The 55,265-nt window shown below is 68.3% G+C and carries 62 protein-coding genes (2 of these 62 running past the window's edge); 41 read left to right on the forward strand and 21 right to left on the reverse strand.

Features of this window, described 5'->3' with window-relative positions; all coding sequences use genetic code 11:
- The 3 genes from F5X71_RS00300 to F5X71_RS00310 all read left to right on the forward strand — a co-directional run.
- Nucleotides 1-44, forward strand: partial view of a DUF3422 domain-containing protein gene (locus tag F5X71_RS00300; RefSeq protein ID WP_167460132.1) — the 3' portion only. It extends 154 nt beyond the left edge of the window; 44 of the gene's 198 nt are visible here — the last part of the coding sequence; its start codon lies off the left edge, out of view; its stop codon occupies nt 42-44.
- A 77-nt stretch (nt 45-121) separates the two neighbouring features.
- Complete coding sequence (locus F5X71_RS00305) at nt 122-970, forward strand: hypothetical protein (protein ID WP_167460133.1); 849 nt, start codon at nt 122-124, stop codon at nt 968-970.
- Nucleotides 927-1,277, forward strand: coding sequence for a hypothetical protein (locus F5X71_RS00310; protein ID WP_167460134.1), 351 nt, complete (start codon nt 927-929; stop codon nt 1,275-1,277). Before F5X71_RS00305 ends, F5X71_RS00310 begins: the two co-directional genes overlap by 44 nt.
- Here the strand turns inward: F5X71_RS00310 and F5X71_RS00315 are convergent.
- Nucleotides 1,274-1,588: a hypothetical protein gene (locus tag F5X71_RS00315; RefSeq protein WP_203218250.1), complete on the reverse strand. Its 315-nt coding sequence runs from the start codon at nt 1,586-1,588 to the stop codon at nt 1,274-1,276. The genes F5X71_RS00310 and F5X71_RS00315 overlap by 4 nt on opposite strands.
- 219 nt (nt 1,589-1,807) lie before the next feature.
- Nucleotides 1,808-2,212 (reverse strand): hypothetical protein, encoded by a 405-nt coding sequence (locus F5X71_RS00320; protein WP_167460136.1) that lies wholly within the window; start codon nt 2,210-2,212, stop codon nt 1,808-1,810.
- 164 nt (nt 2,213-2,376) lie between these two features.
- Between F5X71_RS00320 and F5X71_RS00325 the strand changes: the two genes are divergently transcribed.
- The 16 genes from F5X71_RS00325 (at nt 2,377) to F5X71_RS00400 (ending at nt 13,441) form a co-directional block, all read left to right on the forward strand.
- Entirely contained in the window at nt 2,377-2,745 is a 369-nt protein-coding gene (locus F5X71_RS00325) for a DUF6221 family protein (RefSeq protein ID WP_238815646.1), read from the forward strand.
- Nucleotides 2,746-3,187: 442 nt separating this feature from the next.
- Nucleotides 3,188-3,490 (forward strand): hypothetical protein, encoded by a 303-nt coding sequence (locus F5X71_RS00330; RefSeq protein ID WP_167460138.1) that lies wholly within the window; start codon nt 3,188-3,190, stop codon nt 3,488-3,490.
- Nucleotides 3,491-3,943: 453 nt separating this feature from the next.
- A complete protein-coding gene (locus F5X71_RS00335) occupies nt 3,944-5,485 on the forward strand; it encodes a hypothetical protein (protein WP_167460139.1) in 1,542 nt (513 codons plus the stop codon).
- A 13-nt stretch (nt 5,486-5,498) separates the two neighbouring features.
- Entirely contained in the window at nt 5,499-6,839 is a 1,341-nt protein-coding gene (locus tag F5X71_RS00340) for a phage portal protein family protein (RefSeq protein ID WP_174816992.1), read from the forward strand.
- The gene (locus tag F5X71_RS00345; RefSeq protein WP_167460140.1) at nt 6,833-8,230 is read left to right on the forward strand and encodes a head maturation protease, ClpP-related; all 1,398 of its coding nucleotides are present in this window, start codon (nt 6,833-6,835) and stop codon (nt 8,228-8,230) included. The genes F5X71_RS00340 and F5X71_RS00345 overlap by 7 nt, the downstream gene beginning before the upstream one ends.
- A gap of 2 nt (nt 8,231-8,232) precedes the next feature.
- A complete protein-coding gene (locus F5X71_RS00350) occupies nt 8,233-8,610 on the forward strand; it encodes a capsid cement protein (protein WP_167460141.1) in 378 nt (125 codons plus the stop codon).
- 14 nt (nt 8,611-8,624) lie between these two features.
- Entirely contained in the window at nt 8,625-9,533 is a 909-nt protein-coding gene (locus F5X71_RS00355) for a major capsid protein (protein ID WP_167460142.1), read from the forward strand.
- The gene (locus F5X71_RS00360) at nt 9,523-9,942 is read left to right on the forward strand and encodes a hypothetical protein (protein WP_167460143.1); all 420 of its coding nucleotides are present in this window, start codon (nt 9,523-9,525) and stop codon (nt 9,940-9,942) included. The genes F5X71_RS00355 and F5X71_RS00360 overlap by 11 nt, the downstream gene beginning before the upstream one ends.
- Nucleotides 9,943-9,945: 3 nt before the next feature.
- Nucleotides 9,946-10,347, forward strand: a complete 402-nt coding sequence (locus F5X71_RS00365) for a hypothetical protein (protein ID WP_167460144.1) — start codon at nt 9,946-9,948, stop codon at nt 10,345-10,347.
- Entirely contained in the window at nt 10,344-10,649 is a 306-nt protein-coding gene (locus F5X71_RS00370; protein ID WP_167460145.1) for a hypothetical protein, read from the forward strand. The genes F5X71_RS00365 and F5X71_RS00370 overlap by 4 nt, the downstream gene beginning before the upstream one ends.
- Nucleotides 10,650-10,651: 2 nt before the next feature.
- Complete coding sequence (locus tag F5X71_RS00375; RefSeq protein WP_238815647.1) at nt 10,652-10,912, forward strand: hypothetical protein; 261 nt, start codon at nt 10,652-10,654, stop codon at nt 10,910-10,912.
- Complete coding sequence (locus F5X71_RS00380; RefSeq protein WP_167460146.1) at nt 10,909-11,316, forward strand: hypothetical protein; 408 nt, start codon at nt 10,909-10,911, stop codon at nt 11,314-11,316. The genes F5X71_RS00375 and F5X71_RS00380 overlap by 4 nt, the downstream gene beginning before the upstream one ends.
- A gap of 73 nt (nt 11,317-11,389) precedes the next feature.
- Complete coding sequence (locus F5X71_RS00385; RefSeq protein ID WP_167460147.1) at nt 11,390-12,205, forward strand: hypothetical protein; 816 nt, start codon at nt 11,390-11,392, stop codon at nt 12,203-12,205.
- Between the two features lie 86 nt (nt 12,206-12,291).
- Nucleotides 12,292-12,660 (forward strand): hypothetical protein, encoded by a 369-nt coding sequence (locus F5X71_RS00390; RefSeq protein ID WP_167460148.1) that lies wholly within the window; start codon nt 12,292-12,294, stop codon nt 12,658-12,660.
- Nucleotides 12,657-13,013 (forward strand): hypothetical protein, encoded by a 357-nt coding sequence (locus F5X71_RS00395; RefSeq protein WP_167460149.1) that lies wholly within the window; start codon nt 12,657-12,659, stop codon nt 13,011-13,013. Before F5X71_RS00390 ends, F5X71_RS00395 begins: the two co-directional genes overlap by 4 nt.
- 134 nt (nt 13,014-13,147) lie before the next feature.
- Nucleotides 13,148-13,441: a hypothetical protein gene (locus tag F5X71_RS00400; RefSeq protein ID WP_167460150.1), complete on the forward strand. Its 294-nt coding sequence runs from the start codon at nt 13,148-13,150 to the stop codon at nt 13,439-13,441.
- Nucleotides 13,442-13,470: 29 nt separating this feature from the next.
- On the opposite strand, the gene F5X71_RS00405 is transcribed toward F5X71_RS00400, so the two are convergent.
- On the reverse strand, nt 13,471-13,992 hold the full coding sequence (locus tag F5X71_RS00405; protein ID WP_167460151.1) for a hypothetical protein: 522 nt from the start codon (nt 13,990-13,992) through the stop codon (nt 13,471-13,473).
- Here F5X71_RS00405 and F5X71_RS00410 point away from each other — a divergent pair.
- From F5X71_RS00410 to F5X71_RS00470, 13 genes are all read left to right on the forward strand, one after another.
- Nucleotides 13,949-16,705, forward strand: coding sequence for a phage tail tape measure protein (locus F5X71_RS00410; protein WP_167460152.1), 2,757 nt, complete (start codon nt 13,949-13,951; stop codon nt 16,703-16,705). The two genes, F5X71_RS00405 and F5X71_RS00410, sit on opposite strands and share 44 nt — an antisense overlap.
- Nucleotides 16,706-16,707: 2 nt before the next feature.
- Nucleotides 16,708-17,691: a hypothetical protein gene (locus tag F5X71_RS00415; protein WP_238815648.1), complete on the forward strand. Its 984-nt coding sequence runs from the start codon at nt 16,708-16,710 to the stop codon at nt 17,689-17,691.
- Nucleotide 17,692: 1 nt separating this feature from the next.
- Nucleotides 17,693-19,381: a hypothetical protein gene (locus tag F5X71_RS00420; protein ID WP_167460154.1), complete on the forward strand. Its 1,689-nt coding sequence runs from the start codon at nt 17,693-17,695 to the stop codon at nt 19,379-19,381.
- 35 nt (nt 19,382-19,416) lie between these two features.
- Nucleotides 19,417-19,668 carry a hypothetical protein gene (locus tag F5X71_RS00425; protein WP_167460155.1) on the forward strand — a complete coding sequence of 84 codons (252 nt, stop codon included), beginning with the start codon at nt 19,417-19,419 and terminating at the stop codon, nt 19,666-19,668.
- A 71-nt stretch (nt 19,669-19,739) separates the two neighbouring features.
- Nucleotides 19,740-20,366: a phage gene 29 protein family protein gene (locus F5X71_RS00430; protein ID WP_275106816.1), complete on the forward strand. Its 627-nt coding sequence runs from the start codon at nt 19,740-19,742 to the stop codon at nt 20,364-20,366.
- Nucleotides 20,363-20,950 (forward strand): C39 family peptidase, encoded by a 588-nt coding sequence (locus tag F5X71_RS00435; protein ID WP_167460157.1) that lies wholly within the window; start codon nt 20,363-20,365, stop codon nt 20,948-20,950. The genes F5X71_RS00430 and F5X71_RS00435 overlap by 4 nt, the downstream gene beginning before the upstream one ends.
- Nucleotides 20,947-21,819: a glycoside hydrolase family 25 protein gene (locus tag F5X71_RS00440; RefSeq protein WP_167460158.1), complete on the forward strand. Its 873-nt coding sequence runs from the start codon at nt 20,947-20,949 to the stop codon at nt 21,817-21,819. Before F5X71_RS00435 ends, F5X71_RS00440 begins: the two co-directional genes overlap by 4 nt.
- A gap of 68 nt (nt 21,820-21,887) precedes the next feature.
- Entirely contained in the window at nt 21,888-22,082 is a 195-nt protein-coding gene (locus F5X71_RS00445) for a hypothetical protein (protein WP_167460159.1), read from the forward strand.
- 6 nt (nt 22,083-22,088) lie between these two features.
- Nucleotides 22,089-22,460, forward strand: coding sequence for a hypothetical protein (locus F5X71_RS00450; protein WP_167460160.1), 372 nt, complete (start codon nt 22,089-22,091; stop codon nt 22,458-22,460).
- Between the two features lies 1 nt (nt 22,461).
- Nucleotides 22,462-23,289, forward strand: a complete 828-nt coding sequence (locus tag F5X71_RS00455) for a hypothetical protein (protein ID WP_167460161.1) — start codon at nt 22,462-22,464, stop codon at nt 23,287-23,289.
- Nucleotides 23,290-23,300: 11 nt separating this feature from the next.
- Nucleotides 23,301-23,609, forward strand: coding sequence for a DUF7264 domain-containing protein (locus F5X71_RS00460; RefSeq protein WP_167460162.1), 309 nt, complete (start codon nt 23,301-23,303; stop codon nt 23,607-23,609).
- A gap of 27 nt (nt 23,610-23,636) precedes the next feature.
- A complete protein-coding gene (locus F5X71_RS00465) occupies nt 23,637-23,978 on the forward strand; it encodes a phage tail fiber protein (protein WP_167460163.1) in 342 nt (113 codons plus the stop codon).
- Nucleotides 23,979-25,193, forward strand: coding sequence for a hypothetical protein (locus tag F5X71_RS00470; protein ID WP_167460164.1), 1,215 nt, complete (start codon nt 23,979-23,981; stop codon nt 25,191-25,193).
- A 60-nt stretch (nt 25,194-25,253) separates the two neighbouring features.
- Here the strand turns inward: F5X71_RS00470 and F5X71_RS00475 are convergent, their stop codons facing one another.
- The 5 genes from F5X71_RS00475 to F5X71_RS00495 form a co-directional block, all read right to left on the reverse strand.
- Nucleotides 25,254-25,487, reverse strand: coding sequence for a hypothetical protein (locus tag F5X71_RS00475; RefSeq protein ID WP_174816993.1), 234 nt, complete (start codon nt 25,485-25,487; stop codon nt 25,254-25,256).
- Nucleotides 25,488-25,862: 375 nt separating this feature from the next.
- Entirely contained in the window at nt 25,863-26,165 is a 303-nt protein-coding gene (locus F5X71_RS00480; protein ID WP_167460165.1) for a Clp protease N-terminal domain-containing protein, read from the reverse strand.
- Nucleotides 26,166-26,815: 650 nt separating this feature from the next.
- Nucleotides 26,816-27,610 carry an SAM-dependent methyltransferase gene (locus F5X71_RS00485; RefSeq protein WP_238815649.1) on the reverse strand — a complete coding sequence of 265 codons (795 nt, stop codon included), beginning with the start codon at nt 27,608-27,610 and terminating at the stop codon, nt 26,816-26,818.
- Nucleotides 27,607-28,083, reverse strand: coding sequence for a DNA-directed RNA polymerase subunit beta (locus F5X71_RS00490; RefSeq protein ID WP_167460166.1), 477 nt, complete (start codon nt 28,081-28,083; stop codon nt 27,607-27,609). The genes F5X71_RS00485 and F5X71_RS00490 overlap by 4 nt, the downstream gene beginning before the upstream one ends.
- The gene (locus F5X71_RS00495; RefSeq protein WP_167460167.1) at nt 28,080-28,451 is read right to left on the reverse strand and encodes a hypothetical protein; all 372 of its coding nucleotides are present in this window, start codon (nt 28,449-28,451) and stop codon (nt 28,080-28,082) included. The genes F5X71_RS00490 and F5X71_RS00495 overlap by 4 nt, the downstream gene beginning before the upstream one ends.
- A 233-nt stretch (nt 28,452-28,684) precedes the next feature.
- Between F5X71_RS00495 and F5X71_RS00500 the strand changes: the two genes are divergently transcribed.
- Both F5X71_RS00500 and F5X71_RS00505 read left to right on the forward strand, forming a co-directional pair.
- Entirely contained in the window at nt 28,685-29,965 is a 1,281-nt protein-coding gene (locus F5X71_RS00500; protein WP_167460168.1) for a helix-turn-helix domain-containing protein, read from the forward strand.
- Complete coding sequence (locus F5X71_RS00505; protein ID WP_238815650.1) at nt 29,962-30,558, forward strand: GNAT family N-acetyltransferase; 597 nt, start codon at nt 29,962-29,964, stop codon at nt 30,556-30,558. The genes F5X71_RS00500 and F5X71_RS00505 overlap by 4 nt, the downstream gene beginning before the upstream one ends.
- A gap of 1,342 nt (nt 30,559-31,900) precedes the next feature.
- Here the strand turns inward: F5X71_RS00505 and F5X71_RS00510 are convergent.
- Nucleotides 31,901-32,700 (reverse strand): IS5 family transposase gene (locus F5X71_RS00510; protein WP_167460169.1). Its coding sequence is split into 2 segments (ribosomal slippage): nt 31,901-32,370 and nt 32,370-32,700, totalling 801 coding nucleotides; the frame shifts between segments, so codons are not numbered across the junction.
- Nucleotides 32,701-33,120: 420 nt separating this feature from the next.
- On the opposite strand from F5X71_RS00510, the gene F5X71_RS00515 reads away from it, so the two are divergent.
- Nucleotides 33,121-34,551, forward strand: a complete 1,431-nt coding sequence (locus F5X71_RS00515; protein ID WP_167460170.1) for a lipase family protein — start codon at nt 33,121-33,123, stop codon at nt 34,549-34,551.
- 60 nt (nt 34,552-34,611) lie between these two features.
- Here the strand turns inward: F5X71_RS00515 and F5X71_RS00520 are convergent, their stop codons facing one another.
- Nucleotides 34,612-35,781: an NADH:flavin oxidoreductase gene (locus F5X71_RS00520; RefSeq protein ID WP_167460171.1), complete on the reverse strand. Its 1,170-nt coding sequence runs from the start codon at nt 35,779-35,781 to the stop codon at nt 34,612-34,614.
- 94 nt (nt 35,782-35,875) lie between these two features.
- Here F5X71_RS00520 and F5X71_RS00525 point away from each other — a divergent pair, with 94 nt between their 5' ends.
- Entirely contained in the window at nt 35,876-36,643 is a 768-nt protein-coding gene (locus F5X71_RS00525) for an SDR family NAD(P)-dependent oxidoreductase (protein ID WP_167460172.1), read from the forward strand.
- A 7-nt stretch (nt 36,644-36,650) separates the two neighbouring features.
- Here the strand turns inward: F5X71_RS00525 and F5X71_RS00530 are convergent, their stop codons facing one another.
- Nucleotides 36,651-37,286, reverse strand: a complete 636-nt coding sequence (locus tag F5X71_RS00530; RefSeq protein WP_167460173.1) for a class I SAM-dependent methyltransferase — start codon at nt 37,284-37,286, stop codon at nt 36,651-36,653.
- Nucleotides 37,287-37,400: 114 nt separating this feature from the next.
- On the opposite strand from F5X71_RS00530, the gene F5X71_RS00535 reads away from it, so the two are divergent.
- A complete protein-coding gene (locus F5X71_RS00535; protein WP_167460174.1) occupies nt 37,401-38,810 on the forward strand; it encodes a hypothetical protein in 1,410 nt (469 codons plus the stop codon).
- 1,324 nt (nt 38,811-40,134) lie between these two features.
- Here the strand turns inward: F5X71_RS00535 and F5X71_RS00540 are convergent.
- Nucleotides 40,135-41,151, reverse strand: coding sequence for a stage II sporulation protein M (locus F5X71_RS00540; RefSeq protein ID WP_167460175.1), 1,017 nt, complete (start codon nt 41,149-41,151; stop codon nt 40,135-40,137).
- Nucleotides 41,152-41,193: 42 nt separating this feature from the next.
- On the opposite strand from F5X71_RS00540, the gene F5X71_RS00545 reads away from it, so the two are divergent.
- A complete protein-coding gene (locus tag F5X71_RS00545) occupies nt 41,194-42,009 on the forward strand; it encodes an RDD family protein (protein WP_167460176.1) in 816 nt (271 codons plus the stop codon).
- Nucleotides 42,010-42,069: 60 nt separating this feature from the next.
- Here the strand turns inward: F5X71_RS00545 and add are convergent, their stop codons facing one another.
- The 6 genes from add to F5X71_RS00575 all read right to left on the reverse strand — a co-directional run bounded on the left by add (nt 42,070) and on the right by F5X71_RS00575 (nt 47,990).
- Nucleotides 42,070-43,086: an adenosine deaminase gene (gene add, locus F5X71_RS00550; protein WP_167460177.1), complete on the reverse strand. Its 1,017-nt coding sequence runs from the start codon at nt 43,084-43,086 to the stop codon at nt 42,070-42,072.
- A gap of 19 nt (nt 43,087-43,105) precedes the next feature.
- The gene (locus F5X71_RS00555; RefSeq protein WP_167460178.1) at nt 43,106-44,437 is read right to left on the reverse strand and encodes a DUF58 domain-containing protein; all 1,332 of its coding nucleotides are present in this window, start codon (nt 44,435-44,437) and stop codon (nt 43,106-43,108) included.
- Nucleotides 44,438-44,439: 2 nt separating this feature from the next.
- On the reverse strand, nt 44,440-45,426 hold the full coding sequence (locus tag F5X71_RS00560) for an AAA family ATPase (protein WP_167460179.1): 987 nt from the start codon (nt 45,424-45,426) through the stop codon (nt 44,440-44,442).
- A gap of 55 nt (nt 45,427-45,481) precedes the next feature.
- Nucleotides 45,482-46,537, reverse strand: coding sequence for a DUF4129 domain-containing protein (locus F5X71_RS00565; protein ID WP_167460180.1), 1,056 nt, complete (start codon nt 46,535-46,537; stop codon nt 45,482-45,484).
- On the reverse strand, nt 46,534-47,331 hold the full coding sequence (locus F5X71_RS00570; RefSeq protein ID WP_238815651.1) for a hypothetical protein: 798 nt from the start codon (nt 47,329-47,331) through the stop codon (nt 46,534-46,536). Before F5X71_RS00570 ends, F5X71_RS00565 begins: the two co-directional genes overlap by 4 nt.
- Nucleotides 47,332-47,444: 113 nt before the next feature.
- On the reverse strand, nt 47,445-47,990 hold the full coding sequence (locus tag F5X71_RS00575; RefSeq protein ID WP_167460181.1) for a TetR/AcrR family transcriptional regulator: 546 nt from the start codon (nt 47,988-47,990) through the stop codon (nt 47,445-47,447).
- Nucleotides 47,991-48,079: 89 nt separating this feature from the next.
- Between F5X71_RS00575 and F5X71_RS00580 the strand changes: the two genes are divergently transcribed.
- Entirely contained in the window at nt 48,080-49,618 is a 1,539-nt protein-coding gene (locus F5X71_RS00580) for an MFS transporter (RefSeq protein ID WP_167460182.1), read from the forward strand.
- A gap of 43 nt (nt 49,619-49,661) precedes the next feature.
- Here the strand turns inward: F5X71_RS00580 and F5X71_RS00585 are convergent, their stop codons facing one another.
- Both F5X71_RS00585 and F5X71_RS00590 read right to left on the reverse strand, forming a co-directional pair.
- A complete protein-coding gene (locus F5X71_RS00585) occupies nt 49,662-51,212 on the reverse strand; it encodes an adenylate/guanylate cyclase domain-containing protein (RefSeq protein ID WP_167460183.1) in 1,551 nt (516 codons plus the stop codon).
- Between the two features lie 296 nt (nt 51,213-51,508).
- Nucleotides 51,509-53,227 (reverse strand): DUF4407 domain-containing protein, encoded by a 1,719-nt coding sequence (locus F5X71_RS00590; RefSeq protein WP_167460184.1) that lies wholly within the window; start codon nt 53,225-53,227, stop codon nt 51,509-51,511.
- 194 nt (nt 53,228-53,421) lie between these two features.
- Between F5X71_RS00590 and F5X71_RS00595 the strand changes: the two genes are divergently transcribed.
- A complete protein-coding gene (locus tag F5X71_RS00595) occupies nt 53,422-54,087 on the forward strand; it encodes a chorismate mutase (RefSeq protein ID WP_167460185.1) in 666 nt (221 codons plus the stop codon).
- Nucleotides 54,088-54,469: 382 nt separating this feature from the next.
- Here F5X71_RS00595 and F5X71_RS00600 read toward each other — a convergent pair whose 3' ends face one another.
- On the reverse strand, nt 54,470-54,637 hold the full coding sequence (locus F5X71_RS00600) for a hypothetical protein (RefSeq protein ID WP_167460186.1): 168 nt from the start codon (nt 54,635-54,637) through the stop codon (nt 54,470-54,472).
- 417 nt (nt 54,638-55,054) lie between these two features.
- Here F5X71_RS00600 and gltB point away from each other — a divergent pair, with 417 nt between their 5' ends.
- Nucleotides 55,055-55,265, forward strand: the beginning of a protein-coding gene (gene gltB / locus F5X71_RS00605) for a glutamate synthase large subunit (protein WP_167460187.1). It continues 4,439 nt past the right edge of the window; the window shows 211 of its 4,650 coding nt (coding positions 1-211); the start codon lies at nt 55,055-55,057; its stop codon lies beyond the right edge, outside the window.

Consider the following 55,265-nt stretch of genomic DNA (forward strand, 5'->3'; position numbering starts at 1 on the left):
TGCTCGCTGCTGTCCGATCTGTTGTCGGGGTGGTGTGCCGGTGACCGGCACCCCGTGCGCTGAGTGCGAGCGCCCAGTCGGCGACGGACTCCCGCTGTGTCAGACGTGCGCCGATGGCGTCGTGACTGAGCTGCGTGAGGTGCCGAGCCTGCTCGCCGAGCTGGCGATTACCCGCGCTGGTCTCGGACGGCTCGGCCCACAAGTGGCGGCGGGGCGCTCGGCTGAGACACCGCTACCTATCCGAGCGACCAACCGCGGTGTGACCATGCAGGGTGACCGCGCAGTGTCACGGCTCGAGGTCGCCATACTCGGCTGGACTCGTGTCCTCGCCGAGGATTTGCGCGTCACCCCGTACGTTGGCGGTCCAGCGCTGATCGAGCTCGCGCGCCAGCGCCGCGGAGATCACTCCGGGCGTGATCCTGGCGCCTTGCCGACGACTTCACCGAGCCAACTCGAGCAGGCCGCGATGTGGCTTTCCGGGCACCGCCACGAAATCCGTGCGCACGAGGCAGCGCACGAATTGCTCGTCGAGGTGTCTGGTGCGCTCGCGTCGATTCGCTACCTCGTCGACCGGCCCGTCGAGCGCCGGTACCTGGGGCCGTGTCCGGCACTGCTCGGCGATGGGAGTGAGTGCCGGTGGGAGCTACGCGCCCAGCTCGGCGCGAGCTGGGTCCGGTGCGACCGATGCCGCGCACAACACGATATCGCTGAAATCCTCGACACGGTCCGCGCGGCGGCCGAGGACCTGCTCTACAGCCTCGCTGATCTGGTCCGCGTGACCGAGAGCATCGGGGCGGCGGTGCCGAAAACGACACTGTACCGATGGGTGCGCGACCGTCGCCTACGGTCGCGTGCATGGCAGAGCGGTGACCGGATCACCGATCACCCGATCGACGCGAGCTCAGTGCAGGTCTACCGGCTCGGTGATGTACTGGCACTGGCGCGGCGCGGCGGTAAGACGGCAGCATGACCAAACAGTCGATTACCAGCGCGAAAGGGTACCGATGACTGATTATCTGGATTTCAACCGGCCAGCTCGAACCTACGCCGTCCGTGCCGATGGCCGCGCCGAGCTGCGTGTCATCGCAACAGTCGGCGACCAGGCGCACGCGGTCACGCCCTGGCACACCGCCGCCGATCCGATGATTCTCTCGGCCGCCGAAATCGGCCGAGACTGCGACATGCCTGCGGGTGAGGTGATCGGCCGCGACCTGACCGCGCTCGGCGACGCCGAGGCGCTGCGGAATTTCCAGCTCGTCGACGATCCGCGGCTTTAGGAGCGGTTGTAGCGTCGTCGTCCGGCGTAGGCGGCGGCGACCTTCGCGCGCCGCCACCGCTTCACCCCGCCGGTAGTGTCGTCGGGCGCGCCGAGATCGATTCGACCGCGTGAGAGGTCCGAACGCACGGTCGACGGCGACACCCTGGCGTACTCGGCGATCTGCGCCACCGTCAGCAGGTCCTCGGAGTCCTCATCCGCAGGCTGCTCGCGTACGAAGTGGCCACGCACCGCCTCATCGACCGCGGCGGCGTCGTACTCGTTCCATCGCCCGCGCTTGCCGACTGCCGGTGGCCATTTGGCGTGTGTCATCCACCCTTTCTGAATCGTGTTCAGCGCGCGGCCGTAGCGTTCGGCGATTTCGGGGGCTATCAACCGTTGTGGATCCCTGGCTATCATGGATTCCGGCCCCTCTCGAGGTTTGGTCGATTGCTGGACGGCGGGGTTCCGACTTGGAGGCTCTGCCTCGCTCCGCCGCCCGCCAGCTTCAAACGGGGCGAGCCCCGGTCAGTGACCGGGGCTCGCTTTCTGCTATTCCATATCATCCTCCGTGAGCTTGATGTCTCCGTCGAGAAGGCCTTGTGCGAGGTCGAGAAGATCCTCGGTGTGCTTGGTAGAGAGCACAGCCCCCTCGGCGGCCCACAGCTCTTCGTGCTCGCTTGCCAGCGCCGCGAGACCGATTCCGGACATCCAGCTCAGCAGCGCTATGCGGAGCGTGGATCGCACGAACTCATCCATGGGCAGATCAGAGAGCACCGTGCGAGCCACATTCACGCTCTCGACCAACTCGGCGGGCGTCATGCCCGGCTCATACGGCAGCAGCTGAATCGGCAGTTCCAGCCGCAACAGCGCCTTGGTCGCCCGCATGTAGGCGTTGATCGAGCGCACCTGGAACTTCATGAGCGTCGCGGCGAGCTCGAATTCATTGGCTTCCATGATGTTTCCCTTTCTTGGGTTTGGTTGTGATTGCTGCCGGTCGGGTCCGACCCCGACCAACGAGTATTAGATTACATCACTAGAGTATTGAATTGCAACACCTTCTTGGTCGTGAATATCTGTAGACACGTCTACGATCCGCAAATGGAACGGCAAGCGATAGCATGACCATCGTGGAATTCATCGAGGCTCGGCTCGCCGAGCTCGAGGGCGACGCCGAGCGCGCCCGCAGCAAGGCGGCCGGGCCGGGCGGCGACGGCGTGCTGTGGGTCGTCACCGGCATGGACAACGCCGTGGGCGTGTTCTACGACCCAGCCCGCGAGCTGCGTACTGTGGCAGCGATTCGTACGCTCATCACCGGGCATGAGCCGACCAGATTCGGTGACGAACAGGTGGACTCGTGTGCCGTGTGCTCGCACGACATCGCCGATGGATTCCACTTCGAGCCATGGCCGTGCGGACCAGTGCGCACCGTAGCGTCGATCTGGTCCGACCACCCTGACTACCGCGAAGTACGGGCCGCCACGCCCTGAGCGAGCCCCGCAAGATCGAAAACTTCTTGACCTGCTGCTATTGTGGGTGGCACTCGAAACCGGTACTGACGACCCGACCCGAAATGTCGGCGACAGTGCCGGTTTTCGCATGTCATGGGCCATTTCCGGCCGCCTCGCAACCTCCGCTCACCCCGAGGAGTTCGCCATGTCGACACTGTCCGCCGCCGCCTCGCTCGTCCCGTGGGAACTGCTCGGCCGAATCGCGCTTGCCGTGTTCCGCGAGATCGTCCGATGAACTTGCTCGACGTGCTCGGGCTGCTGCTCGGGTGTCTGCGCACCTCGGCGCCGCGCACCCTCGAGCAGCCGCTCTACGCCGCGCTGTACGGTTCCTGGCCGGTCTAATGCCCGCCTGGCTCGACGCCGTGCTGCTGTTCGCCGCCCGGTGGCTTGCCGACCGCGCCGGACTCGGACGGCGTCGACCATGAGCCGCAAGCGCACCACCACGCAGAAGGGGCTCGGGTGGGCACACCAGCAACGCCGCCGGGCTCTGCTCGAGACGCTGCGCGACGGCGAGATGTGTGGGTGGTGTGGTCTACCCATGTACCGCGTGCAGGCGCTCGCGGCCGATCACAGTCACGCCCGAGCCCACGGGGGCAAGGTTGCTGACCGCCTGCTGCATGACGTGTGCAACAAGGAACGCGGCGACGGCTCGCGCGATCACCTGCGACCGGCCGTCACTCGCGCACACGGCGGCCACGCCGCGAACGCCCTCGACTGGGGCTGACGTGGGCACCCCCTCCTAATCATCGGACCCCCGGGGCCTGACTCGTCCGCGGCAGTCAGGCCGTTTCTCTCTCCCCCGGGTGAGCGCGGGGGCCGGACGGGCAGGGGGTAGGTAGCACCGTGGACGCTCCCGCGCCCGATCTGCGGCCCGATTCCCTCGGCGAGCGAGGTTTGGCGCTCTGGTCAGCCCTGATGGCGGGCCGGGGGCAAGATGCGGCTCGCGCCGTGCTCGCCGGGGAGGCCGCCCGCCTGGCCGACCGCCTCGACGGGCTAGATCGGTTACTTTCTGGCAAACATGATGGGTTGGCTCAGTTGTCGACCCGCAAATCGGATGGGGCCGTGGTTTTGGTCGTCGACTCGGCCGTGAGCGAGGCGAGGCAGGCCACGACCGCTCTCCGGCAGTTGATCTACCAGCTAACCGCCGAATCCGGCGCTAAACCGGCAGGAGGCACGCTTGCTGACGAGCTGGCCGCGCGCCGGGCTGGTCGGGACACAGGAACCTAGGGTCGCGCACCGCCCTACGACCGCAGTCGACTACAGCGCGGCCGAGGAGGCGTTCGACCTCGTCGACATCGCCGGGCGGCGCCTACCGCCGTGGCAATCGGGCGCGGTCCGCGACGGCACCGCCCGGCGCGCCGATGGGAAGTGGTCGGCATTCGAGGTCTGCCTGCTCGCGAGCAGGCAGAACGGCAAGAACGGCGTACTCGAGGCCGTGGTGCTGTGGTGGATGATCCACGAGCCCGGCGTGCAGATTCTCTACACCGCACACGAGTTCAAGACCGCGCTCAAGACCATGGTCAAGCTCATGGCGTTGTTCAACGCCTCGCCGCTGCTACAGCGCGAGCTCATGCCCAAGCAGCCGCGGCAGGGCAACGGCCGCGAGAGCATCACGCTCCAGAACGGCTCGTGCATCTACTTCGCGACCAGGACGGCGCAGGGCGGGCGCGGCGGATCGTACGACCGGCTCATCATCGACGAAGCAATGATCTGCTCGCCCGAGGCTCGGGCCGCGCTCATGCCGCTACTGACCACTGCGGCCAATCCGCAGGTCTGGTACCTCGGGTCGGCGGCCGACGCGGACAGTCAAGCCACCTGCGGCGCGTGGGCGTCGCTGCGACGGCGCGCGCTCGACAAGGTCGGCAAGCGGTTGCTTTGGCTCGAGTGGTCGGCGCCCGAGCTGCCCGACGGCGCGACGGCCGAGGAGCGCGCAGCGTGGCGGATGGACCGGCGCAACTGGGCCGCGGCTAACCCGTCGTGCGGCTACCTGTTCGACGAGGAGTTCATCGAGGACGAGGTCGCCAGCTTTGCCGACCAGCTCGATAAGTGGGAAATCGAGCGCCTGTCGTCGGGCAAGTGGCCCCGCCCTGCCGAGGCGCGTGAGCGCGTCATCCCGGCTGGGACGTGGGAGGACATGACCGAACTCGACGTGCGAGTGCAGGGACCGATCGCGCTCGCGCTGGACATGACGGGCGATCTCTCGACGGTCGCGCTCGGCGCGGCCACCCGCACCGTCGAGGGCAAGCTGCGCCTCGAGCTGGGGCACCACGGCCCGGCTCAGGGCATCGTCGAGCGCGTCGCGCAGCTCGTCGCCCGGTGGGACCCGTGCGCGGTCGTGATCAACAGCAGCAGCCCGGCACGGCATCTCGCGCCGAAGCTGCTCGCGGTCGGGATCGAGGTCGAGACGAGCAACGGGTCGCAGGCGGCCGACGCCGCGGTCGGCCTGGTTGCCGATTCGCTCGACGGGCTGCTGTCACATGCCGGCGACCCTCGCCTCGCCGATGCGGTGCGCGACGCGAAGACCAAGCCGCTCGCGGGCGGCAAGTTCGGGTGGGACTACCTCGAGGGTGATGTGACCCGCATACAGGCGATCTCGCTCGCTCGGTGGGGACTGCTCGAGTTCGGACTCACGCCGAGCACCCCACCCCAGATGCCCACGCAGGACGACAGCGACCCGCACACCGAGCAGCAAGACGAGCTCATGGCTATGGGGTTCTAGGAGGTGGGACAGCGTGGCTAAGGCCAAGCAGATGCCGACACAGGCCGAAATCGGCTATGCCACAGAGTCTTTCGATGACACGGGCGGAATGTTCTGGCAGACGGCCGAGGATACGCCCGAGCTCATCTGGCCCGAGTCCGCGCGCGTGTATCGGAGGATGGAACGGCAAGACGCCCAGATCACCTCGGTTATGCGCGCGGTGCGCCTGCCGATCCGGCGGACGAGCTGGCGCGTCGATCCGGACGGCGCCCGGCCCGAGGTGACTGAGCACATTGCCGCCGACCTCGGCCTGCCGATCGTCGGACAGGCGCCGGTGCCGAGGCGACGGCGCGGCCGGTTCTCGTGGGGCGAGCATCTCGCCTCGGCGCTGTTGTGCCTGCGCTACGGTCACCAGTTCTTCGAGCCGCTCTGGTCGGTCGACGAGGTGACCGGCCTGTACCACCTGCGCAAGCTGGGACAGCGCTTGTCCGAGTCCATTTCGGGTATCGAGGTCGACCGCGACGGCGGGCTCGTCGCGATCGAGCAGTACGGCATGAGCACCCGTGGTGGCCCCGTGCGTATCCCGGTCGAGCGGCTCGTCGCCTACGTCGTCGACCGTGAGGGCGGCGACTGGACCGGGCAAAGTCTGTTGCGTCCGGCGTACAAGCACTGGCTCGTGCGCGACCGGCTGCTGCGCGTGCAGGCGCAGACGATCGAGCGAAACGGTATGGGCGTGCCCGTCTACGAGGGCGGCCCGGCCGATGATCAGCAGCAGCTCGAGGCGGGCAAGAAGATCGCCCAGAGCTACAAGTCGGGCATCGCGTCGGGCGCGGCGACGCCGTATCAGGCCCGCCTACGGCTCGCCGGTGTCGAGGGCAACCTGCCCGATGCGCAACCGGCCATCGACTACCACGATGCGCAGATCGGCCGCTCGGTGCTGGCGCACTTCCTCAACCTCGGAAACTCAACGGGCAGTTGGGCACTCGGCACGACGTTCGCCGATTTCTTCGTGATGAGTTTGCAGACCGTCGCCGAGATGGTCCGCGACACCGCGCAGGCGCACATCGTCGAGGACTTGGTCGATGCCAATTGGGGGCCGGATGAACCGGCGCCGCGGTTGGTGTTCGACGAGATCGGCAGTCGGAAGGACAGCACGGCGGCGGCCCTCGAGATTCTCGTGCGCGCCGGGATTCTCACGCCAGACGAGGCGATCGAGCAGGCCGCTCGGCAGGACTACGGCCTACCGATCCGCGAGGCCGTCGAGGACGCCGAGCCCGCCGAACCCACCGCCGCCCCCGCCCTCGCGCCCGCCGCGCATCGCGCGATCCGCCCGGCGGCCCGCATCGAGCCGAATGGAGCACTGACGCTGTGGTGAACAAGAGGGGCGCAAAGCCCGACCCGTGGTACCGAATCAAGGCGCTCGACACCAGTTCGGCCGAGGTGCTGATCTACGACGAGATTGATCCGTATTGGGGCGTCTCGGCCGCGACGTTCGCGAAGGACCTCGCGCAGATCGATGCCGACGCGATCACCGTTCGGATCAACAGCCCCGGCGGCGACGTGTACGAGGGGCTCGCGATCCTCAATACGCTCCGCGGCCACCGCGCCCGCGTGACGACCGTCATCGACGGGATTGCCGCCAGCGCAGCGAGTTTCATCGCCATGGCCGGTGCCGAGGTAGTGATCTGCCGCAACGCCGAGATCATGATCCACGACGCCCGGATGTGGGCGGGCGGCAACGCCGACGAGATGCGAAAGCACGTCGAGACCCTCGACCGCACCTCGGACAACATCGCCTCGATCTACGCCGAAAAGGCCGGCGGGACGGCCGAGGAATGGCGCGAGCTCATGCGCGCCGAGACGTGGTTCTCAGCGGCCGAGGCCGTCGCCGCCGGGCTCGCCGACCGCGTCGAGGTCGCGCAGGTCGAGCCCGAGCTCGTCGCCCGATTCGACCTGTCGACGTTCAACTACGCCGGGCGTGATCGCGCGCCCGCACCCCGTACCCCCTCTGCCACCGAGGCCGAGGCCAACCCGGAAGGAACGCGAATGACTGCTCTCGCCGCCATCGCGAAGCGCCTCGGCCTGGCCGAGAACGCAGACGACGCCGCCGTTACCGCGGCACTCGACAAGGCGCTCGGCCGACCGGCCGACGCGATCACCCCCGTACAGCTCCCGTTCAACGACAACGACATTCAGTTCTTGCGGGCGCTCGTCGCGTCCGGGCCTGAGCTGCTCGCCACCGCCACCACGGCCGTGAGCGACGGCGTCTCGCCCGATGTCGCCGCCATCGCGCAGCCGATCGTCGACAGCTTTCAGGAGGCGATCGACACCGCGAACGAGGCGCTTGAGGTGTGGGGGCAGAACTCGACGCCCGAGCCCGAACCGGCGCCCGCGACCGACCAGGCACCGGGCGCCCCGGCAAACAGCCTCGGCGAGCTGCCCGCCGGTGTCGTCGCGGTTGAGGCCGCGGTGCTCGCCGAGCTGCGCACCAAGGCGGCCCGCGGCGACGCGGCTCGCGCCGAGCAGGAGCGCGCCGCCCGGCTGACCGCGGTCGACGAGGCAGTGCGTACCGGCCGCATCGCCCCGGCGCAGCGCGCGAGCTGGGTCGACCGGCTCAACCGTGACCCGCGCGAGCTGGCCGTGCTGAACGGCCTGGCACCGGTCTACCCGGTCGGCGCCGAGCTCGGCCACGCCGTGCCCGTACAGGACTCCGCGGACCTCGGTTGGTTCGACGGCGTCAACACCGCGACCAACAAGGGAGTCTGACTATGGCCGACAAGATGGGCATCTACGAGCCCGGCGCCGACCTCACCGGCAAGGCATCAGCCGCCGTCACCGGCGGCCGGTTCCTCGCGATCACCGGCAACCGGGACGCGACCAGCGGCACGATCACCGTCGCGCACGCGACCGCGGCGGGCCGTATCTGCGGTGTGTCCAAGCGCGACGCCGCGCTCGGCGAACTCGTCCCGATCGCGCGCGGTAACAGCCGCGTCGTGCAGGTGACCGCCGCGGCGAACATCGCCGCTTTCGCCGAGGTCGAGGTCGGGACCGCCGGGCAGGCGATCACCAAGACATCCGGCATTGCCGTCGGCTACGCCGTCACCGCTGCTACCTCCGGCGGCGACGCCGAGATCAGCCTCTACTGAGAGAAGGACTCGATATGTCGACTGCTCCCGTTTCGTTCCCGCTCGGTGCGCCGACTCTCGCCGGTAGCACCCTCACCGTCGATCTGGCACTCAAGCAGCCCGCGCGGATCACTAAGCGCCTTGCCGATCTGACCTTGCAGAAGTTCATCGTCGACCGGATTTTCTCGAGCTCGGGCGCCTCGGTGGCGGCCGGTGCCGTGATCTACGACCAGATCACGGCGAACGAGCTCTACACCACGCGCGATATCGAGCAGCGCGCGCCGTCCGCCGAGTACCCGATCGTCGGTAGCGACCGGACCGACCCGAAGGTCGCGACGAGCGAAGATTGGGGCGGGAAGTTCTGGATCTCGGATTCGGCGCGCACTCGAAACGACGTGGCGCACTTCAACAACCAGGTCACGGCGTTGTCGAACACGATCGTGCGCAAGGTCAATCAGCGCGCGGTCGTAACCCTCGAGGCGGCAATCGCCGCGCTCGGCGGCGCGGGTGTCGTGCCCGGTCACGACTGGTCAGACGTGCAGCTCGCGGGCACCACGCCGACCCCGAGCGATCTGCGCCCGACCGCCGATTTCGCGAATGTCCAGCTCGCGGCCGACATCGAGGAACTCGGCGTCGTCTACGACCTGTGGCTCGTCAACCCGCAGGAAAAGGCGAACCTCGCCATTGCCTACGGTTCGGCGCTCGCCGAGGTGCTCGAGTCGGCGGGTATCCGCGAGATGTTCGCCTCGAATCGCGTCGCCGCGGGCACCGCGTACGCGGTCGCTACCGGCGAGGTCGGGTTCCTGTCCTACGAGCAGGGTCTCGCCACCGAGACGTGGCGCGAGGAGAAGACCAAGCGCACGTGGGTGCAGTCGTCGGTCATGCCGATCATGGGCGTGACCAACCCGTACTCGATCAAGAAGGTGACCGGTCTTGCGGGCTGAGATTCGGGCGGCGGTGTGGGCGTACCGCACCGCCGCCGGTCGCCGCCGCCTCGCCTACTTCGGCGATGTCGTCGACCTGACCGAGGACGAGTACGAACGCGCAGACCGCGCGGGCGTGCTCACCCCCGAGCCGGTCGCCGCCGAGCCCGTCGTCGAGCTCGTGCTGCCCGACGGCGGCGATCTGTTCCCGCGGCTCGCGGACGACTCCGACGACGACCAGAGCGACCAGGACGACGGCGACGGATCGGACGAGGGGGACCAGGGCGACGACACCGCCGTGCCTCGCCCGGCGAGCACCACCTCGCCCAAGGCCGAGTGGCACGCCTACGCCGTCTCGCGCGGGATTCCCGCCGAGGAGGCCGGGCGCATGTCGCGCGCCGAGATCGCGGCCCGTCTGCCCGAGGCGTAGACGATGCCACTCGCGACCCCGGCAGATGTGGCACTCGGGTGGCGCACGCTCACCGCGGACGAGGAGACGCGCGCCGAGCTGCTCATCGCCGTGGCCGAGGCGTGGATACGGGACCCGTCACGGCGGCCCGACATTGCCGAGGGCGACCCGACAGGGAAGCACGTCGTCGTCGAGGTGGTGCGGGCAGCCATGGCGGCCCCGGCCGAGTGGACCGGGCACACCAGCTACAGCGAGACCATGGGGCCGTGGGCGCGCTCGGGCACGCTCTCGACCCCGGCCGGGGTGCTCCAGTTCCTCAAGGTGCACGGGGAGATGCTCGGTATCTCCGACGGGCCGACCGCGGTCGGCTCGTTCGGTGATCCGTGCGGGTACCGCTACCCGCCGGCGGGATCGGTCGGGCTGTGAGCGTCGCTGTCACCCGGCATCGCGGCGGCGGATTCGACGACGACGGCAACCCGGTCCCGTGGGTCGATACACCGCTCACCGCGAAGACTGTCGCACCGGGCGCCAACCCGGGCAACGTCGACCGCGGGCGCAACGGGCAGCGCGTCGAGAAGTCGGTGTACTTCGAGCCCGCCGTCGACCTCACCGGCGCCGACGAGCTCACCATCGACAACGAGCGGTACGTGATCGCCGTCGAACAGTGGCCGTCCCCGTGGTCGTCGAGGACGGCCACCGTCGCCCTGTGCAGTCGAGGGGAGGGGTAGCCGTGGCCGCCCCCATGGTGCGACTCAACCACGCGACCATGCGCAAGCTGCTCACCTCGCCGGGCGTTGTGCGCATGGTGAACGCCGCGGCCGACGCCATCGCCGGGCAGCTCGACGAGGACGACGACGGATTCGTCGAGAGCTACACGACCGACCGCGGCGCGGCGGCCGTGCTCGTGCCCGCCGAGGTGCAGGCCCGCGACGGCGCGCTCACCCGAGCCGCCGCCGCGGTCGGTCTGCCCGTCGTGCAGGCGGGCGGATGAGCAAGCCGCTACGCCTGCCGGGTGATCCCGCCCGGGCGATCAAGGACTACCTAGCCGCCGTGCTGCCCGGCCTCGTCGTCGCGCCAGCGCCCACGGTCGGCATGGTGCTACCGGCGGCGTGGAAACCGGCGTCGCCCCCGGCCGTCGTGGTGTTCGACGACGGCGGCCCGGTCCGCTGGCCGGTCACCACCGCGCCCACGGTGCGCGTCACCGTGTGGGCCAACGGCCGCGACCGGTCCCGCGCGATCGCGGGCCGGTGCCTCGGCGTGCTGCTGTCGCACCGGATTCCCGGCGTCGCCACCATCACGCAGCCGTCGAGCCTGCTCGAGGCGCTCGACTCCAACAACAGCGGGGTCATGACCTCGTTCACCGTGCGCGCGCTCGCCCGCACGCTCGCGCTCTAGACGCGAATTCCGTTGACCACCTGCCCCTTTCGGGTGGGGGATTTCACGCGCACTCACGAAAGGGAGTACTGCTATGGCACTGAGCCGCAATCCGGACGCGGTCGCGATCTTCTCCGACGCCGCGGTGTACGTCGGTAAGACACTCACCCCGACCCGGCCCGCCACGATCGCCGATCCGTTCGATGTGACGTGGGACAACGCCGGGATTCTCAACGGCGACTCGGGCATCACGAACCCGCGCGAGTGGGACGTGACCGAGCACATGGGGTGGGGAATCGGCCTGTACCGCAAGGGCTACAAGAACTTCAAGGAATCGCGGGTGTGGACCTGCCTCGAGTCGAACAGCACGACTCGGCGTATCGCGCACCCCGGCTCGACCGCGACGAACATCGTCGTTCCTCGCCCCGGCCGGTTCATGCTCGCCTTCGAGTTCACGAACGATTTCGGCGTGCCCGAGCGGTGGTTCCCGGTGCGCCCGGCTCAGTGCTGGATTCCGAACCTCGACCGCAACGAATCGGACCCGACGAACTACGAGGTGACCTCGGACATTTTCGCCGACGGTTCGGGTCTGCTGTACGTGCGGCAGTACACGCCGGTCAACGAGGCGCAGCTCGTCACCGTCGAGAACGCCACCGACGGCACGTTCACGCTCGCGCTCGGCGACCTCGGCCCGACGGCCGCACTCGACCACGACATTGCCGTCGCCGCGCTTCAGGCGGCGCTAGAGGCGATCCTCGGCGCGGGCAACGTCACCGTTGGCGGCACCGTCGGCGCGTACGCGGTCACGCTGTCGGGCGTTTTCGCCGGCGAGCCGAATCCGCTGCTCACCGCGAACGGTTCGTCGCTGGTCGGTACCGGCGCCGCGGTCACCGTCGAGCCCGCCCCCTGAGACGCGGCCGGGCCCGGAATTCCATGGCGTGGTTCGCCGGGCCCGGTCGCACCCTCACGAGCCACGCCGAGTAGGGAGCCACGCCCATGCAGAAGCCAGCACACCCACCGACCAGCGGCTCGGGCATCTCGCCCCGGTCGGTCGTGCCGACCGAGCCCGAACTGCGCAAGGCGGCGGCCGAGCTCGGTCTCGCCGACGAGAACGGCAACTACGACCGGTCGCTGCGTAGTCGGCTCGCCGCGGCCGTCCAGCTCGCCAAGCGCGAGCAGGAGGAGGCCGCCGACCCGGCCGCGCAGTCGACCGCCCGGCAGCTCGCCCACTTTCAGGCCGACCTCATCGCCGCGGGCGTTCGCAGCGACGGCGCATTCGAGCCGCTGCTCGTCGAGGCCGCCCGTCATCTACTCCGGTCGCAAGGTCTGCGACTCGACGAACGAGAGGAAACCACGCCATCATGACCGCACCCCGCACGCCCCGCAAGGCACCCGCCAAGCGCGCCACCCCGTACAAGCCCGCCGGGGTCAAGCAGCCGCAGGACCACAAGCCGCCCGCGCAGCGTGAGGCCGACGGCGACGACGAGGTCACGGTCGAGTTCCGCGGCGAGAGCTTCACCGTGCCCGCCGACACCGACGATTGGCCGACGCTCGCACACCAGGCGCTCGGATCGAATCGCCATATCGACGGGATGGAAATCCTGCTCGGTCCGAAGCAGTGGCCGCGCCTGATCCGGCTGTGCCCCAAAAAGCGGGACTTCGAAGAGTTCTCGCAGATGCTCGCCGATGTCATGGGATTCGGCACCGCGGGAAACTGACCGCGCTGCTCGTCCTGCTCCGTGACCACGCGGGCGCCGTCGAGGCCCACTTACGGACTCTCGGCGTCCGCTACTCGGACCGGTGGCGCCGCGACGCGGACGGGCAGCGAAAGCTCACCCTGCGCGAAATCTGGGTGCTCATCCAATACGCGCGCCCCGACTCGCCGCTGATCCTCAAGGACGGCAAGGGCGCTCGCTGGACCGCTACCGACTATCTGCTGTCGGACGTGTGGACGGCGCTCACCGGCAAGCCACACCCGGCCCGGCCCCAGAGCGTCAAGCAGCAGGCCGCCACCGCGCAGCGCGCCGCGGCAGTGCGCCGCGTGCAACGCCAGTTCGCGGCACGCAATCGCCAGATAGCCGCCGCCCAGCGCCCGGCCGATCCCACCCCGCCCGAGGCACGCCAACCGCACCGACCCCGAGAGTGAGGTGAGCGCATGGCGCAGGACGTAATCGGCTATGCCGCACTGCAAGTGGTGCCATCCTTCGCGGGCACCGCAGGCAACCTCGCGGCCGGTCTGTCCGCGCCACTCGTCGCGGCCGGGCGCGAGGCCGGGCAGGCGACCGGCCGGGCGATCTCGGGCGGAATCGAGGCGGCGCAGGCCGCCGTCGAACGCGCGTCCGAGGCGCTCAAAGTCGCGCGCGAGAAGCAAGCCGACTCGGTCGGCAAGGTGCGCGTTGCCGAGGAGAAGCTCGCCGAGCTGCGCGCCAAGGGCAACGCCAGCGCCTCGCAGCTCGCCCGCGCCGAGGAGGCACTCGCCACCGCGCAGCGCAACGCCGACCGCGCCGCGCGCGCCACACAGCGCGCCGTCCAGAACGTGAGCGATGCGCGCGCGGCGCTGGCGAACCACACCGACGACGCCGTCGAGAGCGAATCGCGATTCTCCCGCGCGCTCAACGGCGTGACCTCGCGGATGGGCCCGGCCGCCAAGGGAATGCTCGCGCTCGGCGCGGCCACCGCCGGTGTCGGCAGCGCCATGGATACCGTCTATGAGGCGATGTCGCGCGAGTCGTTGACAGACGTGCTCGCCGCCCAGCTCGGCGCCTCGCCCGAGCTCGCCGCCCAATACGGCAAGATCGCCGGTGACCTCTACAAGCAGGGCCTCGGCGAGAGCTTCGCCGATGTGAGCTCGGCCGTCGGCGCCGTACAGAGTGCCTTTCAGGCGCTCGGCGCGGAAGGCGAAGCGAGCATTGATCAGGTAACCGCTACGGCGCTGAATTTCCAAAAGGTATTCGGCAGCGACGTGCCCGAGTCGGTGCAGACCGCCTCGCAGCTCGTGACGAACGGGCTCGCGAAGGACAGCACCGAAGCGTTCGATCTGATGACGACCGCATTCCAGCGGGTCCCCGCCGCGATGCGGGATGAACTCCCGGAAATCATCAACGAATACGGGACGCACTTCCGAGGCTTGGGATTCAACGGGCAAGAGGCATTCACCCTGTTGGTCGACGCCGCCCAAAATGGAAAATGGGCGCTGGATAAGACGGGCGACGCGCTCAAAGAATTTACCTTGCGCGGCTCGGACATGTCCAAGGCATCGCAGGAGGCGTACGAGTCGATCGGGCTCGACGCGGCGGTAATGAGCGACGCCGTTGCCTCGGGCGGCGACGAGGCACAGGACGCGCTACAGCGGGTCGCGCAGGGACTACTCGGAATCGAGTCCCCGGCCGAGCGCGCGAATACTGCGGTTGCGCTATTCGGTACGCCGGTGGAAGACCTCGCCATCGACCAGATTCCGCAATTCCTCGAGGCGCTCGCGGGCGGCTCGGAATCGATGTCGGGATTCGCCGGGGCCGCGGGCGAAATGGGCGACACCGTCAACAACAACACTTCGGGTGCGCTCGAGCGGCTCAAGCGCGGCATTCAGGATGGGCTCGTGACCGGGCTCACCGAGTCCGCCGGATGGGTCGAGCAGAACAAGACTCTCGCGCTCATTTTCGCCGGCGTCCTCGGGACCGTCGTCGGCGCGATTACCGCGGTCAAGGTCGCCACCGTCGCATGGAACGCCGCGCAGACCATCGCCGCCGGTGCCACCAAGGCGTGGACCGCCGTGCAGTGGCTATGGAACGCCGCCATGTCGGCGAACCCGCTCGGCCTGATCGTGATCGCTATCGCCGCGCTCGTCGCCGGAATCGTCGTCGCCTACAACAAGAGCGAGACTTTCCGAAACATCGTGCAGGGCGCCTTTTCCGCGATCGGCGCGGCGGCGTCCTGGCTCTGGGACACGATCCTTAAGCCGTACGTCGATTGGTTCGTCGGCAATTTGCAGACGGCGGGCAATGTCGCATCCTGGCTGTACACGAACGCCGTCAAGCCAGCGTTCGACGGGATCGGCGCCGCCGCCTCGTGGCTCTGGGATAACGCCCTCAAGCCCGCCATGACTGGAATCGTGACCGGTCTCGGCTGGGTGAACGACAAGGCGACCGAAGTAAGAGAATGGATCGTCGGCAAATTCACTGAGGTAATCGACCATTTCCAGAATTTGCCTGGCAGTATGCGGTCGGCCGTGTCCGGGCTATTCGACCCGATCCGGGACAGCTTCAAGACCGCCCTTAATTGGCTGATCGAGAAGTGGAACAATTTCCGGCTGAGTTTCGATTTCAATATTCCGGTTGTAAACAAGCACGTGCAATTCGCGATCGATACCCCGGACCTACCGCTGTTCAACCGCGGCGGCGTCGTGTCCGGGCCCGGCACCGGTACGAGCGATTCCATTCTCGCCATGGTGAGCGACGGCGAGTTCATCGTGCGCGCCCAGTACGCCAAGCGGTACCGGTCGCTGCTCGAGTCGATCAACGCCGGGACGCTGCCCGGCTACGCCGGGGGCGGCCTCGTCGACATTCAGAACTGGGCGCGCGGCGAGGCGGGCAAGCCGTACCAGTACGGCGGCACGGGCAACCCGTCGTGGGACTGCTCGGCGTTCGTCGGCGGGGCATGGGCGATTGCCACCGGCAAGGAACCGAATCGGCGGTACTTCAACACCGAATCCGACTTCCCCTCGTTCGGATTCGTCGAGGGCCTCGGCGGTCCGAACGACCTGTCGATCGGCGTCATGCGCGGCGGCGGCGGTCCGAACTCTCACATGGCGATGACCATCGGCGATCTCAACGCCGAGTCGTCCGGATCGGACGGCGTCGAGGTCGGGTCCCGCGCGCAGGGCGCCGCCGATTTCCCGCTGCAATGGCATTTCCCGCTCGGCGGCAACCCGCTCGACGGCGCGCTCGACGGCTCGACCGGCGGCGGACTCGGCTCGGGCGGCACCGGCGGCTCGTCGAGCAGCAGCACGGGCGACGGCACCTCGGGCAGCAGCACCCGCCCCGCGGGCAATGCCACGCCGGTGTGGGTCGACAACTGGCCGAGCAACCTCGGCAGCAGCAGCTCGTCGACGACCGGCGCCAGCTCGACCGGCGGCGACAGCAGCTCGACGGCGTACACGCCCGACGACGGCGGCACGTCCGACCAGTTCGACCAGGCCGCCGCGATCGAGGCCGCCTGGTCCAAGTTCACCGGCTCGATGGGCGACGCCGGAAACACCTTCCTGTCCGGGCAGAAATCGGCCGTCCCCGGGGTCGGCGGATACATCGACGGAACCGAGAAGCAAGTGAGCAACGTGCAGATTGTCGTCGCCGACGTATACGAGGCGATGAACGCCTACAGCCGTGAGCAGAAGCGCCAGACGGTGGGCAAGTAGCCATGGGCGTGCACGCCACTGTCGAGCTGTTCGGGTGCGACGACTCGTATTTCTGCCTGTCGGGCGCGGACGCCGGCAATCAGAACGTCGTACTCGGCACGAACCCGCAGGGCCTCTACGACGCCCCGGTCAAGGTCGCCATGAAGCGCGGCGCGTTCGAGGTCGGCGGCAAACCGTCCAAGGTCGACCGCCCGTACCGCGAGCTCGACCTCGGTCTCGGCGCGTTCTCGATGGAGACCGACGAGGACAAGCGCGCCGAGGAGTGGGCCGAGGTCGATTCGCGGCTACGCGGCGCGTTCGACTACGAGCTCGATCCGTGGGACCCGGACGCGAAACCTGCCCGCCTCGCGATCACCACGGCGCGCAGCGGTACCCGCTGGCTCGATGTGCTGCTCATGGAATCGCCCATCATGGCGATGGACACCGACCCATGGGACTACGGGCACTCGCTACTGCCCGTCAAGCTCGTTGCGCCACAGCCGATGTGGTATCAGGACGACTGGACGGGCGACGATGAGCACCCGGCCGGATGGCAGATCGAGGGCGCCCCGTCCGGCGAGGGCGAGGTGTGGGTGTGCAACCCGACCGATCGGCCGATGGCGCATACGGTCGTCATCACCGGCAAGGGCCGTGCGCACATTCCCGATGTGTCATGGACCGGGCCGAAGGGCGCCCGCGTGATCGGCGTCGATTTCCGTTCGGGCCGTGACGATTCCGACCGCGCCCTCGTCACGATCCCCATCGGCGAGGTGCACGGGTCCGGCCTCGTCGCGCACGTCGACCGGATGCGTATCCCGTGGGAAGACTTCACCGGCACGAACGTAACCGGCCTGTTCGGTGGTAACCGCCTGCTCTACGTGATCCCGCCGTACACGCCGTGGACGGCGTTGCCGGTCGCCGCGTCCGAGATCACCTCGCCGACGTTCGGAATCCTGTTCAGGCAGCCGCGGCTCTGGTCGCGCCCGTGGGGCCTCGAGAGGTTCTGACATGGCCGCGATGACTGCTGACCTGCTCGCCGAGTGCGAGGCCATCTGGCAGGTCACCGAGCAACGCGAACGGCAGCGGGCCGCGCAGCGCCTCGAGCCGCCCGAGGTGGGCATCTACGACGGCGAGATGCGCCCGCAGGGGTGGCTCGACGCCGCATACCTCGGTGATTTCGAGTGGGTCGACAACGACACCGGCGCCGGAATCACAGAGATTCCGTGGGATCACTATCTAGCGCAATGGATGTGGGACGAGCACGGCCGAATCCAGCGCGGCGAAAAGCGCGTCGTCGTGATCGTCGTCGAGTGCCGCAACGGCGCGAGGTGGTCGGGCCGCCTCGAATCCGTCTCCGCCGAGAAGCGCGAAGATGGCTCGAAAGTGCTTGTGGTCGAATGGCTTTCGGATTACGAGACGGTCAAGTGGTACACCGTTTGGTCGAACCCGTTTTTGCCCTCGATCCTGCAGTTTCCCCGGGTTTTCATGCTGGCCGGGGGCGCCCGGTGGAGCCTGCTTACCGCCCTGCACCTGCAGGTCATGCGGGAACAACAGAACTGGTGGAACCTCCCCGACGACCCGCTCGACCCTGGCTCATGGGTACCGGCCGACGTGTCGCAGTGGTCGGTCGTCGTCAAGCCGCACTCGTTCTCCGACGACCTCGCCGACGGCATCCTGTGGTGCCTGCTCTCGTCGCGGTTCAAGAACTGGCACAACATCGCCACACCCATTCTGAATGACGCCGAGCTGTCGCTCACCTGGCGTCGGTACATGCCCGACCTCGGCGACGAGCAGCCCATACCCGGCATGACGCTGCGGCCCGGCGCTCTCGTCATCGACATAGTCGACAAGAGCGGGTACTACAACCAGGGCACGAGCAACGGCGGCACGTTGTGGGACGGGTTGATTCGCACCGTCGCGTCGTTCGCCGCTCCCTTCATTGACCCGGTCGTGCAAGAAGTCGCCGACATCGACGAGCCGACATACAAGATCCCCGACCTACTCGGCACCTCCAAGACCACGCCGTACGTGGTGTGGCTCGAGGGCGAAGAGACCGGCATCCAGTCGAGCAAAAACAAGCGGTGGCCGTCTAAGGGTAAGCAGGTCGTCGTCGGCGGCCACAGCGCCTACGGCGTGAACGAGGCCATCTCAGCAGCCGTACAGCTATCGTTCGATCTCCTCAGTGCCGCATTGTTCATTCCGGCCGTTGGGGGTAGCGCTGATGCCCTGCTTGCGCCCCTCTACACCGACACTGTGCTTAGCTGGATGAACGTTAAGTCATTGGCGCGCAGTACAACTGACGGCTGGGCGGGCTATTTCGAGTACTTCCAAGATGGCGCCGACAGGGCGTTCACGATCGAGTCTCTACTCGTGCTCCGGGCCGGTTTCTGGGCCACTCGAACCAAGTTCGCCGCCGAGGTAAATGTCGCTGATGGTTCGCCATGGGTGATCGGCGACCAGGGCAAGGGGCACTGCTGGCTCGGCGACCGCGTCGGTTTCGGCATCCTCGGCGACCGCACCGGCCGAATTCACGTCGACCGCATCACATCAATCCGGTTGCGCTACAGCGACTCCGAGCCGCTGTCATGGATTCCCGTAATCGGCGACAACGCCGACGACAAGGACCCCGCGGTGCGCGCAATCGAGAAGCTCGAGGGCGTGTTCTCCGCGTTGCACGACCTCGGCGTTTTCGGCTGATCCACCAACCACGCCAGCAAGTTAGGAGGCCCGCCGTGTCGCAGGCACAGCTCGTCTACTTCCAAGTTCCGGCCGCCCCGCCCGCCCCGCCCGGCCCGTGTCGGCCGTACGTCGAGTTGCGCTCGGCGGTCCCGCCGCCGGTCTCGGCCGCCGCGCGGTGTCTCGTCGGCGAGGTCGCGCAGTTCGACGAGTGCGAGGACGACGTCGACCCGTACTCGCAGGTCCCGGTGCGCTACCGCGGGCGCGTCATGGCCGCGCCCCTGCACGCGATTCGGCCGGTCCTGTGAGCGACATCGAGGACGCGCCCCCGCAGGCACCCGGCGCCGAACTGCCGACCCCGCAGCGCCGCGCGTGCACCGTGTGCGGAACTCGCCGATGCCCGTGCGAGTGGTGCCACATCGCATGTGGAATCGACCACTCGCCGCGGTTGCCGGCGAACTCGTTTCCGACCGTCGACAACTGCAATCCCGAGTGCCCGGCCGAGGCATTCTTGCCGTTCCTCGTGGGCCTGCCCGGGATGCGCGGCGCATCCATGGCCGTACCAATCTCAGGCCTGAAATCGTGGTCGGTTCGCCTGTGGAACGGCGGCGCCCGCCGCGTCGCTGAACAGCGCGAGTTCTACTGGCCGCCTCGACAGGGCGAGATAAACCCCCTGTTCGCCGCGGGCGAGTGGAAGGACGAGCCGCCGCCAGCCGACTGGACAACCGAAGTCGACGCGCAGGCGCTCGCGAACGTGATGCAAGCCGAGCTCAGTCGCCAGCTCGAACAGCGCGAGGCCGCCGCCGAGGTCGCCCGCCCGGCCGAGGTCGCCCGCGGTTACGTCACCCGCATAACCCGATTCGACCCGACCGAACACACGGTTACCGAGGTGCTCGCCCACCTACGCACCGCGAGCGCGGCCGAGGTGCATCGCGTGATCGGCATCGAGGCCGAGACCAGCAAGCGCGCCGGAATCCTCAAGCGCTACAAGGAGAGTGGACAGTGACCGAACGCATCCTTGACCACACGTACAGCCCCCAGGAAACGGGCTATTGGTGCGGCCCGGCCGCGACGCAGATCGCGCTCACCGCGCTAGGCATCGACGTGGCCGAGCAGCAGCTCGCCGACGAGCTCGGTACCGACACGGACGGTACCGACTGGATCGGACAGATAACCGCGGTGCTCTCCCGGCGCAGCGGACAGCCATACGTCACGGTCGAGATTCCGAACGACCCGCCCACCGACGGGCAGCGCGCCCGATTGTGGGACGACATCGTAGGCAGCATCGACGGCGGTAACGCCGTGGTCGCGAACATCGTCGCCCCGCCCGGCAACCAACCGCCCGGATATCCGTCGAATCAGACGATTTGGCACTACTTTGCCATTGTCGGATACGACGACCACACGCGCGCCGTCTACGTTGCCGACCCCGCGCGGTTCGGCGGCCTCGAGCACTACTGGCTCTCACTCGGCAAGCTGGCGAGCCTCATCACGCCCAAGGGCTACGCCGCCGCGCCGACCGCGTCCGCCGACGCCGAGGTGTGGCGCGACAACCTCGTGCAGATGCTCGGCCCGGGCGGTGCCCAATGACGGTATGGGGCGTCGATATCTCGTCGTGGCAGGCCGGTATCCGGCTCGACCGCGTCGCCGCCGAGGGATTCTCTGCCGTCATCGCCAAGGCCACGCAGGGCGACTACTACGCGAGCCCCGAGTACGCGCGGCAGAAGCTCGACGCGCTCGGCAACCGGTTGCGGTTCATGGCGTACCACTACGTCGACGGCAACACGGGCGCGGTCGAGCAGGTCGACCAGTACGAGCGCGTCGAGCCCGACCGGCGCGTGCCCGTGATGCTCGACCACGAGGACAACTCGGGCGGCGCTGACGTGCTGCGCGACGTGCACGCCGAGTTCGTGCGCCGCGGCTACGCCGTCGCGCTGATCTACATTCCGCGCTGGTACTGGGACCGCATCGGCCGCCCCGACCTATCCGGCCTGCCGCCGATCATGGCGAGCAGCTACGGCAGCGACCAGCCCGGCTACGCCTCGTCGCTGTACCCCGGCGACGGTTCGCCCGGATGGGCGCCCTACGGCGGCAACGACGTCGCCGTACTCCAGTTCACACAACGTGCCCGCGTCGCCGGTCTGCTGATCGACGCATGGGCGTATCGCGGCACCCCCGCCGCCCTCAACGCGCTGTTCAGCGCAGGAAGTGAGGCCCCCGCCATGAGCGAGGCGAAGGACGTACAGACTCAGCTCCGCGGCCCCGACCTGAACGGATGGCCGCAGCTCGGTGACAAGACGCTCGTCGACGCGGTCGCCGATATGCGAGACCAGCTCGGCGGCCCCGACCACAATTTCGGCGGGTGGCCGCAGCTCGGCGGCCGCACGCTCGTCGATGCCGTCGCGGCGATCGGCGAGCACCTCGGCCTGCCCGGATTCGCTGCGCCTAAGGCGAAGTGATGGGGCGCCACTCGGCGCCGGACGCGCCGACGCAGGTTCGGTTCCCGTGGCGCGCAGTCACTCGCTCTGTGTTTCAGGCGGGCGTCGGTATCGCCGCCGCTATGCCGGTGATCGTCGAGTCGTCGGGCCTGTCCTCGACCGCATGGGGCGTCGGAACGGCGATCGGCGTCTCGGCGGCCGTCACGCGCGTGATGGCTATCCCCGCGGTGAATCTGGCGCTCGCGCAGTGGGCACCGTGGTTGGCCGCCGAGCCGAGGCAGTGACCGCTCATGACCTACGCAGCAGGAGGCGATGACGTGCTGAGCGAGATGATCGTCGCCGCGGGCGGCGCGCTAGGTGTGGGCGGACTTGGCGGTGCGCTGGTCGGCGCGATCGTCGGCCGTCGCGGTCGCAAGGTCGACGCCCTCGAGAAGATAGAGGGCATCGCGACCCGGCTCGCCGACAAGGCCACCGAGGCGGCCGACAAGCGGGTCGAGCAGGTCGAGGCGAAACTGTCGGCCTACGAACAGCGCGACCACGAGCGCGAACAGGCACGGCGCGTGGCGTCGATGCTGCACACGCAATGGGACATGGCAATCGCCGAGCAGGTACGTGCGCTCGGCGGCACGGTCCCGCCGCCCCCGCCGCTCGAGGTGGTGTGACGTGACACAGCCCGACGGCGCCGATCCGAACGGCGCGCTTAACCCCACGAAACCCGGCGCGTTCGGCGAGTTCCAGAGCCTCACCGAGGCCGACATTTTCGACAAGCAGAAGGCGCCGATTGTCGGCACCGGCGGCTCGGCTCGCAAGGCGCAGCTCGACCTCGCCGCGGCCGACGGCAACGTGATCCCCTCCGGTACGGGTCTCTGGCAGACGTTCACTCGCAACGCCGACGCCACGTTTCCCCGGATCATGCTCGAGCCACAGCTCGACAGCAGTACCGGGTTCGACGGTAGTAGCGGGGGCAGTCACTCGCACTCGATGTCAGCGAATCGCCCGCCCGACTATCGGCCTGCGGGCAACGGCGCGAATCTCATAGAACTCGGATTCATCGAGTGCACGAAAGACCGCCGGTACGAACGGGTTACGTTCGGCACCGGTAACAGCGTGACGCTGCTCGGCATCACGGCTATGTACGTGTGTGCCTACCTCATGTCGCCCTCAACCGGCGAGCTCGCCCTCATGGCAGCCACCGGCAACATCACCACGAGCGTTGGCGACACGAACACTGAGTACACGTTCGATCTACCCGCACCGATCGACGCGCTTAAGGCTGAGGTCTGGGCCGTCGGCGTGTTGCAGGTGACCAGCGTTACGCAAACGTGCAAAAGCATCCTGGCTAAGCGGGTCTGGGCGATGAATGCCCCGTCAGGATTCCGTCCCGCCGCCCTCTACGCAACCGCCGGTCCCTACGTCTCGCCACCCGCGACGATCGCGTACTCGTCGCTCACGTTCGGCACCGCACGTGTGCCGTACTACGCACTCAGCTAGGAGGCCCCGAGATGCCGATCGGATGGCGCGCGATTCGCGACGATATCGAGCTCACCCGAGGCGATTTCATCGCCTCGCGCACACACCCCGGTGGGGCACTGCCGCCCGGCACGACGGCCGAAATCGTGTGGGGCACCAAGCCATCGCCGACTACGTGGACGGCGACGGTCGAGGGCGACACAGTGTCGTGGCTCGAGCAACAAGCCGCCGTCGCACTCATCCCGGCCGGGACTCCGTTCGTGATGTGGATTCATTACCCGAATGCCGAGACGAGCAGCACTGACGATTACGAATGGGTACGCGGCGTCGCGCGCAGGTAATCAGTTGAGAGACAAGGGGATTCAGTCATGACAGCAACGACGGCCGAGCGCAACGCTCACGCCGAGTTCTGGGCGTCGCGCGGCAACACGTTCTCCGCGCACACCGGCGACCCCGGCGCGGCGGGCACCGCGAATGAGGTGGTCGGCGGCGGGTACTCGCGCCAGACCACGACGTGGCCGGGCTCGGCGATCGACGGCACGATCACCGGGTCTCAGCTGACGTTTCCAGTTCCGGGCGGAACCAACGTGACCCACCTCGGCCGCTGGAACGGCAGCACTTATCTCGGCTCGATCGACTCGCCCGACGCCTCGGTGAGTCCCGCCGGCGAAATCAAGCCGACCCCGAGCTACACCTACTCAGGCGACTAAATGCGCTGGCCGGGTGCAGACGCGAAAGTCGCCGCGTTCCCGGGGCCGGACGCACGCGAGGCCCGGTTTCCCGGCCCCGACCGGCGCGGCATCCTGTGGCCGACTCCGCCGACGTTCGCGATCGTGCTCACGGCCGAAGCATTCGGCGTCGGGTCGGCGAGCGCGACGGTATCGGCCGTGTCGCGGCCGGTAGCCGCGGCGACCGGAGCGGGCATCGGCTCGGCGAGCGTCAGGACCGCACTCGCGATCACAGCACCGGCGGCCGGTAGCGGCGCGGCGACGGCGGCCTACCTTCCGTCCGAGGTCGCGGCGGCGGCGGCCGGTAGCGGTGCCGCGTCGGCGACCGTGCTACCGCAGGTCGCGGTCGCTGCCAGCGCGGCCGGTGCGGGCCTAGCCGCGGCCGCCGTTCGGCACGCGGCCATCGTTGAGGCCTCGGCCGTCGGGTCCGGTACCGCGGCGGCCTCGGTCACCACTCGCGTAGCGGTCCCGGCGGTGGCGGTCGGTAGCGGTGCCGCGTCGGCGACTGTTGTCGTCGGCTACCGGTACAGCGACAATTTCAACCGCGCCGACGCCGCCACGCTCGGCGCGGACTGGCGCGTCGACCGCAACGCTTCGCCGAAGATCGCGACGAACCGCGCGCAAATGAAGACCATGGCGAACGGCGACGGCCGCGCCGGTTGCTGGACGAGCTACCAAGGCGGCGGCGGCACACAGGGCGGACGATTCGCGACCGACAAGTACGGCGTCAAAATCCAATTCATAGCACCGACCGGCAACACGGCAACGGACAACTTCACCGGTGCCGTGCTCGCCGTCGCCGACACATTCGGCGCTGGCGTGATGTGCTATTTCGTCGCCAGCACCGGCCTAGGCTGCGCCATCTACACCCAGAGCGGAGCCCCGCCGACTGGGGGAGTCTCGACCGGGCAGACCGGGCAGACACAGCGGGCAGCCACCGCGACGAATGCCGCGCTGACCGACGTATTCGATTTCCGTCGCGAGCGCAACACGGGGAATACCGCAGATGTGTTCCGGCTCTACCGGAATGGGGACTACACGACGCCGTTCCTGTCGTGGGAGGACTCCGGCGGCGTGGTGAGCAGTGGCGCGACCAACCGCCGATGGGGGTTGGTCACCGAGGGTAACTACCCGTTGTTCCAATCCGAGTTCCGCGCGCCCGCAGTCGACGCGATCCTCGATGCCTACGACCTGTAGCCGGACTTGGAAACGACTGCGCCCCCACCGACTTGGCGGGGGCGCAGTCGTGTTCCGGGCTTAGCGACCGGTCGTCTGGTTGATGACGCAGCGGTCGACGGCCTGCACTACATCGTCGCCGGGGGAGACGCCGACGGCGTCACCCTTGGGGAACGTGGTGTTGTTTCGGGCGCCGCCGGTGCTCGCGTACACCTTGCCGTTCGCGATAACCCACACGTCCGAGCGCTCTTTCATCTTTCCCGTGCCGTCGACGATTGTCGCGCCGAGGTATGTTTTGCCGCCCTGGTCAATCACCGTGCCGTTTGTGAGCCGCCAACCAGCGTGCGTGAGCCCAGCCTGTACCAAATCGACCGCGCTGCCAGCTGCGGGCGCGCATCGTGGATCGGAGTCGTCACCACCGGACGCCGCCGGAGGTGCGGACGAAGTGCGCGGCGGCGGTGCGGTCGAGCTGCTCGCTGCGGGCCGCGCTGCCGGAGTATCGGAATCGGTGGAGCTACAACCTGCCATCGCCACTGCGGCGGCACATACCCCGAGTACAGCAATCGTTTTCATAAGGTCCCCTCATGACATCGGTCGAACCGCTACCCTGCTGCCGATCATGTCGCGCCCGAGACGATGATCGATACACGAAAGTGCCCGACTCGTCTGAGTGCGAGTCGGGCGCTTTCGTCATTCCGTGGTGTCAGTCGGGTATTCGACTGTCGTGCCGTCGAGTGACCGAACCCGGTAGTTGCCCGGTGCTGGAATCGGGGCGTCGAGGAACTTGACCAGCCGATTCGCAAACTCCTCGACGTCCACCCCCATCCGATACTGGAGTTCAAACGTCGGGATCGCGTCCGGGTCCGACAACACGGCGAGCACCAGGTGTTCCACCGAGACGTACCCGTCTGCCCGGTCCCTGGCAAGTTGCGCGGCAGAGGCCAGGACGGCGTGATAATCCTCGGTGAATCTGAGGCCGTCGGCAGTGGTCATCGGTCCATCCTCTCTCTACGAAGCGAGAATTTCATCCCACTCGTAATAGACGTTGCCCCACTGGTCTTTTCGGCTGCTACATGACCAATAGCGCCACGCGTGACCGTCCCAGGTCTTCACGCTCTGTTTGTGGTTCAACCTGGAACACGACAGGGCGGGCGTCCCGTCGGGTCGTGCCTCCGTTTCCACCGGACCGCCGAGACGGCATGGTGAGTTGGGGTTGTTCGAGTCGACGTGCCCGAACAGACACGGGCCGTGTGTAGCTGCTGGGGCCGCTTGTGCTGTGGTGACGAGTCCGGTAGACCCGGCGCCGAGGATGAGTGCGGCCGTGATGATCGCGGTACCGAACGGACGGACGATTTTTCGCATGATTTCCCCCAAGGAATCTAGGCGTCGAGCGGACACGATGTGTCCGCCTGCTCAGAACGCGCCGGGCAGCCGCGCTGCTGCTGGCGCAGGTAGATTTTCTTCCCGCCAGGTGGGAACGGCCATCGAAATTGCCTGGTGTGGCAGCCATTTGGCAGGCGGGCCTCGCGCACTCCACGTGGATGAGCGCGCCGTCGGCCGAGAAGCCCTCACCGCCGCACTGAGACAGGCGGATTCGCGGCACTGGCCTGAGCTCTGTGCATGCTCAGCCGTTTGGTTCGCCTTCACTCGAGCGTTTTGCGGCCGAGGCCGCCATAGATGACCAGCCGTGTCGCGGGCAGTTCGGTATCGAGAAACTCTTGCGCGGGCGCGACCCCGGGCGCGATCAGCTCGAACCCGTCCATCAGTGCGGAGATCTCCTCGGGTGAGCGGTAGACGACCTGCGCGGGGGTCGCCTCGGTGTCGGTTTGCGACTGGGTGATGAGATCGCGATGCGTCTCGTTCGAGCAGTGCGTGATCGCCAGGTGGCTGCCGGGTGCCATGGCGTAGCGGAACGCTGTAATGATTCCGGCGGGCTTCTCGTGGTCCATCACGTAGTGCAGGACGCCGATCATCAGCACCGCAACCGGCTCGCTGAAATCGATAAGCGACTCGGCTTCGAGCTGGTCGATGATCTCGTGTGGGCGGCGCGCGTCAGCCTGCATCACCGAGAGGCCGGGGGAGTTGGCAAGCAACGCGTCGCAGTGGGCGCGGACGACGGGGTCGTTATCGATATAGACGACTCGGGCCGACGGCTCGATTTTGCGTGCGACCTCGTGCACGTTGGGGGAGGTGGGGATGCCCGCGCCGAGGTCGATGAACTGCTTGACCCCCGCCCCAGCGGCCAATTCGACTGCACGGACCAGGAATTGGCGGATGAACCATGCCAGGGCCTTGGTGTCCGGGGCGATCGCGAGCATGCGATGGGCGACCTCACGGTCGACCTCGTAGTTGTCCTTACCGCCGAGCATGTAGTCGTAGATGCGCGCCGAGTTCGGCACCTTCGGGTCGAGCCCGGGCGTACGCTCCAATCCCGTCACCGACCTGCGATGGACAGGCAAGCCCGGACGGCGTCGACAACTTCGGTGCCGCGAGGCCGGAACCCGTTGATCGGTTCGAGTACCCACTCTCGATAGCTGATGAGTGGGTCGAACGGTGAGGGCAGCGGGACCTCGCCGCCGATCGGTACCACCGATACGTTGTGACGGGCCAGTTCCGCGAACAGAACGATGTCGTACGGGATGTCCGGGCACACGAGAAACGTCCATCGCTTCGAGCGCGGGTGCGAAATGACGGGCCCGGCTTGGCCGTTGGGCCGGGCCAGCAACCGCGCTTTGACCAATGCGCCGACACGGGCGGGCATCGTGACCGCGCCGACGCTCCCGACCGTGAACTCGAGCCGCGCGAACTCTGGCCGTACACGGGCAGGCAACCCGCAGGTGACCTGATAGAATCGGCGGCTCGATTCCAACGCAGCCGCACGATTCTCGATGGGAATCTCGGTGTTCGTCATGCCGGGTCACCCGCTCCCGGTCCTGGTTGCCGCCGATCGGAATCAGGTTCGACCATGCGGGCTTTCAGTTCGGCGACGCCATCCTCGGGCGGCAGCTCGGCGAGTGTTGCCCGGATCGTGCTGGTAATCCAGCCCGCCTGTTCCATCTCTACAAGCAAGGCAGCGATATCGTCGGCTGAGGGCGTGTTCGCCTCGTAGTACAGAACCTTGCCGGTGACCCCGTCGGCCTGTTCCGGTGGCGGTGGCCCGGCCGCAGAGAATTCAGCTACCTGCTCAGGTGTGCCGTGGCGCTCGAGGTAGTACCGCTGCGCGTAATAGCTCTGTTGCGGTGTCACTTCCAATGGTGACTGCTCGTCGTCCGAAGCCATCGCTTGCGTCTCCTGGTCGTTCGTCGGTTGCACAGCACCCGATGCCGGGGCGGCGCGCACACCACCTAGCGGTTCCAAACGAGTCGGCTTACAGGAGGAGGGGAAGCGCCTTCCATCCGGTGTCGGGGCCTACATCGAGAGTCGCGGACCAGCGAGTTCGATCCCAGACACAGAACCGCACGGAACCGATACGCTTCCGAAAGAGTGCATTGCGAGCACGAACAGGGGCGGCGATGATCGTCAACAGATGGACAGGCGTCGAGGTCACGGCGCTGCGTGAGGACGCATTGCGCCTGACAAAAGCGCAGTTCGGCGCAGATCTGGGTTACAGCGAGCCCACCGTGCGGAAGTGGGAAAAAGCGACACCGGATCGCCCCGTCCGCGGCGAATCCGCGAGTGCGCTGGACACAGCACTTGCACGACTGACCGACGAGCAGCGCGCCCGCTTCCGTGCTGCAATGGAGGGCGGGCCGGACCGCGCGCTTGCGGCGCCCGATCCGTCGATTGTGCTGGAGGACGAGGTGAAGCGGCGAGATTTCGGAATTGCGATCGGTGCCGCTCTCGCCGGATCGACTTCACCGCTGAGCCGTATCAGTACAGGTGACGCTCGGCGACTCATGGCACGTGTCTCCGAGTTGAACACTCGTGACCAAGCGATCGGAGGGGCCTCGCTCGTGCGCGAGGCAGTCGACAGGCTCGACCTGGCGAAGAGCCTTCTCGAAACCTGCACATTCGGCGAGTCGGCCGGCAAGGTCTTCATGAGTGCTGCGGGAAATCTTGCAGCACTTGCAGGGTGGCTTTCGTACGACGCCGATATGCATGCGCTCGCACTGCGTTGCTACGCTGATGCCTTCTCACTTGCGAACCAGGCTGGTGACGACGAACTGACTGTGCACGTCTGTCTCAATGCTGCGCACCAGTCGGTATGGCTGAGTCGTATCGGCAAGGGAAATCCACACAGGGCGCTCGGCCATGTTGCCCGCGCACGAGACCTCACCCGAGGCAATCCGCCGGGTCGGATTCATGCACTGATCGCGACGCGCGAAGCGCAGGCGTACGGCGTTCTGGGTGATCGATCTGGGTTCGCCAGGGCGGTCGCAACTGCCTGGCGAGAACTCGACTTCGCCCTCGAACATGAACCCGCCGACCAGTGCCCCGAGTGGCTTTCGTTCGTGTCACCCACAGAGGTTCGGTTTCATGAGATTCGCGGTTTCGGTGACCTTGGCATGTTCTCGCGCGCGGCTGACCTTTCGGCCGGGCTCGCACTTGCCCAAGCGGGCGCGCGGAACGCTGCGGTCTATCGGGCCGGGTGGGCGGCAGCCCTTGCCAACATCGGCGACGTTAGCGGTGCGGTGGACCAGGGGCTGACTGTCCTAGCTGACCTCGAAGATTCGGTGTCTTCTACACGCACATTGCGGGTGCTAGAACCAGTTCGGAAGGCCTTCCCTGTTGACTCGTCCAGTGAGTTTCCCGAACGATTCGACATATTGACGCGACAGGCGGCGACAACGTGACCACCGAGCGATCATCCTCGATCCTGCCGGGTGTCGAGTTTCAGCGGTACTCGGCCGAGCAGGCACGAGGTATCCGGGCCGAGGTTGAAGCCATTTTTCGAGGGTCTTACGTTGACGCCATCGAATCGGGCGAAGACTTCGAAACACCCGAGGCGTTCATGCAACGGTTCGATGCGTACACCGATCCCGGCCGCCAACCTGGATTCGAGTTGGCCGTCGCTCTGATCGAAGGCGAGCCAGGTGGTCAAGCGTGGGGTTGGCCGCTGCACGAGGGAACCGCCTGGTGGACTGGACTACATCTCGACGAGGGAGACCTCGCGGAGTTCACCGTAGAGGACGGGCACAGGACCTTCGCGCTGAGCGAGATCATGGTCCGCTCTGAGCTGACCGGCCGAGGGATCGCCCACGCTCTCCACGACGAATTACTCACTGGCCGTACTGAGTGCCGCGCAACCCTGCTGGTTCAGCCAGACAACGAGCGTGCATACACCACCTACCGCAAATGGGGCTGGTATCGAGTAGGCACGCTGCGGCCGAGCTGGCCAGCCGCACCGACCTTCGATGTCCTAATCCACGATCTCGGACCCGCCTAGCGCGTCGAGGCTCGGACAGTCGGCCCAGTAGGTACCCTGCATCCACTCGTGCCACCGTTGGCACTGGCTCAACAGGCCCTCGGCGGTGTAACCGTCGAATAGCGGAGTCCAGTCGACGCTGGCTCCCGGAGTTTCAGTCATGCAATGGTTCGACGCAACGCATTTCACCGTGGTTCCGGCGGCGGTGAGGTTGTCCGCACCCTGTCCGGGGGTCGTCCCGATCAGACCCGCGAGCGCGTGATGCGCGATCCGCGAAGTTGGACGCCACGAGGCGTTTCAGAACCTGGCCTACGACCGCTTGGGCGACGACAACCCAGCGACGCCACTTCTTGTCGCAGCCTGCCGTGTCCCAATAACTGTGAAGGTGTCGCCGTTCGGCAACGATCCCCAGCCGCCATCCACCTCACCGCGATCGAAAGCGTCGATAAGTGCGTTAGCGTCCTGGGCGAGGTGGTCGTGGCTGCACGGCGTGCCGTCGTTCACGTGTAACTCTGCGTCGCGCTCGGCGCTGCACACGAGGACCGCGCAAGCGTGCTGTGCGATTCGATCAGGGACTTCACTGGGACGCTGAGCCCATGGCAACAAGACTCCGCGAACATCTTCATCGAGTGACATACCGATCCTCCTAGCTAGACCGTCAGCTGACGATCTTGGTGCGACCTGAACCCTACTCTTAATGTGATTTGCGTCACCTCCTAATGTGATTTGCGTCACAAGAGCAGGTGGGGGGCTGTCCCATTAGGACCTGCCGCAGGTGGTCGTCGCCTAGGCGTGAAAGGAGCATCATTTGCCCCGGTTAGACGTGTGGACACGGTACACAGAATCGCGCTATCTTCGTGTTTCCACAGGCGTCGAGATGCTCTCAGATGTCCGGGGATGTGCCAATGACCTGCACTTTTGCTGATTCGCCCTAGTCGAACCGGCGGCGGCTAGGGGTTCAAGTCCCCCTTCGCCCACTTCACTCGTGCGAGGCCCATGCTCATGTAGAGCATGGGCCTTGCTCGTTTCGTAGTGTTTTGTGGGGGCGCTGCCCCCACGCCCCGCTCGGGGGGGCTTTGCCCCCCGAACCCCCCATTCCGGTTTTGTTTGCCTATCTGGGGATGCAGGGCTGGGGGCGGTTGCAGGAAACTGCGGGCTGGGGGCAGTTGTAGGAACTGTGGGCTGGGAGCGGTTGTAGGAACTGTGGGCTGGGAGCGGTTACAGGGAACCGTGGGCTGGGGTGGATGCAAGGTCACGAGCCGGGGCGATTACTTGGGTGGGCTGCGTGGTGGGGTTTGCGCTCGGGATTGAGCTCTGGTGCGGCTTTTCGGGCGATGAGAATTCCGGTGGTTCCTAAGAGCTCCTATCGGGTTCGATTGCTGAGTCGTCGCCAGCAGATCAGTGCTGCGGCGAGGTCGAGGAATCCGTGGTGGATGTCGGTGCGGCGTTCCCATCGGATGGCCAGTCGCCGGTACTGGTGCAGCAGGGCGAAAGTTTGCTCAACGATCCAGCGCCCGGCGGTGACCTTGTCGCGGGTGCCGCGGCGGGCGATGTAGCCGGTGATATGTCGTTGCCGCAGTTCGGCATACACGCTGGGATAGTCGTATCCCTTGTCGGCGATCAGGGTGGTGATCCGGCGCCGAGGTCGGCCCGCACGCCCACGCAGGGGGCGAACCCGATCGAGCAGTGTGGGCAACATCAGGTGATCGTTGACGTTGGCCGCAGACAACGTCAACGCGAGCGGGAATCCGTTCGCGCAGGTCAGGATGTGGTGCTTGGTCCCGGTCTTGGCGCGGTCGACCGGGCTCGGACCTGTTGCAGCGCCCCTTTTTTCGCCCGCACGTGCGAGCCGTCGACCATGACCCGGTCGAAGTCGATCAGCCTGGCGGCATGGGCGCGGGCGAGCACGGCCTGATGGATCTGCTCGAACACCCCGGCCGCTTGCCAGTCCCGCAACCTGCGCCAACAGGTCATCCCGGACCCGAACCCCAACTCCTGGGGCAGGTCCTCCCATCCGATCCCGGTGATCAGCACGAACAAGATCCCCTGCAGCACCAGACGGGAGTCCATCCGTGGCGGTCCCGGCGCCCCGGTCGGCTTCACCGGGAGTAGCGGTTCGATTACTGCCCACAACTCGTCATCCACGATCCATGGTGCTGCCACAGCGAAACATCCTGCACTGCAACATAACCCAACGCCACTCGAAGGAACCTGTTAGGAGCTCTAAGGCTGCTGGTGCCTTGATGGGTGGTAGGGGTAGATGACTCAGTCCGAACTCTTGGTCTGTATTCGGGTGTGATGTGACCGTTTTCGTCTTGTGATGGGGGCGTTTGCGTTCATTCTTATGGGGTCCGGTGGGTGGAAACGGGAAAGCTCGGGAGATTTTCGGCGAAACGCAATAATTCTTCGATTCATTGCACGTGGTTTCGTCGGGACGGCGCTATGCTCGCCGCGAAACTATCCCGCATCGGGTGTATCCCCAACGCCGTTCGTGGAACTCCCACTCCCATAAATGTTCTACTCTCCGACTGCGAAGGATCGCGTATGAATGTGCTCGGAACAGGGTCGCGGCGCCGATTAGTCATGACATTGGCGGCCACCGCCGCTCTGACCGTTCAGGTGGCGGCCGCCGGTTTCGCCGCGGCCGAACCGGAACCCGTTGGACAGCAAGGGCCTTACCCGGTGTACCCGCAGCTCCCGTTCCCGGTGCCGCCGGCGACACCATGGCACGACCATGGAATACTCGGCCGGTTCGAAGGCCACGATCCGTCGTTCTACTACCCGCCCGCCGACGTGGTTGCCTCGAAAGAGCCGGGCGAGATCATCGCCGCCCGGGAAATGGTGCCGTCGTTCTTCGCGCTGGTGCCGCTCGACGTGGACGCCTGGCAGCTGTCCTACCGCTCGACCAACTCACGCAACGAGCCCATCGCCGCGGTGACCACGGTGCTGAAACCGCGTGGCAGCAGGCCGGATCGGATGATCTCCTACCAGTTGCCGCAGGACTCGCTCGCCCCGCATTGCGCACCGTCGCAGACGGTGCAGCAGGCCAGTGTGCCGTCGAACTACCGCGGCACGGTGGGCCCGGACAGCGAAATGCTGATCCCGCTGTACGCGATTTCGCAGGGCTGGGCGGTTTCGCTGCCTGACCACGAAGGACCGGCGAATGCGTTCGGCGCGGGCCCGCTGGCCGGAATGGTGACCCTCGACGGCGTGCGCGCCGCGGAGAATTTCGCGCAGATGGCATTGGACCGGGGCGCGGACACCATGATCGGCTTGATCGGTAACTCCGGCGGCGCCATTGCCGCGGGTTGGGCCGCGGAATTGAAAGAGCAGTACGCGCCCGAACTCAACGTGGTCGGTGTCGCCGAGGGCGGCGTGCCCGCGGATATGACCGCGATGGTCGATCTGGCCAACAGTCAACTGGCCGCCGGGCTCATCTACTCCGGCGTGCTCGGTGTCGCCCGCGAATACCCCGAACTGCAGGAGTATTTCGACCAGCACATGAATCCGCTCGGCAAGGCGATGGTCGGGCCGCAGAGCAATATGTGCATGGGCTGGAACGCGACCACGATGTTCCCGTTCCTCAATATCAAGGGCCTGTTCGACAGCCCGGATATGACGCGTGAGCCGGTGCCCGCCGCGGTGCTGGAGAAGGTGCGGATGGGCAAGCACGTGCCCAAGATGCCGATGTTCATCTACCACGCCAACCCGGACTGGGTCGCGCCGGTCGGCCCGGTGAACAAGCTGGTGGACACCTATTGTTCGGATCCGAACGCGCGCGTCGAATACAACCGCACGCACGCCAACGAGGGCTACAGCCTCTTCGTCACCGCGCAGCCGCGGGTGATGTCGTGGATGAAGGATCGGTTCGACCGGGTGCCGGTGGCCAACGGCTGCGTCCGTAACGACGTCGCCGGGATCGCGCTGGAAGGCGAAGCGCTGCAAGAATTCGCCGCCGCCGTCGGCCCGCGTGCCGCGGAGCTGTCCGAGCGGGCGATCCGCGAGATCAACTGATAGACCGCACGAACGACAGGGCCTCGGATCGGTGGATCCGGGGCCCTGCGCGTGTCCGGGTCAGGCCGGCGTGGTCAGGACGCAGCGGGTGCCCCGATAGATGGTCGGCATGCAGCGGTTGCAGTGGGTGCACGGCGAGACCGCGTCCGTCTCGGCGCTCATCCGATTGACCAGGTCCGGGTCGTACAGCAGCGCCCGCGCCATCGCGACGTAGTCGAATCCGTCGGCCATCGCCAGATCGATGGACGCGCGCGAGGCGATGCCGCCGAGCAGCACCAGCGGCAGCGTGAGCTCGGCGCGGAAGCGGCGCGCCTCGTCCAAGAGATAGGCCTCGTGGAAGGGGTAGGTGCGCAGAAAGCGTCGACCCGCCAACCGGATTCCGGCCCGTTGCGGCTGCGGGAACTGGTCGGCGAACTCGCGCAGCGGCACGTCGCCGCGGAACAGATACATCGGATTGCGCAGCGAACTGCCGACGGTGAGCTCGAGCGCGTCGAGGTTGCCGTCCTGCGCGAGCCACCGCGCGACGGTCAGACTCTCCTCGCCGCGGAAGCCGCCGGGCACCCCGTCGTCCATGTTGAACTTCGCCAGCACCGCGATCTCGGCGCCGACCTCCTGCCGCACCGCCGCCGCGGTCTGCCTGGCCAGCCGCGCCCGATTGAGCAGGGTGCCGCCGTACTCGTCGCCGCGTTTGTTCAGCGCGGGACTGAGGAACGAGCTGATCAGATAGTTGTGCCCGAAATGCAGTTCCACGGCGTCGAAGCCGGATTCCACCGCCAGGCGCGCGGCACGGGCGTGCGCGGCGATGATCCTGCTGATGTCGGCCGCGCTCGCGGCGTGCGTGAGCCGCAGGCTGATCGGGCTGAACTGCCTGTTCGGCGCGAGCGCGGGCGCGCGGTTGGAGGCGGCGTTGGCGACCGGGCCCGCATGGCCGAGCTGCGCGGAGACCGCACCGCCCGCCTCGTGCACCGCGTCGGTGAGCCTGCGCAGGCCGGGCACCGCCTCGGGACGCATCCAGATCTGGTGCCGGTCGGTGCGGCCCTCCGGCGCGACCGCGCAGTACGCGACGGTGGTCAGGCCCGCGCCGCCCGCGGCGACCGCGCGGTGGAACTCGATGAGCTCGTCGGTGACCAGGGCGTCGGGCGTGCGTCCCTCGAACGTCGCGGCCTTGATGATCCGGTTACGGAGGCGAACGGGCCCGAGCTCGGCCGGTTGGAACGCGTCGTGCGGCATGGCCTCACACTAGAACGTGTTCCAGTCACGTGTCCGGGAAATGGGTTTTCGGAAGTGCCTTGACTGATAATGAGAACCTGTTCTAATTCATGACATGCGCAGATATGACGGCCGCCGCGTGGTGGTGACGGGAGCTGGATCCGGCATCGGGCAGGGCATCGCCCTGCGTCTGCTGGACGAGGGGGCGCAGCTGGTCGCCGCCGATGTGGACGAATCGGGCCTCGCGGCCACGGCGGAGAAGGCGGGCGAGGCGGCCGAGCGGTTGCACACCGTCGCGGTGAACGTCGCCGACCCGGAGTCGGTCCGCGTCGCGACCGCCGCGGCGCTCGATTTCCTCGGCGGACTCGACGTGCTGGTGAACGGGGCGGGCATCCTGCGCCCGGCGCGCACCCACGAGATGCCGCTCGAGGTCTGGAACCAGGTGCTCTCGGTGAACCTGACCGGCACCTTCCTGATGACCCAGGCCGCGCTGCCCGCGCTGCTCGAGACCGGGCACGGGGTGGTGGTGAACCTCTCCTCGACCGCGGCCTTCAGCGCCGCGCCCTATCTCGCGGCATACGCGGCGTCGAAGGGTGGCGTCAACGCCTTCACCCACGCCATCGCGCTGGAGTACGCCAAGCAGGGGCTGCGCGCGGTGAACATCGTGCCCGCGGGCATCACCAGCAACATCACCACGAAGTCCATCCTCGACCAGCCCGAGGGGTTCGATCACAAGCTGTTCGCCCGGATGACCGGCTGGCTCAACGGCGGCGCGCTCGGCAGCCCCGAGGACATCGCGGGCGTGGTGGCGATGGTGGCCTCCGACGACGGCCGCTATATGACCGGCACCGAGATCCGGATCGACGGCGGGGCTTTGATGTAAGGACCGGTCAGGGCGTGGCGATCAGCAGATGACGTGGCAGCGGTGGTGTCGTGGACCGCTGATGGTCGACGGTGCAGCCCGCCTGCTCCAGCGCGGCGATCACCTCGGCCACCGGGCGCAGCCGGAAGCCGTAGGGGGTGAACGGCAGCTTCGCCATGGCGTCCGGGTCGCCGATGTCGACGACGATCCGCCCGCCGGGTCGCACAACCCGGACGAGCTCGGCGCAGGCCGCGGCCAGATCCGCAACGAAGTAGATGGTGTTGACCGTGATCGCGCTGTCGAGGCTGTGGTCGGCGAGCGGCAGCGCGGTGAGCGAGCCCTCGGCCAGACACAGCCTGCCGCTGGTGATCTCGCGGGCGAAGGCGGACCTGGCGCGCGCCAGCATGTCCGGCGAGATCTCCACCCCGTGCACGGTGCCACTGTTGCCGATGCGCGCCAGCAGCAGCGAAAGCCCAGCGCCGCCGCCGAATCCGAGGTCGGCGGCGCACTGACCGGGGCGCACGGCGGCGGCCGCCACCGCGGCCGCGATCGCGCGCTTGTTGGCGCGGTTGAGGAGCACCGCGAACCCGCGCCCGAGCGGTCCGTGCGGATTGCCGAGCTGACCGGCCACCGCAGACAGGACGCGAGCCCGCACACCGTTCATGGCGCCATGGTATCCACGCGGCACCGCGATGTGGATCAGCAATGCTTCCGAATATGGTGCCGGGAGCGCCCGTTTCGCTTCGAACGACGCCTCAGCACGAACCGAAAGACCCCGATGCGCGCCTTGCTGTTGTTTCTGGCCACCTGTCTCGTCGTGCTGTGGCCCGGCTCGGCCGCGGCGGCGGAGCCGTGGGGGCCGCTCGCCCCCGCCAACCCGTATCTCGGCCCGCTCGGCACCGCGACCATGCACGGCGACGCGGGCTCCTCCGATGTCACGCCGCTGGCCGGGCCGGGCTCGGCGGCGGTGCCGGTGGCCGGATATCCGCTGCTCGCTGCCTGTCCGACGCTGCTGGAAGGTGCGGACAACCTGGTTGTCGCGCTGTGCACGGCGATCGCCGGACAGGTGCCGACGGTGCATCTGATCGATCCGGCGACTCCGGGACCGATCGGGCACTCGCTCGCCGCGCTTCCGCTGACCAAGGGCAGTCTGCTCGGCGGCGTCTACGCCTACCTGGACAACGCGGATCGACTTGTCGTCGTGGACGGCGGCAACCGGCTGCTGCGCATCGCGCACTCCCGCGACGCGGCCGGGGCCTGGCGGTTCACCAGCGCGCTCGTTGCCGATCTGAGTGCGGCGATAGCGGTGGGGGACAACGTGACCGGGTTGGTGCCCGACTGGTCCGGCAACATCTGGTTCGCGACCGGCGACGGCGTGGTCGGGCTGGTCACGCCCGCGGGCGCGGTCGCGACGTCGTCGTTGCCCGCGGGCGAGCGGGTGGCCAACAGCATTTCCGCGGCACCGAGCGGCCGGATCGCGGTCGCGACCACCCACGCGCTCTACGAGTTGGTCGAGAGCGCGGGCCGTCCCGAGATCCGGTGGCGCGCGGCCTATGACCGTGGCTCGGCGCGCAAGCCGGGTCAGTTGAGCTGGGGGACCGGGTCGACGCCCACCTATTTCGGGCCGACCACCGGGGCCGACTATCTGAGCATCGTCGACAACGCCGAGGACCAGGTGCACGCGCTGGTATTCCGTTCCGGCACCGGCGAGTTGGTGTGTGACCAGCCGGTGCTGGCGAAGGGCGGTGCGGGCAGCGAGAATTCGCCGATCGGCGTCGGCCGCTCGCTGTTCGTCGCGAGCACCTATGGCTATCCCTATCCCGCGGTGCCTGCGGACGCCGGGCCCGCGGTGCCGCCCACCGCGCCCTTCGCCGGCGGCATGACCCGGGTCGATGTGGCCGAAAGCGGTTGCCGCACGGTGTGGGACAACGAGGTGCGCAGTGCGGCCGTACCGCGTCTGTCCGTTCCCGACGGCGCGGTGTACACCGTGACCCGGCTGGGGCCGGACCGGACGACGCCGCTGGACGGCTACGCGTTCACGGTGCTCGACCCGGAAACCGGCGCGGTGACCGCACGACATCCCTTGCCAGGCACGCTGATCGGCGATCCGTTGCAGACCGCGCCGCTGATCACGCACAGCGGACAGGTGTTGCAGGGCACGATCACCGGGATCCTGCGCATCGGCTGAGTCCCGCTGCCCGCACGGATATCTCGGACGCGGTGTTTCGGATAGCGGTGTCGCACAGACCGGTTCGGTGGTTGTCCACATGCGCTGTGTGCGGCGCCGTCCTGTGGACAAAGCTGTGCGCTGCTCGAGGACGAGCGGGTGTGCATCGCCGGGGAAATACCAGTGCCCGCGGGTATCGGTGGGGACGGATGGGGTCCACCGCAGCTCGCTCGCACCTGTGGATGAGTCTGTGGGTTGTTTCGGGACGGACGGGCATCGTTCACCCCCGCTTTGCCGCCGCGACCTCGAGGATCATGCCGTCACGTTCCCTGAAATGCCTGGTGCCGGGCTGTGGATGAACGTGAACCCGGGTGCGGAAGCAAACTCGGAAACCGATGCCGCGGCGTCCACATTGTGGATGGCGGAGTTGGGCCGGCGTGTGGACATCGATGACGCCGCGCGTCATGCACAGCGGTGGCGACAACGCGTGCCGAACCTGTGCACAGTGGTGGAGCGAACCGCATACCCAGGCTGTGCACGGCGGGCCGGTTCGGCGCACAGCGACCGCCGACCGCCGACCAGGACAGCCCGCCGCGATGGCTCGGCACGGGGTTGTCCCCAGCCCACTTCCGGCGTGTCGTCTCTGCGTGTCTGGGCGGCGGAACGCTTGCCCCCGTGTCGATTTCGCGTGGTTCGCCGGGCCTGCGCCGCAGGTGAGGCGAAGATCACAGCGGCTGGGAAAGTTGCGGCCGAGGTGCTGAGCGGACGCGCTCGAGGCCGCGTGGCAACGACTCTGCGATGTCTGGTTATTCCCGATCTTGTCATGACGCATGTATGTCCATGGTCGGTTCAACTGGGTGCACGTCGTGTTAATTACGCCGCAAACAAACCTTAAGTCGCTTTCTGTTCATCTGTTGTCCAGCTAACGCCAACTTCGATGATGAACGGCCAGCTCAGGCGGCTCGCGATGGAACATCGGCCGATCTATGTCGAGCGGACAGCTAATCGTCCGGGGGAATGTTCGGGTCGCCGCGAAACGGTTGACGCGAGACCTGCGGATTCCTGGGATCGGGTGGAAATCGAACCGGCGAATCGGTCGCGGCGAGCGGCGCTACAAGTTAGCTGGAACTGTGAAAAACCATGCCCTCACACGGGTTAGCTGGCTCGCTGCTTTATACGCTTGACATAAGCGAAGAGGGTTGCATCGCCATAACGATTGTGTAGAGTCAACGGCAACGCTGGCCGCAGCTGAGCACGACTCGCTGCGGCCAGCGGAACTCAAATGGGGGACATCGCAACCGATCCGTGACACGGCGTAGCTGTCGAGTGTCCGAACCCGCTTCGCTCAGTGTGTGCTCGCGGTTGTCTGCCCGGCACCGATCACCTCGGGACTCGGCGTCCGCGCCTCCTGTTCAGCCCTGGCCAGGACCACCCGCCGGCCCACCCCGAACACATAGACCAGGAAGAACGCCTCGGCGGTGAACCCGATGGCGATGCGCACCGGGGCGGGCAGCGGGCTCGGCGTCACGAAGCCCTCGATGCAGCCGCACACCAGCAGCACCCCGACCAGCCCGAGCGCGACCGTCGCGGTGGCCCGGCCCTGGCGCGCCACCGCTTCTATTCGGCTGAGCCGGCCCGGGTCGATCAGCGTCCAGCCCAGTTTCAGCCCCGCGCCGCCCGCGACGAAGATCGCGGTCAGCTCGAGCGTGCCGTGCGGCAGGATGAACCCGAAGAACGAGTCGAGCCGCCCGGCATCGGCCATCAGCCCGGCCGAGACGCCGAGGTTGAGCGCGTTCATGAACAGCAGGTACACCGCAGGCAGGATCAGCACGCCGGTGAACAGGGCGATCGCCGTCACCCATGCGTTGTTCGTCCACACCTGGGCGGCGAAGGCGCCCTGCGGGTGCTCGGAGTAATAGGTCTCGAACGCACCGCCGCGTGCCGTCAGGCCGCTGGTATCGGCGGGGATGCCGAGAACCGTACGCGCCGAATCGAATCGGTCCACCCAGATGGCCAGGCCCGCCGACACGAGCAGGAACACCGCCGCCACCCCGGCCCACCACGGCCAGGTCCGATACAGCGCCGCCGGAAAGCGGTGGGTGAAGAAGCGGCCGATCTCGGACCAGGTGTCGGCTCTGCTGCCGAGCACCCGCCCGCGGGCCCTGGTGAGGATCGCGCTCAACCCGGCGATCAGCTCCGGGTCGGGACTGTGCGACTGCAACCGGGCCAGCTGCTGGGACGTGCGCCGATACAGCATGACGAGCTCGTCGGCCTCGGCGCCGGAGAGCTTGCTCCGCGACGCCAGGTGATCGAGCCGCTCCCACGCTCTGCGGTGCGCGAAACTGTATGCGTCTACGTCCATCGGTTGCCTCCCACTACCGCCGGTCGCAAGAATGCTATCGACATGGCTGAATTCACCACCGGCGAAGCGGTCGCGCTCGAGCTGCCGATCGCTCGGATCCCGACCAGGGCCGCCGCGTTCCTCATCGACGCGGTGGCACAGTTCACGCTGGGCTCGGTGCTGTTCGTACTGACCGTCGTGCTGCTGCTGCCCAGCGGCGCGGACACGGCCTGGCTGAGTGTCGCGGTGCTCGTCACGGTCGTGGGCGTGCTGGTGGGTTACCCGGTGCTGTGCGAAACCCTCTCGCGCGGCAGGACGCTCGGCAAGCTGCTGCTCGGCCTGCGGGTGGTGCGGGCCGATGGCGGCCCGATCGACTTCCGGCACGCGCTCACCCGCGGCCTGGCCGGCGCCATCGTGGACTTCTGGATGCTCGGAGCGCTCGGCGCCGTCGCGGTGCTCACCTCGATGTGCTCCCCGAACGCCCGCCGGGTCGGCGACGTGCTCGCGGGCACCGTGGTGGTGCATGCGCAGCGCACGCTGCCGCTGCCGTTGCTCGCGGCGGCGCCGCCGTGGCTGATGGGCTGGACGGCGCAGCTGGAGCTGGCCGGACTGCCCGACGACCTGGCACTCGCGGTCCGGCAGTACCTGAGCCGGTCGAAGACCCTGACCCCCGAGGCGCAGCACCAGCTGGGCAGCGCGCTCGTCGTCGCGGTCTGCGCGCGGTTGCAGGTGCCCCCGCCGAACGGCTACCCGCCGCTGCAGGTGCTCGGCGCGATCATCGCCGAGCGGCAACGCCGCGTGCTGCCGCCGCCGCTGTTCCCGGTGTTCCCGCCCGGACCGGTCGGGCAGCCCGCGTTTCCCGCCGTCGCGGCGCAGTGAGGTTTCCCGCCGTCGCGAGGCAGTGAACTCGGATCGGCCGCAACGGCTTCGGCCGCGTCGCTAGGTCGCCGAGGCGGCGTAGTCGTCGATCTCCTGGAGGAAGCGGTCCAACCGCGCCGGGGTGATCCAGGCGGCGCGGAAGGAGTTCTTCGCCAGCGTGACGAGTCGCGCGCGGTCCAGGCCGGCGTGTTCGGCGAGCGCGAGGTAGTTCTCCGCCGCGTAGGCGCCGAAGTAGGCGGGGTCGTCGCTGTTGATCGTCACGGTCAGCCCGCGCTCGAGCAGCCCCACGATCTCGTCCGATTTCATCTGGGTGGTCACGAACGAATTCGACACCGGACAGCAGGTCAGCCCGATGCCCTTGGACTTGGCCAGCTCGACCAGCCGCTCGTCCTCGACGATGTTGGTGCCGTGGTCGATCCGGTCCACGGCGATGTCCTCGAGCGCCTGCCGGATGTGCTCGATCGAATTCTGCTGGTCGATATCGCAGTGCATGGTCAGCAGGAAACCTTCGCGCCGGGCGCGGGCGAAGACCGCCGCGAACTTGCTCGGCGGATTGCCGCGCTCGTCGGAGTCGAGGCCGACGCCGATGATCCAGTCCCGGTAGGGCAGCGCCTCCAGCAGCGTCGCCATCGCGTACTCGGCGGAATAGTCGCGCAGGAAGCACAGGATCAGCTCGGCGGAGATGCCGAACTCGCGCCGCGCCCGCACGATGGCCGAGCGGTATCCGCCGATCACGGTGGCGAACGCGACGCCGCGCCCGGTGTGCGCCTGCGGGTCGAAGAACATCTCGACGTGCCGCACGCCCTGCGCGTGCGCCCTGGTCAGGTAGTCGTAGGCCAGATCGTGGAAATCCGCCTGCTCCTGCAATACCGCCATGGCGGGGTAGTAGACCTGCAGAAACGAGGTCAGGTCGTGGAATCGATAGGTCTGTCTGACCTCCTCGACCGTCTGCTGTGGCAGCCGCATCCCGTTGCGCTGCGCCAGCCGGAACTTCAACTCGGGCTCGAGTGTCCCTTCCAAGTGCAGGTGCAACTCGGCCTTGGGCAAGCCGTGGACGAACGAGGCAAGATCGGACATGGGTCCATGATGCGCCCGGTTACATGGTGCCGGACTGTTTGAGCTCGAGGTATTCGTCGGCGAGTGCTTCGGGCAGACGTTCCGGCGCGGCGGCGACCACGCCGATCCCGGTGCGCCGCAGCGATTCCTGCACGAGCGCGCGCTCGGCCAGGATGGTCTCGGCGGCCGCGGCCGGGTAGAGGTCGGCGCGGTCGGTGCGCCGGGCGGCGGCCGCCGCGACGTCGGGATCGGTGACCGAGACGATCAGCACGCGGTGCCGTTGGGCCAGGGTCGGCAGCACGGGCAGTAGGTTCTCCTCCACGGCGGCACCGTCGAGGCTGGTGAACCAGACGACCAGACTGCGCCGCCGGGTGCGCTGGATGGCGGCGCGGACCAGCCCGGCGCTGTCGGTGTCGACGAGCGCGGGCGTGACCCCGGCCATGGCGTGCATCAGCTTCAGCTGCAACCCTTTTCCGCTGATGCCGCGCACTTCGGCGCGGGCCTCGCGGTCGAAGGCGAGCAGATCGACCGAGTCGCCCGCCGCCGCGGCCAGCCCGCCGAGCAGCAGCGCGGCCTCGACCGCCGCGTCCAGGCGGGTGCCGTCGCCGACCCGGCCCGCGCTGATCCGCCCGGTGTCGAGCAGCATCAGCATGTGCCGATGGCGTTCCGGACGCCAGGTGCGCACCAGCACGTCGGTCGCGCGGGCGGTGGCGCGCCAGTCGATGGCGCGCACATCGTCACCGGCGACATACTCGCGGAACGAATCGAACTCGGTGCCCTGCCCGCGCTGGTTGGCCACGTTGCGGCCCTCGAGGTGTTGCAGCCGTTTGACTTTCGAGCGCAGCAGCCGCTCGCTGCGGAACTGCGGCAGCGCCCTGACCCGGGCCGGAACCCGGCGGCGGGTCTGCGTGCCGGCCAGTCCCAGCGGGCCGATCAGCCGCACCGTCACCTGGCCCGCGACGCGGTCGCCGCGCTGGGTCGGCGTGAGCGTGGTGCGCAACCGGACCAGCGTGGCGGGCGCGAGATCGAGCCGGTGCGTGCGGTGCTCGGCGCGAGCGCTGTCGGGCCAGTCGTCCCACAGGGTGCCGCGCAGCGGCCGGGTCCCGTTGTTCACCGCGACGAGTTCCACCTCGGTGGCGCGGCCGAGCCGCACGGTGGTCAGCGGCGGCCGGGACAGGCCGAGGTCGCGGGCCCGACCGACCGAGCCGAGGTCGAACAGCACGGCGGCGGCCAGCACCGCGGTCGCCACGACCACGCCGATCCAGGAGGGAACGACGAACGTGACGAGCAGTGCCAGTACTCCCGCGAGGGCGGCGAGCCTGCCGGTGACCGCCGCCTGCGTGCGGCCTCCGGCGTCGGAGCGGGCGAACACGGCTACACCGGAACCGGGACCGTGAGCAGCAGCGACGACATGACACCCTCGGTGGTCACCCCGTCCAGCTCGGCCTCCGGCCGCAGCTGCAACCGGTGCCGCAGTACCGCCACCGCAACGGATTTCACGTCGTCGGGGGTGACGAACCCGCGCCCGTTCAGCCAGGCGAACGCGCGCGCCGCGGCCATCAGCGCGGTCGCGCCGCGGGTGGACGCGCCGTGCTGCACCGCGGGGGCCATGCGGGTGGCCCGGCAGATGTCGACGGTGTACGCGAGCACCTCGGGGCTGATCGTCACCGTGCCGACGGCCGCGCGCCCCGCGGCGATATGCGCCGGTCCGGCCACCGGGCGCAGGCCCGCGGCGGCGAGATCACGCGGGTCGAAGCCGGCGGCGTGGCGCTGCAGGATGCGGAATTCGTCCTCCCGGCCGGGCAATTGCACATCGACCTTGAACAGGAATCGGTCCAGCTGAGCCTCCGGCAGCGGGTAGGTGCCCTCCTGCTCGATCGGGTTCTGCGTGGCGACCACGACGAACGGGTCGGGCAGCGGGCGCGGCTTCCCGTCCACCGACACCTGCCGTTCCTCCATCGATTCCAGCAGCGCCGACTGGGTTTTCGGGGGCGTGCGATTGATCTCGTCGGCCAGCAGCAGGTTGGTGAACACCGGCCCGTGCCGGAAGGTGAACTCCGCCGAGTGCGGGTCGTAGATCTGCGAGCCGGTGACATCGCCCGGCATCAGGTCCGGGGTGAACTGAACCCTGGTGTGCTCCAGGTCCAATGCCGTCGCCAGGGCCCGGACCAGCAGCGTCTTCGCCACGCCTGGCACGCCTTCGAGCAGGACGTGCCCCCGGCACAGCAGCGCGAGCACCAGGTACATGATCGCGTTGTCGTTGCCGACCACCGCCTTGCCGATCTCGGCACGCAACGCGGTGAACGCCGCGCCCGCCGCTGCCGCGGCGGGGCCGTGGTTGGTGTCGGTCGGAATGGTCATGGGACCTCCAGTGTCAGGTGGGGGTTCGGCATCGGCCGGGCCGGCGCGCGGTGGTTCATCCGAGCTCCGCCTCGATCCACTCGAGTTGGGCGGCAACGAGTTCCAGCGTTGCCACGTCGGGCACCGGGCCGTACAGCGCGGTGCCGAGCTGGGCGGGATCGGTGCCGATGCGGGCGGCGAGCGCGCCGAGCAGCCGATCCGGTGGGGTGTCGGCGGTCATGCCGAGGGTCGGGCGGATCCGGCGCAGGGTCGCCCCGCGCAGCTTGGCCGCGACGTGCTCGTAGTCCTTCGAGCGTCGGTACAGCGCGGCCTGCCCGGCCAGCAGTTCGTTCGCGGCGACCTCGACCGGGCGTGGCTCGGGCACCAGCGCGCCGCGCCTGCGCGCGCGCCACCAGACCACGATCGCGGCGGCGATCAGGAACTGCAGCGCGCCGAAGAACACCGGCGCGGGCAGGCGCTCCCAGATCGGGGCGTCACCGGCGCCGAAGCCCGGCCAATCGGGGCTGTCGGGACTGTCGGGGCGCGGCGGGTTCGTAGGTACGGGCGGCGGGTTCGGCGCGGTCGGCGCGCCACAGGATTGCAGGACGCCGTAGAGCAGCAGCAGGAGCGCGGCGATACCGGCGAGCGCGCCCCAGAACCGCGGGTCGCGTAGCAGTTCGGGCAGCGGCGGCAGCTGCCTGCGGGTGCGCGGCGATTTCTCCGCGACCTCGACCTCGATGGGCTCCGCGGCCGGCGGCGGCGCGGACTCGGAGAACCGGTCCGCGTATTCGAGCCTGCGGTACTCGTCCTCGGTCGCCCGCCGGCCGCCGTAGACGACCTCGTCGAAACTGTGCGCGGCGGGATGCAATTCGGTCGCGGTGTCGGTGGGCAGCGCGGTCGTCACGTCGTCGGCGGTCTCGCGGGCGGTGCGGGACCTGCGGACCTCGAGCACGCCGCGCTGTTCCAGCCCGCGCAGCACGGCGCGGAACCGTTCGCGCAGTGCGGCATCGAAATCACGGCGCTGGGCGGCCTGTTCGGCGGCCGCGCGATGATCGGCGGCGGTGCCGAGCCGTGGCGGGCCCGGTGGCTGGTCCCGGTCCGCGTCGTGCGGTAGGCCGTGGTAGTCGTTCATCGGACCTCGGAACCTGGCACGTGGATGTCCAAACCCTCAAGGCGGCAGCGCCGGTCGACATAGCCGACCACCCTGGTGGCCGACTCGACGACCTCGCCGAACGCGGCGATCAGCAGCGCACCCGAGGTGAGCAGCACGATCACCGCCCAGCGCTGGGTGCCGGTGAAGTCGGACAGATAGAACGGAATCCCCAGCAGCGGCACGCAGAGCAGCCCGAGCAGGCAGCGGTGCGCGACCCACAGCCAGGTGAAGCGCCAGTCTGCCCCGGCGACAAGCAGTTTCGACCGGGCGACGGCGGCGCGGTGCGGTGCCTGTTCGACGAACATCACCGGCACCGCGACGAAACGTTTGGCGCGCAGCCACCCGAGCCAGAGCACGCCGAACGGCAGCGTGATGATCAGGACGCCGGTCAGCGCGAGCACGCCGATGCCGACCAGGGTGTACAGCGCCTGGAACACCAGCAGCGGCGCGGCGATCGCGCCGAGGCGCCCGAGCGCGGTGCCCGCGCCGATCGGCGCGCCCGCGATGCTCGCCAGCCCGATCGCCACGGTGGTGCCGCGCAGGACGAACCGCACCACCAGCACGCAGGCCGCGGTGGACAGGATCGCCGCCCACGCGGTGGCCGCGTCCGAGTCGTCGGCGAGGTCGGACAGGCCGACGGTGACCGCGACGACCACGAGCTCGGCGAGCACGATGGCGGGCAGGCTCAGCCGCAGCAGGGCGGGCAGGTGCGCCTGGATCAGCGCGAACGGCACGTCCAGGAGCTCGCGGAAGGTCATCGGACGGATCGGCACCGTCGTTCCAGGTGACCCTGGTGCCGGATCGTCTCCCGCCCCGACGGCACCGGCCGGGTCGGCAGCTGGTAGCACGGGCCGAGTGTAACCGGCGCGGCCGCGAAGCCACCGGGTCAGCGGTGCAGCAGGCGTTCCACGACGCGGCGATAGCGGGCGGGTTCGATCGGCGGCAGGCCGAGCAGGGCGCGCAGGTACACGCCGTCACCGACCAGGCGGACGATATCGGCGTGCACCGGGTCCTCGATCTCGTTGTCCAGATCGACCGACCAGGAGTTCATCATCTCGGCCAGGGCCTGCTGCACCTCGTCGGTATCCGCGTCGGTCGCGGCGTCGATGGTGCGCATGGTCGCCAGCATCGAGCGGTAGACCTCCAGCTCGACCGCTTCCTCGGCGTTGTCCGGGTTCGGGGTCTGCAGGTACCACTCGACGACCGACTGCCCGCGCTCGGTGGCGCTGCTCAGCTGCTGGGTCGCGCGTTCGGTGAGGCGCCGGACCAGGCCGGCGAGCAGCGCGTCCTTGCTCTTGAAGTGATACAGCAGGCCGCCCTTGGAGACGCCTGCGGTCGCCGCGACATTCTCCAACGTCACGTGCGACATGCCTTTTTCCAGGAGCAGCGATTCGAGCGCGTCCAGAATTCGGTCGCGGGTAGTGGCCGTCACAGCGCCCGACTATACCGGCTGGACGGTAAGGTCTGTTACTGTACCGTCTGGACGGTAAGAAGAAGCACGCGGCGAAAGTCGAGAAAGTCATGACCACCCAGACCAAGACCACCCGGTTGACCGGGTCACAGACGCCACCCCGCGCCGGCACGCGCGAGTGGGCCGGGCTGTCCGTGCTCGCGCTCGCCCTGCTGCTGCTCGCGGTGGACGCGACGGTGCTCGACCTGGCGGTACCCGCGATCAGCGCCGATCTGGCGCCGACCACGCCGCAGCTGCTGTGGATCATCGACGTGTACTCGTTCGTGCTGGCCGGTCTGCTGGTGATGATGGGCAACCTGGGCGACCGGATCGGCCGCCGCAGGCTGCTGCTGATCGGCGCCGCCGGCTTCGGCATCGCCTCGCTGCTCGCTGCGTGGGCGGTGTCGCCGGAAATGCTGATCGGCGCGCGGGTGCTGCAGGGTGTCGCCGGCGCGACGCTCATGCCCGCCACCCTTGGCCTGATCCGCTCGATGTTCCTCGACCCGCGGCAGCGGACCGTGGCCATCGCGGTGTGGAGCGCGATGGCGGGCGGCGGTGCGGCGGCGGGCCCGCTGCTCGGCGGCTGGCTGCTCGAGCATTTCTGGTGGGGTTCGGTGTTCCTGGTGAACCTGCCGGTGATGCTGGTGCTGATCGCATTGGGCCCGTTTCTGATTCCGGAATCGCGGGATCCGAACCCGGGCCGCTTCGATCTGCCGAGTGCGGGGCTGTCCATGCTCGCGCTGGTGCCGGTCGTGTACGCGGTGAAGGAGACCGCGGCGCACGGCTTCGCGGTGGCCACCACCGGGGTCGCGGTGGTCGGTGCGCTCGCCGGTGCGCTGTTCGTGCGCAGGCAGCGGCGGCTGGACCAGCCGATGCTGGATCTGAAGTTGTTCGCGCTGCCCAGGTTCCGCACCGCGGTGCTCACCAACCTGCTCGCGGTGTTCGCGCTGGCCGGTGTGCTGTTCTTCGGCTCGCAGTACCTGCAGTTGGTGCTCGGCCGCACGCCGCTGCAGGCCGGATTGCTGCTGCTGCCGGGTCTCGCGGCCAGCGTGGTCGCCTCGCTCGCGGCGGCCTGGCTGGTGCGCAGGCTGGCGCCGGGCCGGGTGCTCGGCGGCGCGCTGAGCGTGGCCGCGCTCGGTTCCGTGCTGTTGCTGTGGCTCGGTCCGGACGCGGCGACCAGCACCACGCCGTTCATCCTCGGGTTCCTGCTGATCGGCGCGGGTGTGGGTGTCGCGCTGACGGTTTCGTCGGATCTGGTGGTCGGCGCCGCGCCTGCCGAGCGGGCCGGTGCCGCGGCGGCGGTGTCGGAAACCGCCTACGAGACGGGTATCGCGCTGGGCGTCGCCATCCTCGGCAGCGTGGTGATGGCGATCTTCCGCAACGGGCTCGACCTGAGCCAGGTGCCGAGCGACCAGGTCGGTGCCGCGTCCGAATCCCTCGGCGCCGCCACGGCGTTCGCGCAGCAGCTACCGGAATCGGTGGCCGGGGCCTTCCTCGCCTCGGTGCACGAGGCGTTCGTCTCCGGCATCCACTTCGCCGCGGTCGGCACCGCGTCGATCCTGCTGATCGCCGCGTGGGTGGCCTTCCGGTTGCGCGCGGCCCGCTCGTAGTTCGCACGCACCCGTCCCGGTCCGCCGGGGCGGGTGCGGTGCGTTATTCGTCGTTCGGACGGGCCAGTTGGGTGGGGGTGAGGCGGCCGCGCAGGGTGACCGGCTCGCCGAGCTGCCAGTGCGCGGCCTCGGCCGGATCGGCGGCGGTCACCGTGTTGGCGGAGGCGAGCAGCAGGTCGTCCTGTTTGGCGAGTTCACAGAGGCGGGCGGCCTCGTTGACCGCGTCGCCGATGACGGTGAACTCGTAGCGCTGCCTGGCGCCGACATTGCCCGCGACGACGCGGCCCGCGGCGACACCGATGGCGGCGATGAAATCGTTGGCCGTGTCGTCGAGGCGGCGGCGGATCGCGCGGGCGCAGGCGAGGGCGGCGCCTGGGGCGTCGGGAAGGTCCGCCGGCGCGCCGAACACGGCGAGCGCGGCATCGCCCTCGAACTTGTTGAGCAGGCCGCCGTGCGCCTCGACCTCGTCCACCACGATGTCGAAGAAGCGGTTGAGGATGGCGACCATCTCCGCGGCGGGCACGGTGGCGGCCATCGTGGTGGAGCCGACGATGTCGATGAACAGCGCCGCCGCCTCGCATTCCACGCCGCCCAGGGTCGGGTTGCCCGCCAGCGCGGCATCGGCCACCTCGCGGCCGACATGCTTGCCGAACAGGTCCCTGATCTGTTCGCGTTCGCGCAGGCCCTCCATCATGTGGTTGAAACCGCTTTGCAGTTCACCGAGTTCGGTGCCGTCGTACACCGTGATCGTCACCCGCAGGTCGCCGTCCTCCACCTGACGCAGGGCTCGGCGCACCCCGCGAATCGGCGCGATGATCGCCGACACCGTCTGCATCATCAGCAGCAGACCGAACATCAGCGTGGCGCCGCCGAGGGAGAGCATGCAGACCGCGAGCCGGGCGGTGCTGACCGAGTCGTCGGCCAGCGCCCACACCGCGACGACCATCGACAGCGTCACCGGCACGCCGGCGCCGAGCACCCACGCGATCAGCGAGCGCATGAACACGCCCATGCCGCGGCGGCGGCGCGAGGGGGCCGCGTCCAGCACCCGTGCCGTCACCACCCGCAGCGCGAACTCGGCGATGAGGTAGCTGTAGGCGCACACCACGACCGCGCTGAAGCCGATGCCGAGCAGGATCTTCGGGATGAGGGCGGGCTCGACCACGCCGTAGAGCGGCGCGAGCACCGCGGCTCCGGCGAACCACAGCACCGCCTGGCGCACCACGAGCCTGCGGGGGACGGCGGTGGCGGCGATCTGCTCGGCCTCGGTGGGGCGCTGGTCGGGATCGGTCGCCCAGCGCAGGGCGCGCAACCCGCCGACGGTGCCCCACCAGATCCCGATCAGCAGCGCCAGCGCCGTGTACAGGGGTGTCGCGACGACGTTCAGCAGCAGCAGTTCCCGGGTGAACACGGTCGGGCCGGGCAGCACGAAGCCGATCAGCGCGAACGTGACGGCCATTCCGGCCAGGTTCGCGGCCACCGTCGGCACGGTCAGCAGCACCTGCACCCGCAGCCTGCGCATCCCGGAGGACTCGTCCACGGGGCCGAGCAGCCGCGACCCGAACGCGGCGGGGGAGGCGTCAGTGCGGGACATGAGAGAAAAGCCTATTCCGGGCCATCCTCGAAGTGCAGGACCCGACGTCCACGCCTGGCCGAGCGCATCGACGAGCGGCCGGGTGCGTGCCTCGAAGCGGGCAGGCCGTCGCGCGGGAGCCGCGCTCGTCGGTCCAGCGGACGACCGCGCGCCGACGCCGGGGTGTCGCTCGGCGTGCGCGTGTCGTTGCCGGAGTTCATGACGGATCGCACAGCGTGCGCGCGCGGCGCTGCCGCGCGCCGATACCGTGCGGGCCAGGTGCGCTCGGACGCGTCGCATAGCCCCACGGTAGGCACTCAGTGGCCGCGTGGCAGTTCGCGTCGGCCGTGACCGGGGAGTTCGCGCGTGCCGCGGCCGGTGAGTTCGTCCTGCTGGTGCGGCGGGAGGCCGTACGGTTGCGTCCCCGAGTGGGCGGGCAGCGCCGAATAGCGCGGGTCGTCCTGCCGGTAGTCGGCGTCGACCACCGTGGCCGCGACGCGTCGGGCATGCGCCGCGTCCGGCGCGCCCGGCGCGAGCTGATAGCCGCTCGACCCGTGCGAGTCCTGGGTGTCGACGGTGACCTTGCGGGTGCGGCGCAGCGTGAAGGTGATCTCCTCGACCTCCTCGAAGGCCTGCTTCGCGGTGCGCAGCGGGTGCGTGGCGTTGTCGATCGCGGTGGCGACGAACGCGGGCACCAGCGGCCGGATCAGGCGGGCCGCGGTATCGGTGAACGGCACCGTGCCGATCAGCGGAAGTTCCAGGCCGCCGCCGGCTTTCGGGGCGGCGGGCGGCTGGGCGCGATGCGGCGCGAGCGCGCCCGCGGCGACCGGGGCGGGCAGGTTCGGCGTCACGAATCCTTCGGCAGACACGGCGCTGTCCTTTCGTTCGTCAGCCGGTGCGGCTGGGAGTTCTGCTCGGCGGGGCGGCTCGGTGATGCCGAGCTCCACGCCGCCGATGGCCGCGATGATCCGGGTGCGCTGGTGCTCCCGATCGATGGCGGTGTCCGCTTCGACGGCGAGCCGGGCGGAGGTGAGCTGCTGTTCGGCGCGCAGGCGCTCGGCCTCGGCGCGCACCTCGGCCTGCTTGACCGCGATGGCCGCCTCGGCGTCCTGTTCGGCCTTGTCCCGCACGGCGAGCGCGGCGGTGGCCCGGTCGAACGAGGTGTCCCCGCGCCACCAGCGCAGCAGCAGCGGCAACAGGGCGAGCGCGAGCACAGCGAGAATCGTCAGGATGCGCAGCGGCATGGCGCCCGCGTGCTGGGTGGTGTACTCGTTCATCGCCTGCCAGCGCGCGCCGAGCCCACGGTCGGCGGCGGCGAAGGCGGCGGATTCGGCTGTGCTGACGGCTTTTTCGGCATCCGCGAGGCGCCGGTCGGCCGGCTCGACCCTGGCCTGCGCGATCACCAGCTGCTTGCGGGTGTCGTCGAGCATGTCGTTGGCCACCTGGGCCTCGGGGCCGCGCCCAGGCACGCGGGTGATCAGGGTCTGCGGGCATTCCGGGCTCGGGCTGAGCTCGCAGCGCGCGATCTCCAGCGCGCGATCGATGTCCTGCTGCGCCTTGGTGATCGAGCGGTCCAGCGCGACCCGTTCGGCGCGCGCCCGGTCCACCTCCGCGCGGGCGGCGACGACCTGCGGCGCGGTCGCGGTGTCGCGCTGTGCCCGTTCGTCCAGCGTGCGATCGACGCTGTCACCGAAGACCACGATCGCGGCGAGCTCGGCGATCAGGCCGCCGGTCAGCACCGCGAGGCCGATGCGCGCGAGCAGCCCGAGCTTGTCCGGCATGCGATCCGGGCGCCGGGTCGCCAGCGCCCGGGCGATCGCGCAGGCGAGTATCCCGACCAGCAGTGCCGCCGCGCACACACCGAGCACCGGCCAGGTGCCGACCGAGCCCACGGCGAACGCGGTGACCAGGGCGGACACGATCGCGAACAGCAGTACCGCCGCGCCGGTGAGTGCGTAGCCGGTGCGTTCGTGGCGGTAGGCGACATCGTTGGGCTGACCCCCGCCGAGCCAGGTGAACAAGCCGGTGACGGTCATTGGGAACTCACATCCTCTTCGTCCCAGTCGATTTCGCGGACACCGCTAGCGAGCGAAACCGTCACGGTTTCGTGGTCACAGCGTGACAGGACCGTCCCCGACACACCGAGTACGAGCGGGGGTATGTGGCCAGGCTCACAAACCGACCGATGCGGCGCCATCTCGGGTTCACCCGCGGGCTCTACCCTCGATCGATGACCCGTCGTCCAGCGCGTTGTCCGGGAGGTCAGTACATGTTCGTGCACCGGTTCCGCCGCGCGGTGACGCACGGCCGACGGCCGACGGCGTGGCTGACCACGCTGCTGCTGCTCTCCGCCGCGCTGATGATGTCCCCGGTCAGGGCGGGCGCTGACCCGACCGAATCGTTGGACCGCCTGGTCGGCCTGGTACTCGAGCGGCTGCGCACCGCCGACGCCGTCGCCGCGGCGAAATGGGCGAGCGCCACCCGCACCGGCACCGAGCCCACGATCGACGATCCGGCCAGGGAGGCCGTGGTCTACGACGCGATGGCCCGGCTCGGCGCCGGGCGTGACCTGCCGCAGCCCTGGGTGCGGCAGGTGTTCTCCGGGCAGATCGAGGCCAACAAGATCGTGCAGCGGGGTTTGATCACCGGCTGGCGTTTCGATGCCTCCGCCGCGCCGAGCACGCCGCCGGACCTGTTGTCGGTGCGTCCGGTGATCGATCGGGTGAACGTCGAGATCGTCGACCAGCTCGCGGCCGAACGCGACGAGCTGACCGCGCCGGACTGCGCCGAACGCGTGGCCCGCAGCGTCTTCGGCGTGTTCACCGCGGGGGAGACCGACCCACTGCACCAGGCGGCGCTGGTGCGCGCCGCGGTGGCGCTCTGCGCGCCGCGCTGAGCGGGCACGCGCATTGTTCGGCGGGTACGCCGCGGTTCCCGTTGGGCGCGCCGCACACCCTTCCACCCGAAACTTTGTGGACCGCGCGCAACGCTGATGCGCGCCTGTCGAACTCGTCCGGCCGACGGCGAAAGGCGCCGTTTTAAGTTGAACTCAACGACGAAAGCCGGATCGGCTGGCGAATATTCGGTAAAGGGCGGGCCATTCCGCAATAAGTCACGTCCAATACGGCATAAGGACGGATAGGTTTCGGCCGTAGAAATGTGTCGAACGCCACTCCGCGTCGTTTGCTGAATATGTGCTGAAGCCCACAGCGGGCGAAACAGTCCGGACGGTCGGATCACATGCGCGCCTCGTCAGGAGCCTGTCGGAAATATCTCATTCACCCCGCCTTCGAGTTAGCCGTCATCTGGTGGTTTGCCGGATGCTTCGCGAGGGAAATCATCTTCGATGCAGGTGAGAGCGATTTCCTGACCGTATCGCGCGGTTCGGCGGCGCTCTCGCGCGCCGGCTGGGAGTGGTCGGCACCGGGCGTCGCGGGATCGATCATGCGGTGCCTGCTGCTTTACACTGGACGACGCGCACACGTGGAGGACCGAATGAAGAAGCCCAGCTAGACCCGTTTATTAGTACAGCCTAAGTTGGTTGGGCCCCGGACCTGACTTATCGTTTGCTCTTACGCCGAACACAGAATGCTCGGCCCACTCGCCCGCTCGGGGCAGCTCCTGACCGGTGCTCAGCGTAGCGGGCCGGAACCCGCGCGGAGGTAAGGATCTTGTTAGGGATCCGTTACCGACGAGCACCCACTACGTCACTGAAGCGGGTGAAACAACTGGAGACGTGACTGCACGCCGAAGACCATCAGCGCGGCTGGTTTCGGAACGTACGGGCGCAGTCTTGTACGGAGGCATTCCGACGAAATAGCCCATTTCGTTTTTCGTCGAACGCCCTTCTTGAAGGCAGAGGCATGATGCAACTTCCTGGCCACAGGTCACCTGGCCCCGTCGGGCTCTACGACCCGGCGAACGAACACGACGCCTGCGGTGTCGCGTTCGTCGTCGACATGCACGGCCGCCGCAGCCGCGACATCGTCGACAAGGCTATTACGGCTCTGTTGAACCTGGAGCACCGCGGTGCCGCGGGCGCGGAACCCAACAGTGGTGACGGTGCCGGCATCC

The sequence above is a fragment of the Nocardia brasiliensis genome, from assembly GCF_011801125.1.
In the GTDB taxonomy this organism is placed as follows: domain Bacteria; phylum Actinomycetota; class Actinomycetes; order Mycobacteriales; family Mycobacteriaceae; genus Nocardia; species Nocardia brasiliensis_C.

Excerpts from the sequence above, each read along its gene's own strand:
- F5X71_RS00320 (WP_167460136.1), bottom strand. The coding sequence starts at position 2,212 with ATGGAAGCCAATGAATTCGAGCTCGCCGCGACGCTCATGAAGTTCCAG.
- F5X71_RS00450 (WP_167460160.1), top strand. The coding sequence starts at position 22,089 with ATGACCTACGCAGCAGGAGGCGATGACGTGCTGAGCGAGATGATCGTC.
- F5X71_RS00595 (WP_167460185.1), top strand. The coding sequence starts at position 53,422 with ATGACCCGTCGTCCAGCGCGTTGTCCGGGAGGTCAGTACATGTTCGTG.
- F5X71_RS00560 (WP_167460179.1), bottom strand. The coding sequence starts at position 45,426 with ATGACCATTCCGACCGACACCAACCACGGCCCCGCCGCGGCAGCGGCG.
- F5X71_RS00350 (WP_167460141.1), top strand. The coding sequence starts at position 8,233 with ATGGCCGACAAGATGGGCATCTACGAGCCCGGCGCCGACCTCACCGGC.
- F5X71_RS00530 (WP_167460173.1), bottom strand. The coding sequence starts at position 37,286 with ATGAACGGTGTGCGGGCTCGCGTCCTGTCTGCGGTGGCCGGTCAGCTC.
- F5X71_RS00515 (WP_167460170.1), top strand. The coding sequence starts at position 33,121 with ATGACATTGGCGGCCACCGCCGCTCTGACCGTTCAGGTGGCGGCCGCC.
- F5X71_RS00440 (WP_167460158.1), top strand. The coding sequence starts at position 20,947 with ATGACGGTATGGGGCGTCGATATCTCGTCGTGGCAGGCCGGTATCCGG.
- F5X71_RS00325 (WP_238815646.1), top strand. The coding sequence starts at position 2,377 with ATGACCATCGTGGAATTCATCGAGGCTCGGCTCGCCGAGCTCGAGGGC.
- F5X71_RS00490 (WP_167460166.1), bottom strand. The coding sequence starts at position 28,083 with ATGACGAACACCGAGATTCCCATCGAGAATCGTGCGGCTGCGTTGGAA.
- F5X71_RS00415 (WP_238815648.1), top strand. The coding sequence starts at position 16,708 with ATGGGCGTGCACGCCACTGTCGAGCTGTTCGGGTGCGACGACTCGTAT.
- F5X71_RS00545 (WP_167460176.1), top strand. The coding sequence starts at position 41,194 with ATGGCTGAATTCACCACCGGCGAAGCGGTCGCGCTCGAGCTGCCGATC.
- F5X71_RS00580 (WP_167460182.1), top strand. The coding sequence starts at position 48,080 with ATGACCACCCAGACCAAGACCACCCGGTTGACCGGGTCACAGACGCCA.
- F5X71_RS00460 (WP_167460162.1), top strand. The coding sequence starts at position 23,301 with ATGCCGATCGGATGGCGCGCGATTCGCGACGATATCGAGCTCACCCGA.
- F5X71_RS00495 (WP_167460167.1), bottom strand. The coding sequence starts at position 28,451 with ATGGCTTCGGACGACGAGCAGTCACCATTGGAAGTGACACCGCAACAG.
- F5X71_RS00365 (WP_167460144.1), top strand. The coding sequence starts at position 9,946 with ATGCCACTCGCGACCCCGGCAGATGTGGCACTCGGGTGGCGCACGCTC.
- F5X71_RS00310 (WP_167460134.1), top strand. The coding sequence starts at position 927 with ATGTACTGGCACTGGCGCGGCGCGGCGGTAAGACGGCAGCATGACCAA.
- F5X71_RS00585 (WP_167460183.1), bottom strand. The coding sequence starts at position 51,212 with ATGTCCCGCACTGACGCCTCCCCCGCCGCGTTCGGGTCGCGGCTGCTC.
- F5X71_RS00410 (WP_167460152.1), top strand. The coding sequence starts at position 13,949 with ATGCTCGCGCTCGGCGCGGCCACCGCCGGTGTCGGCAGCGCCATGGAT.
- F5X71_RS00590 (WP_167460184.1), bottom strand. The coding sequence starts at position 53,227 with ATGACCGTCACCGGCTTGTTCACCTGGCTCGGCGGGGGTCAGCCCAAC.
- F5X71_RS00355 (WP_167460142.1), top strand. The coding sequence starts at position 8,625 with ATGTCGACTGCTCCCGTTTCGTTCCCGCTCGGTGCGCCGACTCTCGCC.
- F5X71_RS00520 (WP_167460171.1), bottom strand. The coding sequence starts at position 35,781 with ATGCCGCACGACGCGTTCCAACCGGCCGAGCTCGGGCCCGTTCGCCTC.
- F5X71_RS00525 (WP_167460172.1), top strand. The coding sequence starts at position 35,876 with ATGCGCAGATATGACGGCCGCCGCGTGGTGGTGACGGGAGCTGGATCC.
- F5X71_RS00405 (WP_167460151.1), bottom strand. The coding sequence starts at position 13,992 with ATGGCGCTGCCGACACCGGCGGTGGCCGCGCCGAGCGCGAGCATTCCC.
- F5X71_RS00330 (WP_167460138.1), top strand. The coding sequence starts at position 3,188 with ATGAGCCGCAAGCGCACCACCACGCAGAAGGGGCTCGGGTGGGCACAC.
- F5X71_RS00500 (WP_167460168.1), top strand. The coding sequence starts at position 28,685 with ATGATCGTCAACAGATGGACAGGCGTCGAGGTCACGGCGCTGCGTGAG.
- F5X71_RS00420 (WP_167460154.1), top strand. The coding sequence starts at position 17,693 with ATGGCCGCGATGACTGCTGACCTGCTCGCCGAGTGCGAGGCCATCTGG.
- F5X71_RS00395 (WP_167460149.1), top strand. The coding sequence starts at position 12,657 with ATGACCGCACCCCGCACGCCCCGCAAGGCACCCGCCAAGCGCGCCACC.
- F5X71_RS00390 (WP_167460148.1), top strand. The coding sequence starts at position 12,292 with ATGCAGAAGCCAGCACACCCACCGACCAGCGGCTCGGGCATCTCGCCC.
- F5X71_RS00315 (WP_203218250.1), bottom strand. The coding sequence starts at position 1,588 with ATGACACACGCCAAATGGCCACCGGCAGTCGGCAAGCGCGGGCGATGG.
- F5X71_RS00565 (WP_167460180.1), bottom strand. The coding sequence starts at position 46,537 with ATGAACGACTACCACGGCCTACCGCACGACGCGGACCGGGACCAGCCA.
- F5X71_RS00535 (WP_167460174.1), top strand. The coding sequence starts at position 37,401 with ATGCGCGCCTTGCTGTTGTTTCTGGCCACCTGTCTCGTCGTGCTGTGG.
- F5X71_RS00470 (WP_167460164.1), top strand. The coding sequence starts at position 23,979 with ATGCGCTGGCCGGGTGCAGACGCGAAAGTCGCCGCGTTCCCGGGGCCG.
- F5X71_RS00380 (WP_167460146.1), top strand. The coding sequence starts at position 10,909 with ATGAGCAAGCCGCTACGCCTGCCGGGTGATCCCGCCCGGGCGATCAAG.
- F5X71_RS00480 (WP_167460165.1), bottom strand. The coding sequence starts at position 26,165 with ATGACCACTGCCGACGGCCTCAGATTCACCGAGGATTATCACGCCGTC.
- F5X71_RS00540 (WP_167460175.1), bottom strand. The coding sequence starts at position 41,151 with ATGGACGTAGACGCATACAGTTTCGCGCACCGCAGAGCGTGGGAGCGG.
- F5X71_RS00600 (WP_167460186.1), bottom strand. The coding sequence starts at position 54,637 with ATGATCGATCCCGCGACGCCCGGTGCCGACCACTCCCAGCCGGCGCGC.
- add (WP_167460177.1), bottom strand. The coding sequence starts at position 43,086 with ATGTCCGATCTTGCCTCGTTCGTCCACGGCTTGCCCAAGGCCGAGTTG.
- F5X71_RS00385 (WP_167460147.1), top strand. The coding sequence starts at position 11,390 with ATGGCACTGAGCCGCAATCCGGACGCGGTCGCGATCTTCTCCGACGCC.
- F5X71_RS00465 (WP_167460163.1), top strand. The coding sequence starts at position 23,637 with ATGACAGCAACGACGGCCGAGCGCAACGCTCACGCCGAGTTCTGGGCG.